The organism is Streptosporangium sp. NPDC000095 (assembly GCF_042899335.1).
Taxonomy (GTDB): domain Bacteria; phylum Actinomycetota; class Actinomycetes; order Streptosporangiales; family Streptosporangiaceae; genus Streptosporangium.
Genome location: NZ_JBIAZS010000001.1, coordinates 1,148,574 through 1,203,729, shown reverse-complemented (window position 1 = coordinate 1,203,729; position 55,156 = coordinate 1,148,574). Strand labels below are relative to the sequence as shown.

At 70.0% G+C, this 55,156-nt stretch carries 59 protein-coding genes (2 of these 59 only partly in view); 38 read left to right on the top strand and 21 right to left on the bottom strand.

Annotation, left to right across the window (positions count from 1 at the left end; translation table 11 throughout):
* The 5 genes from ngcE to ACFY3V_RS05040 all read left to right on the top strand — a co-directional run.
* On the top strand, positions 1–479 hold the 3' portion of the coding sequence (gene ngcE / locus ACFY3V_RS05060; protein ID WP_362898676.1) for an N-acetylglucosamine/diacetylchitobiose ABC transporter substrate-binding protein. The gene continues 931 nt to the left of window position 1, outside the view; 479 of the gene's 1,410 nt are visible here — the last part of the coding sequence; its start codon lies beyond the left edge, outside the window; it ends in the stop codon at positions 477–479.
* Positions 480–587: 108 nt separating this feature from the next.
* Positions 588–1,490, top strand: a complete 903-nt coding sequence (locus ACFY3V_RS05055) for a sugar ABC transporter permease (RefSeq protein WP_362898674.1) — start codon at positions 588–590, stop codon at positions 1,488–1,490.
* A complete protein-coding gene (locus tag ACFY3V_RS05050) occupies positions 1,490–2,401 on the top strand; it encodes a carbohydrate ABC transporter permease (protein ID WP_389770095.1) in 912 nt (303 codons plus the stop codon). The genes ACFY3V_RS05055 and ACFY3V_RS05050 overlap by 1 nt, the downstream gene beginning before the upstream one ends.
* Positions 2,402–2,489: 88 nt before the next feature.
* Positions 2,490–3,065, top strand: a complete 576-nt coding sequence (locus ACFY3V_RS05045) for a helix-turn-helix domain-containing protein (RefSeq protein ID WP_362898670.1) — start codon at positions 2,490–2,492, stop codon at positions 3,063–3,065.
* Between the two features lie 13 nt (positions 3,066–3,078).
* Positions 3,079–3,570 (top strand): hypothetical protein, encoded by a 492-nt coding sequence (locus tag ACFY3V_RS05040; RefSeq protein ID WP_362898668.1) that lies wholly within the window; start codon positions 3,079–3,081, stop codon positions 3,568–3,570.
* Positions 3,571–3,668: 98 nt separating this feature from the next.
* On the opposite strand, the gene ACFY3V_RS05035 is transcribed toward ACFY3V_RS05040, so the two are convergent.
* The gene (locus ACFY3V_RS05035) at positions 3,669–4,352 is read right to left on the bottom strand and encodes a DNA alkylation repair protein (protein WP_389770091.1); all 684 of its coding nucleotides are present in this window, start codon (positions 4,350–4,352) and stop codon (positions 3,669–3,671) included.
* A gap of 80 nt (positions 4,353–4,432) precedes the next feature.
* Positions 4,433–5,122: a TetR/AcrR family transcriptional regulator gene (locus ACFY3V_RS05030; RefSeq protein WP_362898664.1), complete on the bottom strand. Its 690-nt coding sequence runs from the start codon at positions 5,120–5,122 to the stop codon at positions 4,433–4,435.
* A gap of 350 nt (positions 5,123–5,472) precedes the next feature.
* Between ACFY3V_RS05030 and ACFY3V_RS05025 the strand changes: the two genes are divergently transcribed.
* Both ACFY3V_RS05025 and ACFY3V_RS05020 read left to right on the top strand, forming a co-directional pair.
* The gene (locus ACFY3V_RS05025) at positions 5,473–6,978 is read left to right on the top strand and encodes a glycoside hydrolase family 3 N-terminal domain-containing protein (RefSeq protein WP_362898662.1); all 1,506 of its coding nucleotides are present in this window, start codon (positions 5,473–5,475) and stop codon (positions 6,976–6,978) included.
* A 159-nt stretch (positions 6,979–7,137) separates the two neighbouring features.
* Positions 7,138–7,839, top strand: a complete 702-nt coding sequence (locus ACFY3V_RS05020) for a pentapeptide repeat-containing protein (RefSeq protein ID WP_389770086.1) — start codon at positions 7,138–7,140, stop codon at positions 7,837–7,839.
* 114 nt (positions 7,840–7,953) lie between these two features.
* Here ACFY3V_RS05020 and ACFY3V_RS05015 read toward each other — a convergent pair whose 3' ends face one another.
* On the bottom strand, positions 7,954–8,436 hold the full coding sequence (locus tag ACFY3V_RS05015) for a carboxymuconolactone decarboxylase family protein (protein ID WP_389770083.1): 483 nt from the start codon (positions 8,434–8,436) through the stop codon (positions 7,954–7,956).
* Positions 8,437–8,581: 145 nt separating this feature from the next.
* Between ACFY3V_RS05015 and sigJ the strand changes: the two genes are divergently transcribed.
* Positions 8,582–9,466 (top strand): RNA polymerase sigma factor SigJ, encoded by an 885-nt coding sequence (sigJ, locus tag ACFY3V_RS05010; protein ID WP_389770080.1) that lies wholly within the window; start codon positions 8,582–8,584, stop codon positions 9,464–9,466.
* Between the two features lie 130 nt (positions 9,467–9,596).
* Here the strand turns inward: sigJ and ACFY3V_RS05005 are convergent, their stop codons facing one another.
* Positions 9,597–10,448, bottom strand: a complete 852-nt coding sequence (locus tag ACFY3V_RS05005; protein ID WP_389770075.1) for a helix-turn-helix transcriptional regulator — start codon at positions 10,446–10,448, stop codon at positions 9,597–9,599.
* 87 nt (positions 10,449–10,535) lie between these two features.
* On the opposite strand from ACFY3V_RS05005, the gene ACFY3V_RS05000 reads away from it, so the two are divergent.
* Positions 10,536–11,318: an SDR family NAD(P)-dependent oxidoreductase gene (locus tag ACFY3V_RS05000; protein WP_389770071.1), complete on the top strand. Its 783-nt coding sequence runs from the start codon at positions 10,536–10,538 to the stop codon at positions 11,316–11,318.
* A 187-nt stretch (positions 11,319–11,505) separates the two neighbouring features.
* Here the strand turns inward: ACFY3V_RS05000 and ACFY3V_RS04995 are convergent, their stop codons facing one another.
* Both ACFY3V_RS04995 and ACFY3V_RS04990 read right to left on the bottom strand, forming a co-directional pair.
* Positions 11,506–12,015, bottom strand: a complete 510-nt coding sequence (locus ACFY3V_RS04995) for an ATP-binding protein (protein WP_389770068.1) — start codon at positions 12,013–12,015, stop codon at positions 11,506–11,508.
* Positions 12,012–12,275, bottom strand: coding sequence for a hypothetical protein (locus tag ACFY3V_RS04990; protein WP_362898647.1), 264 nt, complete (start codon positions 12,273–12,275; stop codon positions 12,012–12,014). Before ACFY3V_RS04990 ends, ACFY3V_RS04995 begins: the two co-directional genes overlap by 4 nt.
* Before the next feature lie 165 nt (positions 12,276–12,440).
* On the opposite strand from ACFY3V_RS04990, the gene ACFY3V_RS04985 reads away from it, so the two are divergent.
* The 3 genes from ACFY3V_RS04985 (at position 12,441) to ACFY3V_RS04975 (ending at position 14,843) form a co-directional block, all read left to right on the top strand.
* On the top strand, positions 12,441–13,298 hold the full coding sequence (locus ACFY3V_RS04985) for a helix-turn-helix domain-containing protein (protein ID WP_389770064.1): 858 nt from the start codon (positions 12,441–12,443) through the stop codon (positions 13,296–13,298).
* Between the two features lie 23 nt (positions 13,299–13,321).
* Positions 13,322–13,519 (top strand): DUF397 domain-containing protein, encoded by a 198-nt coding sequence (locus tag ACFY3V_RS04980; RefSeq protein WP_389770061.1) that lies wholly within the window; start codon positions 13,322–13,324, stop codon positions 13,517–13,519.
* 490 nt (positions 13,520–14,009) lie between these two features.
* Positions 14,010–14,843: a RimK family alpha-L-glutamate ligase gene (locus ACFY3V_RS04975; protein WP_389770054.1), complete on the top strand. Its 834-nt coding sequence runs from the start codon at positions 14,010–14,012 to the stop codon at positions 14,841–14,843.
* Between the two features lie 8 nt (positions 14,844–14,851).
* On the opposite strand, the gene ACFY3V_RS04970 is transcribed toward ACFY3V_RS04975, so the two are convergent.
* The gene (locus ACFY3V_RS04970; RefSeq protein ID WP_389770051.1) at positions 14,852–15,613 is read right to left on the bottom strand and encodes an SDR family oxidoreductase; all 762 of its coding nucleotides are present in this window, start codon (positions 15,611–15,613) and stop codon (positions 14,852–14,854) included.
* Between the two features lie 237 nt (positions 15,614–15,850).
* On the opposite strand from ACFY3V_RS04970, the gene ACFY3V_RS04965 reads away from it, so the two are divergent.
* From ACFY3V_RS04965 to ACFY3V_RS04945, 5 genes are all read left to right on the top strand, one after another.
* Positions 15,851–17,785: an ABC transporter substrate-binding protein gene (locus tag ACFY3V_RS04965; RefSeq protein ID WP_389770048.1), complete on the top strand. Its 1,935-nt coding sequence runs from the start codon at positions 15,851–15,853 to the stop codon at positions 17,783–17,785.
* 6 nt (positions 17,786–17,791) lie between these two features.
* Entirely contained in the window at positions 17,792–18,826 is a 1,035-nt protein-coding gene (locus ACFY3V_RS04960; RefSeq protein WP_389770045.1) for an ABC transporter permease, read from the top strand.
* Between the two features lie 83 nt (positions 18,827–18,909).
* Positions 18,910–19,827, top strand: coding sequence for an ABC transporter permease (locus ACFY3V_RS04955; RefSeq protein ID WP_389770042.1), 918 nt, complete (start codon positions 18,910–18,912; stop codon positions 19,825–19,827).
* Between the two features lie 13 nt (positions 19,828–19,840).
* Positions 19,841–20,851, top strand: coding sequence for an ABC transporter ATP-binding protein (locus ACFY3V_RS04950; protein ID WP_362898631.1), 1,011 nt, complete (start codon positions 19,841–19,843; stop codon positions 20,849–20,851).
* A gap of 109 nt (positions 20,852–20,960) precedes the next feature.
* Positions 20,961–21,947, top strand: coding sequence for an ABC transporter ATP-binding protein (locus tag ACFY3V_RS04945; protein ID WP_362898629.1), 987 nt, complete (start codon positions 20,961–20,963; stop codon positions 21,945–21,947).
* Positions 21,948–21,957: 10 nt separating this feature from the next.
* Here ACFY3V_RS04945 and ACFY3V_RS04940 read toward each other — a convergent pair whose 3' ends face one another.
* Entirely contained in the window at positions 21,958–23,256 is a 1,299-nt protein-coding gene (locus ACFY3V_RS04940; RefSeq protein WP_362898627.1) for a DUF2252 domain-containing protein, read from the bottom strand.
* Positions 23,257–23,501: 245 nt separating this feature from the next.
* Here ACFY3V_RS04940 and ACFY3V_RS04935 point away from each other — a divergent pair, with 245 nt between their 5' ends.
* On the top strand, positions 23,502–24,245 hold the full coding sequence (locus tag ACFY3V_RS04935; protein ID WP_362898625.1) for an SDR family oxidoreductase: 744 nt from the start codon (positions 23,502–23,504) through the stop codon (positions 24,243–24,245).
* A gap of 53 nt (positions 24,246–24,298) precedes the next feature.
* On the opposite strand, the gene ACFY3V_RS04930 is transcribed toward ACFY3V_RS04935, so the two are convergent.
* Both ACFY3V_RS04930 and ACFY3V_RS04925 read right to left on the bottom strand, forming a co-directional pair.
* Positions 24,299–25,336, bottom strand: coding sequence for a 1-aminocyclopropane-1-carboxylate deaminase (locus ACFY3V_RS04930; RefSeq protein WP_362898623.1), 1,038 nt, complete (start codon positions 25,334–25,336; stop codon positions 24,299–24,301).
* A gap of 40 nt (positions 25,337–25,376) precedes the next feature.
* On the bottom strand, positions 25,377–26,027 hold the full coding sequence (locus tag ACFY3V_RS04925; RefSeq protein WP_362898621.1) for a GntR family transcriptional regulator: 651 nt from the start codon (positions 26,025–26,027) through the stop codon (positions 25,377–25,379).
* Positions 26,028–26,152: 125 nt separating this feature from the next.
* On the opposite strand from ACFY3V_RS04925, the gene ACFY3V_RS04920 reads away from it, so the two are divergent.
* Entirely contained in the window at positions 26,153–26,881 is a 729-nt protein-coding gene (locus ACFY3V_RS04920; protein ID WP_389770035.1) for an alpha/beta hydrolase, read from the top strand.
* 36 nt (positions 26,882–26,917) lie between these two features.
* Here the strand turns inward: ACFY3V_RS04920 and ACFY3V_RS04915 are convergent, their stop codons facing one another.
* From ACFY3V_RS04915 to ACFY3V_RS04905, 3 genes are all read right to left on the bottom strand, one after another.
* Positions 26,918–27,118, bottom strand: coding sequence for a hypothetical protein (locus ACFY3V_RS04915; RefSeq protein ID WP_362898616.1), 201 nt, complete (start codon positions 27,116–27,118; stop codon positions 26,918–26,920).
* Positions 27,037–27,588: a BTAD domain-containing putative transcriptional regulator gene (locus ACFY3V_RS04910; RefSeq protein ID WP_389770032.1), complete on the bottom strand. Its 552-nt coding sequence runs from the start codon at positions 27,586–27,588 to the stop codon at positions 27,037–27,039. The genes ACFY3V_RS04915 and ACFY3V_RS04910 overlap by 82 nt, the downstream gene beginning before the upstream one ends.
* 203 nt (positions 27,589–27,791) lie before the next feature.
* The gene (locus tag ACFY3V_RS04905) at positions 27,792–28,145 is read right to left on the bottom strand and encodes a hypothetical protein (protein WP_362898612.1); all 354 of its coding nucleotides are present in this window, start codon (positions 28,143–28,145) and stop codon (positions 27,792–27,794) included.
* A gap of 137 nt (positions 28,146–28,282) precedes the next feature.
* On the opposite strand from ACFY3V_RS04905, the gene ACFY3V_RS04900 reads away from it, so the two are divergent.
* The 3 genes from ACFY3V_RS04900 to ACFY3V_RS04890 all read left to right on the top strand — a co-directional run bounded on the left by ACFY3V_RS04900 (position 28,283) and on the right by ACFY3V_RS04890 (position 30,676).
* Complete coding sequence (locus ACFY3V_RS04900; protein WP_362501119.1) at positions 28,283–29,029, top strand: GntR family transcriptional regulator; 747 nt, start codon at positions 28,283–28,285, stop codon at positions 29,027–29,029.
* 272 nt (positions 29,030–29,301) lie between these two features.
* Positions 29,302–29,958, top strand: coding sequence for a GNAT family N-acetyltransferase (locus tag ACFY3V_RS04895; protein WP_389770028.1), 657 nt, complete (start codon positions 29,302–29,304; stop codon positions 29,956–29,958).
* Between the two features lie 43 nt (positions 29,959–30,001).
* Entirely contained in the window at positions 30,002–30,676 is a 675-nt protein-coding gene (locus ACFY3V_RS04890; RefSeq protein WP_350944725.1) for a copper homeostasis protein CutC, read from the top strand.
* A gap of 162 nt (positions 30,677–30,838) precedes the next feature.
* On the opposite strand, the gene ACFY3V_RS04885 is transcribed toward ACFY3V_RS04890, so the two are convergent.
* Entirely contained in the window at positions 30,839–32,086 is a 1,248-nt protein-coding gene (locus ACFY3V_RS04885; protein ID WP_362898607.1) for a DUF6986 family protein, read from the bottom strand.
* A 157-nt stretch (positions 32,087–32,243) separates the two neighbouring features.
* Positions 32,244–33,593, bottom strand: a complete 1,350-nt coding sequence (locus ACFY3V_RS04880; protein ID WP_389770023.1) for an FAD-dependent oxidoreductase — start codon at positions 33,591–33,593, stop codon at positions 32,244–32,246.
* Positions 33,594–34,071: 478 nt separating this feature from the next.
* Here ACFY3V_RS04880 and ACFY3V_RS04875 point away from each other — a divergent pair, with 478 nt between their 5' ends.
* Both ACFY3V_RS04875 and ACFY3V_RS04870 read left to right on the top strand, forming a co-directional pair.
* Positions 34,072–34,704, top strand: a complete 633-nt coding sequence (locus ACFY3V_RS04875; protein ID WP_389770020.1) for a hypothetical protein — start codon at positions 34,072–34,074, stop codon at positions 34,702–34,704.
* A 120-nt stretch (positions 34,705–34,824) separates the two neighbouring features.
* The gene (locus ACFY3V_RS04870; RefSeq protein WP_350944721.1) at positions 34,825–36,567 is read left to right on the top strand and encodes a proline--tRNA ligase; all 1,743 of its coding nucleotides are present in this window, start codon (positions 34,825–34,827) and stop codon (positions 36,565–36,567) included.
* 126 nt (positions 36,568–36,693) lie between these two features.
* On the opposite strand, the gene ACFY3V_RS04865 is transcribed toward ACFY3V_RS04870, so the two are convergent.
* The 4 genes from ACFY3V_RS04865 to ACFY3V_RS04850 form a co-directional block, all read right to left on the bottom strand.
* Positions 36,694–36,987 carry a DUF4236 domain-containing protein gene (locus ACFY3V_RS04865; RefSeq protein WP_389770015.1) on the bottom strand — a complete coding sequence of 98 codons (294 nt, stop codon included), beginning with the start codon at positions 36,985–36,987 and terminating at the stop codon, positions 36,694–36,696.
* Positions 36,987–37,178 carry a DUF4236 domain-containing protein gene (locus tag ACFY3V_RS04860; RefSeq protein ID WP_350944719.1) on the bottom strand — a complete coding sequence of 64 codons (192 nt, stop codon included), beginning with the start codon at positions 37,176–37,178 and terminating at the stop codon, positions 36,987–36,989. Before ACFY3V_RS04860 ends, ACFY3V_RS04865 begins: the two co-directional genes overlap by 1 nt.
* Positions 37,179–37,357: 179 nt before the next feature.
* On the bottom strand, positions 37,358–37,840 hold the full coding sequence (locus tag ACFY3V_RS04855; protein WP_362898597.1) for a ferritin-like domain-containing protein: 483 nt from the start codon (positions 37,838–37,840) through the stop codon (positions 37,358–37,360).
* Positions 37,837–38,322: a hypothetical protein gene (locus ACFY3V_RS04850; RefSeq protein WP_389770010.1), complete on the bottom strand. Its 486-nt coding sequence runs from the start codon at positions 38,320–38,322 to the stop codon at positions 37,837–37,839. The genes ACFY3V_RS04855 and ACFY3V_RS04850 overlap by 4 nt, the downstream gene beginning before the upstream one ends.
* Before the next feature lie 192 nt (positions 38,323–38,514).
* Between ACFY3V_RS04850 and rimP the strand changes: the two genes are divergently transcribed.
* The 14 genes from rimP to ACFY3V_RS04780 all read left to right on the top strand — a co-directional run bounded on the left by rimP (position 38,515) and on the right by ACFY3V_RS04780 (position 53,891).
* The gene (gene rimP, locus ACFY3V_RS04845; protein ID WP_350944716.1) at positions 38,515–39,015 is read left to right on the top strand and encodes a ribosome maturation factor RimP; all 501 of its coding nucleotides are present in this window, start codon (positions 38,515–38,517) and stop codon (positions 39,013–39,015) included.
* A gap of 12 nt (positions 39,016–39,027) precedes the next feature.
* Positions 39,028–40,035, top strand: coding sequence for a transcription termination factor NusA (nusA, locus tag ACFY3V_RS04840; RefSeq protein ID WP_350944715.1), 1,008 nt, complete (start codon positions 39,028–39,030; stop codon positions 40,033–40,035).
* Positions 40,019–40,321 (top strand): YlxR family protein, encoded by a 303-nt coding sequence (locus ACFY3V_RS04835; RefSeq protein ID WP_350944851.1) that lies wholly within the window; start codon positions 40,019–40,021, stop codon positions 40,319–40,321. Before nusA ends, ACFY3V_RS04835 begins: the two co-directional genes overlap by 17 nt.
* 143 nt (positions 40,322–40,464) lie before the next feature.
* Positions 40,465–43,626, top strand: coding sequence for a translation initiation factor IF-2 (gene infB / locus ACFY3V_RS04830; RefSeq protein WP_389770004.1), 3,162 nt, complete (start codon positions 40,465–40,467; stop codon positions 43,624–43,626).
* Between the two features lie 110 nt (positions 43,627–43,736).
* A complete protein-coding gene (locus ACFY3V_RS04825) occupies positions 43,737–44,036 on the top strand; it encodes a DUF503 domain-containing protein (RefSeq protein WP_350944711.1) in 300 nt (99 codons plus the stop codon).
* Between the two features lie 68 nt (positions 44,037–44,104).
* The gene (gene rbfA / locus ACFY3V_RS04820) at positions 44,105–44,593 is read left to right on the top strand and encodes a 30S ribosome-binding factor RbfA (RefSeq protein ID WP_350944709.1); all 489 of its coding nucleotides are present in this window, start codon (positions 44,105–44,107) and stop codon (positions 44,591–44,593) included.
* The gene (locus tag ACFY3V_RS04815) at positions 44,590–45,624 is read left to right on the top strand and encodes a bifunctional oligoribonuclease/PAP phosphatase NrnA (RefSeq protein WP_389770000.1); all 1,035 of its coding nucleotides are present in this window, start codon (positions 44,590–44,592) and stop codon (positions 45,622–45,624) included. Before rbfA ends, ACFY3V_RS04815 begins: the two co-directional genes overlap by 4 nt.
* Positions 45,625–45,654: 30 nt before the next feature.
* Entirely contained in the window at positions 45,655–46,554 is a 900-nt protein-coding gene (gene truB / locus ACFY3V_RS04810) for a tRNA pseudouridine(55) synthase TruB (protein ID WP_362898588.1), read from the top strand.
* Between the two features lie 145 nt (positions 46,555–46,699).
* Positions 46,700–47,653: a bifunctional riboflavin kinase/FAD synthetase gene (locus ACFY3V_RS04805; RefSeq protein ID WP_350944706.1), complete on the top strand. Its 954-nt coding sequence runs from the start codon at positions 46,700–46,702 to the stop codon at positions 47,651–47,653.
* Positions 47,654–48,061: 408 nt separating this feature from the next.
* Complete coding sequence (rpsO, locus tag ACFY3V_RS04800) at positions 48,062–48,331, top strand: 30S ribosomal protein S15 (protein ID WP_350944705.1); 270 nt, start codon at positions 48,062–48,064, stop codon at positions 48,329–48,331.
* Positions 48,332–48,655: 324 nt separating this feature from the next.
* A complete protein-coding gene (locus ACFY3V_RS04795; protein ID WP_389769994.1) occupies positions 48,656–51,001 on the top strand; it encodes a polyribonucleotide nucleotidyltransferase in 2,346 nt (781 codons plus the stop codon).
* Complete coding sequence (locus ACFY3V_RS04790) at positions 51,001–52,314, top strand: pitrilysin family protein (protein WP_350944849.1); 1,314 nt, start codon at positions 51,001–51,003, stop codon at positions 52,312–52,314. The genes ACFY3V_RS04795 and ACFY3V_RS04790 overlap by 1 nt, the downstream gene beginning before the upstream one ends.
* 130 nt (positions 52,315–52,444) lie before the next feature.
* The gene (gene dapB, locus ACFY3V_RS04785) at positions 52,445–53,182 is read left to right on the top strand and encodes a 4-hydroxy-tetrahydrodipicolinate reductase (protein WP_362898583.1); all 738 of its coding nucleotides are present in this window, start codon (positions 52,445–52,447) and stop codon (positions 53,180–53,182) included.
* Between the two features lie 199 nt (positions 53,183–53,381).
* Complete coding sequence (locus ACFY3V_RS04780; protein ID WP_389769991.1) at positions 53,382–53,891, top strand: GNAT family N-acetyltransferase; 510 nt, start codon at positions 53,382–53,384, stop codon at positions 53,889–53,891.
* 37 nt (positions 53,892–53,928) lie between these two features.
* On the opposite strand, the gene ACFY3V_RS04775 is transcribed toward ACFY3V_RS04780, so the two are convergent.
* Positions 53,929–54,798 (bottom strand): 1,4-dihydroxy-2-naphthoate polyprenyltransferase, encoded by an 870-nt coding sequence (locus ACFY3V_RS04775; RefSeq protein ID WP_362898579.1) that lies wholly within the window; start codon positions 54,796–54,798, stop codon positions 53,929–53,931.
* Between the two features lie 25 nt (positions 54,799–54,823).
* Positions 54,824–55,156 carry the 3' portion of a GNAT family N-acetyltransferase gene (locus ACFY3V_RS04770; protein ID WP_362501163.1) on the bottom strand. Its footprint extends 279 nt past the window's final position, so 333 of the gene's 612 nt are visible here — the last part of the coding sequence; its start codon lies off the right edge, out of view; it ends in the stop codon at positions 54,824–54,826.

Sequence of the window (55,156 nt, the reverse complement as noted above, 5' to 3'; positions counted from 1 at the left end):
AGCAGAAGGACTCCACGCCAGAAGGCTTCGACTACGCGATGTTCGCGCTCCCCGACTTCGGCACCTCCGACGCCCTGCCGTACGGCACCCTGCACGCCCAGCCGGGCGAGGAGTACGTCGTCCCCGCCAAGTCGGCCAACCCCCGCGCGGGCCTTGAGTACATGCGCGCCATGCTCTCCAAGGAGGGCGCGGGCAAGTTCATGGAGATGGTCTCCACACTCACGGTCGTCAAGGGCGCCGACGCGGGCCGCACCCTCCAGCCGGGACTGAAGAGCGCCTCGGCCGCGCTGGAGGCGGCGGGCGACAACGCCGTCTGGTTCCTGTTCCGCAAGTGGTACGTCGAGCTGCACGACGAGGTGGCCGCCGCGACCGGGCAGCTCATGGCGGGCAAACTCACCGTCGACCAGTGGGCGGACCGGGCGCAGAAGAAGGCGGACGCCATCAAGAAGGACGCCTCGGTGAAGAAGTTCAGCCGATGACGGCGGCAGGCGACGGGGCGCCCGGGGGCCGGCCCGTCGCTCACCGGGCACCGGTCCTGGGCCGTCGCCTCGGTGGTGTGACGACGCCGGGGAAACGGTAGGCCGGCGATGGACCACGGCAGGACACGGTTCGTCGCGGGGTTCCTCGCGATCCCGTTGACGCTCTACCTGATCTACGTGATCGCGCCCTACGCGCAGGCCTTCTACATCGCGTTCACCGACTGGCGCGGGGTGAACGCGACCCCGCGCCTGGTGGGGCTGGAGAACTTCCGGCGACTGCTGGCCGACAACGTGTTCTGGCAGGCGGTGAGCCACAACCTGGTCCTGCTCCTCCTGCTGCCGATCCTCACGCTCGGGATCGCGCTCTTCTTCGCCTTCCTGCTCAACGCGGGCGGGCGGGGCGGCACCGGGGGCATCTGGGGGTCGAAGTTCTACCGCGTGGTGTTCTTCTTCCCCCAGGTGCTGGCCGTCGCCGTGGTCGCCGTACTGTTCCAGCAGGTCTTCAGGCCCGACCGCAGCGGCATGCTCAACGCGCCGCTCATCGCCCTGGGCTTCGAGCCGATCGGTTTCCTGTCCAGCACCGACGTCGCCTTCTGGTCGATCCTCGCCGTGCTGGTCTGGCAGGCGGTCGGCTTCTACGTCGTGCTCTTCTCCGCGGGCATCGCCTCCATCCCGCGCGACCTCTTCGAGGCGGCGGCGATCGACGGCGCCGGAGGGCCCTCGCTGTTCCTGCGGGTCACGCTGCCGCTGCTGTGGGACACCATCCAGGTCGGCTGGGTCTATCTGGGCATCGCCGCGCTGGACGTCTTCGCCATCGTGTGGGTGATGACGGCCGAGCACGGCGGCCCCGACCACTCCACGACCGTGATGGCGGCGGAGATCTACCGCACCGCCTTCCAGTACTTCAAGTTCGGCTACGCCTCCGCGATGGGCGTGGTCCTGTTCTTCTTCACCATCGGGTTCGCGGCGCTGGCCCTGCGCCTGTCGCGGCGTGAGCGGATCGAGTTCTAGTGGCCGACGTCGTGACTTCCCCGAGCAGGGCGTTCGCCCGCGAGGAGCGCAGGCGGCGCCTGGGGCCCCTGTCGGCCCTGACGCACGTCGCGCTGCTCGTCTGGACGGTCCTGGTCGTCGTGCCGATCGTGTGGACGTTCCTCGCGTCGGTGAAGAGCGAGGACGAGATCTTCGGCGACGCCTGGTCGCTGCCCGCCCACCTCCGCCTCGACAACTGGGCCCGCGCCTGGGAGCAGGCGCACATCGGCCAGTACATGATCAACAGCATCGTCGTGGTGGCCTTCGGCACCCTGGGCACGATGCTGTTCGGCTCGATGGCCGCGTACGTGCTCGCCCGCTACCGCTTCCGGGGCAACCGGTCGATCTATCTGCTCTTCGTCTCCGGCCTCGCCTTCCCGGTCTACCTGGCGCTGACCCCGCTGTTCTTCGTCGTGCAGAACATGGGGGCGGTCCCGGTGATCGGCCCGTTCATCGGCCTGAACACGCACGGCGGGCTGGTGCTGGTCTACATCGCCTACTCGCTGCCCTTCACCGTCTTCTTCCTCGCGGCCTTCTTCAGGACGCTGCCCGGAGCGGTGGCCGAGGCGGCCTTCGTGGACGGGGCCTCGCACGCCCGGGTCTTCTTCCAGATCATGCTGCCGATGGCCAAGCCGGGCATCGTGAGCGTGACCATCTTCAACGTGCTCGGCCAGTGGAACCAGTATCAACTGCCCCTCGTCCTGCTCAACTCCGACCGGGACAAGTGGGTGCTCACCCAGGGCATCGCCGACATCTCCACCGCCGCGGGCTACGACGCCGACTGGTCGGCCCTGTTCGCCGCCCTCAGCATGGCCATCCTGCCGATGCTGATCGTCTACACGATCTTCCAGAGCCAGATCCAGAAGGGCCTCACCGCCGGCGCCCTCAAGTAGGACACCCGGCCGCGCTCCCGCAGGAACCATCTCCGTGACACTTCGGCATCGTTGACGCTCTCGTATAACGAGAGTTATCGTCAACTATATGAGAGCGTCAGCTCCCGAACTCATGCCCATCTTCCGATCACCTCTTCAGGCCCGCCTTCTGACACGCCTGTTCCTGGCCGTCGACGAAGAATTCACGATCACCGATCTGGCCGACTTCCTCGGTTCTCCACTTCCCACGGTCCAGCGAGAGGTGCATCGCCTCGTGCGCGCCGGTCTCCTCAGAGAGCGCAGAATCGGCAGGGCGCGGCTTGTCAGAGCCAACGCCGATGCCGCCGCCTCACGGCCACTGACGCAACTGCTGGCCGTCACCTTCGGTCCTCCCGCGATCCTCGCTGAGGAGTTCGCGTCGGTGGCGGGCATCGAGCGGCTCGTCATCTTCGGCTCCTGGGCCGCGCGTTATCACGGCCACTCCGGCCCTCAGCCCAATGACGTCGACCTCCTGGTCATCGGCTCCCCCTCCCGGGGGGACGTCTACGACGCGGCGGAGCGAGCCGAGCGCCGTCTGGGCATTTCCGTGAATCCGGTGTTACGGAGCGTATCCGCGTGGGAGTCTGGCGACGAAGGCCTGCTCCGCGAGATCGCGAACGGGCCGACGGTAACCGTGGAGGTCTAGGGGAAACTCGGCAGTGCAGTGGACCATCGGGGAAGCCGCGATCCGCAAGCTTCTCGACGATCGTGAGCTCCAACGGGTTCCGCTGGCCGATCACATGGCCGAGTCGATGCTCGAATCGGCGCGAAGCCATCTCGAATCGGTGGAGTTGATCCGTGACACCGATCCCGACGGTGCCTACACCCTCTGCTATGACGCCGCGAGGAAGGCATCAGCGGCGCTCCTGCAAGCCCAGGGCCTGCGTGCCACGTCTGCCGGTGGCCACATCGCCCTCAGGGAGGCTGTCACGGCCCAGTTCGGGCAGACCAGGGAAGGTGCTTCGCTCCGTCGACTCGATCACATGCGGCGAAGAAGGAATGTCCTCGAATACTCCGGCCAGCCCAGCGAGGCGGTCACCGGCGCCGAACTCGACGAGGCGACCGCGTGGACCGCTGAGATCATCGACTTCTGTGAACGTCTCGTGTCGAAGCTCGATCTCTTTCCGCAGGGGGCGGTCCACCGAAAGTGATCATCGACATCGTCGTTCTGCCGTGAAACAGGCATGTTCGGGCTTGGGAGACATGGGGCGCGGTCTTCCCAGGAGAGCCATGACGGCGCGTATCGGGTCTATCGGTTGGGGAGATTTTTCAGGGCCTCGCGGCGGCTCAGGCCGCTGATGCGGGTGTGGTCGACGTAGCGGACGACCTCGTCGGGGTTGGTCTTGGCGTACTCGCGCAGGGCCCAGCCGATCGCCTTGCGGGCGAAGAAGTCGTTGTCGGACAGGCTCGGCTCGATGCAGGCGTACAGCAGGCCGGTGTCGGTGGCGGACTTGAAGCGGTTCTGGCTGAGGATGGCCGTACGGCGCTTCCACAGGTCGGTGCCGCGGGCCCAGCGGAGCATGAGGGGGCGCATGGTGTCGGGGAAGGCCGCGAGCAGGCCGCCGACGCGGTGGATGGCGAGCTCGTCGACGTAGTCCCACCAGGCTCCGGTGACGATCATCTCCTCGTACATCGGCAGCGCGTCGAGCGTCTGGAAGGAGCGGTAGAGGCGGAAACCGGTCAGCTCGATCGCCGCGTAGCGCTCCTCGCGGTATTCGGCCCCGCGCCACAGGGTCAGCGTCGCCTCTCGCCACGCGGACGCCTCGTCGACGGGATAGTCGGCGAAGACCCGCTTCAGCGCGGCGCGGCGGGGCGCGGCCTGCACGCCGAGGAACGGCATCGACGACCTCATGTAGGTCTGCATCACCGGAGCCTTGGCGGGGTCGGCCACGTCGGTGAGCGCCATTCGTACGGCCTTCTGCAGAATCTCCACGCTGCCCACCACTTCCCGTTCGCTTCGCGGACGCTTGATTCTCACAGGCCGCGCCGCCCGCCGCGCCGGTTCCGTGGGCGTTATTCGTTCTGGCTACTTCGCTCGCCGGTCGCCAGGCCGTCGAACAGGATGGTGATGTAGTGCTCGGCGAGGCCCGCGGTGTTGAGACGGCCCCCCGGGCGGAACCAGCGCACCGTCACCCAGATGGTGTCGCGGATCATGCGGTAGGTGAGCTTGGGGTCGACGTCCGCGCGGAGCAGGCCGGCGGCCTGGCCGAGCTTGATCTGCCCGACCCACATGCGCTCGACCTCCTCCTCGGCCCTGACCAGGTAGTCGAAGCGGTCGCCGGGGAGCGACCTCAGGTAACTCCAGTCGTTCTGCATGACGGTGATCGCCGCGCGGTGGGGCTCCAGCGTGCCGAACCCGATGCGCACCATCTCTGAGAGGATCGTGCGGGGGTCGCCGTTGCGGTCCAGGGCGGCGCGGTAGCGGCCGACGAGGTCGTCGAGGAAGGTGGTGAGCACCTCGTCGACGATCGTCTCCTTGGAGTCGAAGTGGTGATAGAGGCTTCCGGACAGGATGCCCGCCTCTTCCGCGATCTCCCGGACGGTCGTCGCCTGGAAGCCCTTGCGGGCGAAGAGCTCGGCGGCGAGTTTGACGAGATGGTCACGGCGCTCCGAGGCGGGGCCCGATGTGGCCGCGCGTCTGGTCCCGCTCTGGCGCCTGACCGGGGTCGTGGTCGCGCCGCCGGAGTTCTTTCGCGTGTTCACGCCCCCATTATGAGCCCTTGCGCAATCGCTTGTTCACCGGAACGCGCCAGCTCATCCCGGTTATCTCCCGCGACCGAACGCTCACCGCATTTGTCGCCGGACGGGTCCCGCCGGGCGCGGGACCTCTCGTTCTCCGCCCGCCTATCAGCGGACCTTCGGCTCGTCCATCGTCGCGATCCGCAAAATCCTGAGCGGAAGCCCTATGGTCAGCCCACTAGCAATTAGGAAACTTTCCTATTAGATTTGCGCAGAGCCGCCGTGGGAGCGCTTTCCCCGGGGGTCCGGTGACAACGCGGTGCCTGCGCGTTCCCGGCAGGAACGCCGACCGGTCGTCAGGCGAGGAGGGGTGAATGAAGCGCGGCCCAGAGCTGCTCCGTCTGGCGGAGACGGTCGTCTTTCCCGGGTTCGAGGGCAAATCGCCGCCGGACTGGATCCGACGCCGGATCGGCGAGGGACTGGCCGGAGTGGTGCTCTTCTCCAGGAACATCGCCACCCCCTCCCAGGTCGCCGAGCTCACCGCTGTACTGCGAGGGGAGAACCCCCAGGTCCTCGTCGGCATCGACGAGGAGTCCGGCGAGGTCACCCGCCTGGAGGCCGCGGGCGGGAGCACCCGCCCTGGCAACTTCGCCCTCGGCGTGGTCGACGACACCGACCTCACCGAGGAACTCGCCGCCGACCTCGGCCGCGACCTCGCCCTCGCCGGCGTCAACCTCAACTTCGCCCCCTCGGCGGACGTGAACTCCAACCCCGACAACCCGGTCATCGGCCTGCGCTCCTTCGGCGCGGACCCCGACCTCGTCGCCAGACACACCGTGGCCTGGATCCGCGGCATGCAGTCGGCGGGAGTGGCGGCCTGCGCCAAGCACTTCCCCGGCCACGGAGACACCTCCGTCGACTCCCACCACGGCGTGCCGCTCGTCGCCGCCACCCCCGAGGAACTGCGCGAGGTGGCGCTGCGGCCCTTCCGCGCCGCCGTCGAGCAGGGAGTACGCACGGTCATGACCGGGCACCTGCTCGTCTCCGCCCTGGACCCCGCGATGCCCGCCACCCTCAGCCGCCCGGTCCTGCACGACCTGCTCAGGGTCGAGCTGGGCTTCGAGGGCGTCGTCGTCACCGACGGCATCGAGATGGCCGCCGTCTCCGGCCCCTACGGCATCGGCGGCGCCTCGGTCCTCGCCGTCGCCGCGGGTGCCGACGCGATCTGCGTGGGTGGCGAGCACGCCGACGAGGAGACCGCGATCGGGATCCGCGACGCGATCGTGGACGCCGTGATCGAGGGCAGGCTCTCCGAGGAGCGGCTCGCCGACGCCTCCCGGCGCGTCTGCGAACTCGCCCTCTGGAGCACGGCCACCCGTCGGAGCGCGTCGGCGGGCTCCGGCACCCCGTCGATCGGTCTGACCGCCGCCCGGCGAGCCCTGCGGATCACCCGCCGCTCCGCGACCGCGCCCATCCCGCTGTCCGCCCCCCCGCACGTCGTCGAACTCGCCCCCGAGATGAACCTCGCCATCGAGAAGGACACCCCGTGGGGCGTCGGGGAGCCGCTCGGCAAGCTCCTCCCCGGCACCACGGTCACCCGGCTCACCGCCTCCGGCGCCACCGGAGGCGCCGTCGAGGCCGCACTCGCCGCGGCGGCCGAGCGCCCCCTCGTCGTCGTCGTCCGCGACGCCCACCGTCACCCCTGGCAGGCCGACGCGCTCCTGCACCTGCTGGCCGCCCGCGCCGACGCGGTCGTGGTCGAGATGGGACTGCCGGGCCGCTCCGACCTCGGCGCAGTCCACATAGCCACCCACGGCGCCTCCCGCGTCTGCGGCCAGGCCGCCGCCGAACTCCTCGCCGGGGATCAGGGCACGGCCTGAGCGGGAGCGCTCCCACCGACCGTGACGCCTCGGAGCGCCGTGGCCTCGCGGACCGCGGGACCTCTTGGACCACAGGGCCTTCCGGAGTCTCCGGAAGGCCCTGTGGTCTCCCGGAGCAGGGGTGAGAATTCTGTCGGTGCGGCCTGCTTGAATCGCGGAATGAATGCGGCACGGTTGCTGACAGAGCAACGCGAGATCCACGGGGTCGATCTGGCGGGGCTCTCGCTCAGCGATCATCTGACCGGTGAAGGACCCTACGTGTTCAGGGAGTGCGATCTCACCGGCGCGGACCTCGCCGGGGCGTCGCTGGTGGAGGCCTCGTTCGAAAAGTGCGTGCTGGAGCGGGCCGACTTCCGCCGCGCGGACCTGGACGGGGCCCGCTTCTCCGGCGGCGGGGGAGCGGGGCTCAGGTTCACGAACGCCGAGCTGGTCGACGCGACCTTCACCGACGTCGACCTGTCCAGCGCGCGCTTCGAGCTGGCCCTGCTCACCGACGTCACCTTCACCGGTTGCCGCATGATCGGCGCGGTGCTGTCCTCCTGCCGGGGCACCGGCTACCGGTTCGACGGCTCCAACCTGGCGCTGGCCGACCTCACCGGCTGCTCGATGCGAGGTCTCCACCTGCGGGGCGTCCGCTTCGACGACGCCAACCTGTCGGGCTGCGACTTCACCAAGAGCGTGTTCGAGGACTGCCGCATGATCGGCGCCCGCACCGTCGAGACGGTTTTCACCAAGACGGACCTGCGCGGCGCCGATCTCGGCGAGGTCGACGACACCCGGCTCCGATCGCTACGCGGAGCGATCGTCAGCCCCACCCAGGCCGCCCTGATCCTCGCCTCCCGGGGACTGACCGTAGGCTGACGGTCGGGGCCGACAGTCGGGGCTGACGGAGGCTCATCCACCGCGGACACACCGGCCCCGACCTATCCGTCCCACACGACCGGGTTCAGCACCGGGTAGACGCGGGACCGACCCTCACCGCCTCCACTGCTCCGCCGCGGACACACCCGGCAGCGGCTTGCCGATGAGGGCCAGGGGGAGGAAGAAGCAGACCTGGCCGATGGCCATGATGAGCGTGGCGAGCGCCCTGTCGTCATACTGCTCCGACGCTCGGGCATACAGCTCGTCGGGGACGCGCTCGCCCGACGGGTTCGGGGTGAGCACGGATTCGGCCAGTTCCAGCGCGACGCGTTCGGCGTCGGTGAAACAGAGAGCGTCCCGCCAGGAGGCCACGGCGGTGATGCTCTCCTCGGTGGCGCCGGCCTCACGGAGGTTCCCGGTGTGCAGGATGGTCAGGTATGTGCTGCCGACGATCTGGCCGACGCGCAGCTGCACCAGGCCGATGGTGGTCGGCGGGACCGTGCCGTTCCCGGTCGCCCTGTACAGGGCGCCGCCGACGTCCTTGAGTTCGGGAACGAGCAGGACGGGGTTGGGCAGACGCGACTCGGTGGTGGTCACAGTGGGCTTTCCTTCCGGATTCGAATGGTGGAACGCCGCTCTGACGGATCGCACGGGGCGAAGGTGACCGGGTACGTTCGCGGTCACCTTTCACCGCTCCGCCGCGTCAGCGATTCGACGTGGCCGAGACGAGAGGAACGCGACCATGACGCCCCATGAATTTCTGGCCGACCGGTTCCAGGTGCACCGCCCCCATCTGAAGGCGGTCGCCTACCGCATGCTCGGCTCGCTGAGCGAGGCCGAGGACGCGGTCCAAGAGGCTTGGCTGCGGCTGGCGCGTTCCGACTCGGGTGACATCGGCAATCTCGGTGGCTGGCTGACCACGGTGGTCGGCCGGGTTTGCCTGGACATGCTCCGAGCCCGCAGGTCCCGGCGTGAGGAGTCGCTGGAGGAGCGCCTGCCCGACCCGGTGATCAGCCGCGCGGATGCCGCCGACCCTGAACGGGAAGTGCTGCTGGCCGACTCGGTGGGCCTGGCGCTGCTGGTCGTGCTGGAGTCTCTCACCCCAGCCGAACGGCTCGCGTTCGTGCTCCACGACGTCTTCGGGCTGCCGTTCGAGCAGATCGCGCCCATCGTGGACCGTACGCCGGCGACGGCCAAGAAGCTCGCCAGCCGCGCCCGCCGGCGCGTTCGTGACACGGCCCCGAAGCCCGACCCCGACCTGAGCGGTCAGCGACGAGTGGTGGACGCCTTCCTCGCCGCCGCACGTGGCGGCGACTTCACCGCGCTGGTGTCCATCCTCGACCCCGACGTGGTGCTTCGCGCCGACGCCGGCCCGCTCATCGGCATGAAGGTCATCCGCGGCGTCGCGGCCGTGGCCGGACAACTCGCCACCTTCCAGCGCATGGCCACCAGCGCCGCCACTCATCCCGTCCTCGTCAACGGCCTCGCAGGCCTGGTCAACACCATCGACGACCGGTTGATCTCCGTCATGAGCTTCACCGTCTCCGACGGCAGGATCGCCGCGATCGACATCCTCTCCGACCCCGACCGGCTGGCCCACCTCGACCGCACCCACCTGGAGCCGTGACACCCGACCTTTGTCGAGCGGGAATCGGCGAGCCTTGACCAGACGCCGCGCCTCCTCCCAAGAGCTGACAGGAGGTCGACCGTGCACACCTAACGAGCGCCCGGACTTCCGGCTTTCAGAGCTATCTGCGCTATCTGCTCGTATTGAAGCTCTCGGCTCCCAATACATTCAGAAGGGCGAGAATCTCGGCGTCACGGGATCCCGGTGGCGCGCTGTAGAGCACGAGGTTCTGGTCGCGGTCGGCGAGCGTGAGCGAGTCGCAGTCGACGGTGATCTCTCCGACGACCGGGTGCCGGAAGGTCTTCGTGAGCGTCGGCGCGGCCTGCACGTCGTGCCGCTCCCAGAGCCGGGCGAACTCGGGGCTGCCGTCGCGGAGCTCGTCGACGAGTTCTATCACCGCGGGGTCGGACGGGTACCGGGCGAGGGCGGATCGAAGTCCCATGACGACGTGGTGCCGGAACTCCGTGGCGTCGGAGACCCCGTACAGCGCCGCGTCGGCGTGCGCCGATCCGAAAAACGCCTTGCGTGCGAGGTTACGGTCCTTGGGGTCGAGCGCGGAGAAGTCCTCCATGAGCGCGGCCATGAGGTCGTTCCACGCGAGCACCTCGAACACGGCGGATGTCACGAAAGCGGCCGTCTGCGGCAGCCGTTCGAGGAGCGCGAGGATGCTCGGGCGGACGTCGCGCCGGTGCAGTCCGCTACGGCTTGGTGCGGTGCCCGCCAGGACGTGAAGGTGATCGGACTCGGCGTCGGTCAGCCTCAGCGCGCCGGCGATCCCGGAGAGGACCTCGCCGGACGGGCGTGGCGCCCTGCCCTGCTCAAGCCGGACGTAGTACTCCGTGGAGATGTGCGCGAGGACCGCAACCTCCTCGCGGCGAAGACCCGGTGTCCGGCGTCGCGAGCCCGAGGGCAGGCCGACGTCACGCGGCTGGAGTCGCTCGCGGCGGCTCCGGAGGAAGGCTCCGAGCTCCTGCTTGTCCATAACTCCCAGTCTGCACGCAGCGCGGCGGCCGATCCTGGTACTGCCTGTGCCTGTATCCGGCCTGGTGGCCGACCTGACACTGCCGTCATGACGAACACCATCGACATCGCACCCATCGGCCTGCTCACCGGCAAGGTCGTGTTCATCACCGGCGCCAGCCGCGGCATCGGGGCGGCCGCGGCCCGGCTCTTCGCCTCCGAGGGGGCCGCCGTCGTGCTCGCCGCCCGCAGCACCGATGCCCTCCAGCGGATCGTCACCGAGGTCCGCGCCGACGGCGGCGTGGCGGACGCCGTGACAGTGGACCTCGCCGACCGGGAGAGCATCCGCGCGGCGGTCGACCACGTCGAGAAGCTGCACGGCCGGCTCGACGGCGCGTTCAACAACGGTGCGGCGATCCAGCAGCCCGGACCGCTCGACACGACGAGCGACGAGGACATCGAGGAGCAGTTCGCGGTGAACTTCCGCGCGCACTGGACCGCGATGACAGCCGAGGCCACGCTCATGCGCCGGGGCGGTGGCGGGGCGATCGTCAACACCTCGAGCATCGGCAGCCGCCGCGCGAACCCGGAGCTCCCCGCGTACGGCGCGATGAAGCGCGCGCTCAACAGCATCACCGAGACCGCCGCCGTGACCTGGGGACGGCAGGGGGTCCGCGTGAACGGCATCACCCCCGGCGGCACCGCGACGCAGATGATCGACGAGTGGGAGGCGGTGTCCCCGGGTGTCGTCGAGCGCATCAACGCGAGCATCCCGCTCGGCCGGATGGCCGAGCCTCGCGAGGTCGCCGAGGTGGCGGCGTGGCTGCTCAGCGACCGGGCCTCGATGGTGACCGGCGCGATCGTGCCGGTGGACGGCGGCGCCGGCGCCTGAGCTCGGGCCAATCCGTGATTCGGGTGGTTACCGAAACCGGCTCTCCAGGGTCAGGCCGATTCGGAGGACATACATCGCCTGCAGGTTAGCCCGGCCAGGACCGTAGTCGGCGCCCCCGCAAGACGTGCCCCTTGCGCACTTCACAAGGGGCACGAACGCCGGGCCTGACGGCGCATCGCCAACTGAACTACCGGGGAAACCGCAGACCGCCTTCACCGTGAGGAAAGGGAGGAGATGGGCTGTGCCTGAGCCGGAACCAGACGGCCCCGCCTACTTCGTCGTCGCGATCGGTGCCCCAGGCGCAGGCCAGGCGGTCCACCCAGCTCAGGCCGCGCCCGCTGAGGCTGTCGTCGTCGGTCGTCCGGATCACGGGCACGCTGGTCGCCGAGCCGTCGTCGATCACCTCGATGTGGATCAGGTCGTCGCCCACCCCCACCCTGACCGTCACCAGGCCGCCGGGCCTGGCCGAGTCGCTGTGCAGGACGGCGTTGGTGACGACCTCGCTGATCAGCAGTTCGAGCGTTTCCAGTCTTTCAGCGGACGCGTGGCCCTCTAGAAGCTCCAAAGCCCACCTACGAGCCGCCCCCGCTGACTGCGCGATGCCGGGAAAGTCCCGCCGCCCCACGATCCGAAGCCCGTCCCAACGCCCGGCCGCCGTATCCGCCGCGCCGGAGACGTCCTGTTCCGGCGCGCTCACGCGGCCACCGCCGACGCGACCATGTCGGCCGCGTTGTCGGCCTCGGCCCAGATCCAGTCGCGTCGCCAGATCCTCGACCACCAGGGCCGCCAGACGAAGACCCAGCCGCAGGCGCGGCGGACGACCTGGATCCGGACCCGCACCCCGCCAGGAGACATGATCTCCAGCACCGGCGCCCCGGCGACGGGGACGACCAGCGAGGTGGACACCCCAAGCCCTCGCAGACCCCAGCCGAGCCGCACGAGGTGGATGTACTGCACTTGCTGCGAATCACGCTCTCGCGCCGGTATCTCCATCACCCCGCCGCTTCTGTAGTCGTTCGATTACACTCCGATAAGCTACCTCGGGTCGTATGTTCTTGGTAGTTACCTAAGGAAGTTTCCAAAGATAGTTTTCGGACGTAAGACCTTCAGGAAGGTGCGGTCATGGCTGCCGACACGAGTCCCACTGTCCGCAGGCGTCGCTTGGCGTCGGAGTTGCGCCGGTTGCGCGTCGAACGCGGTCTGTCCATGCAGGAGGTGGCCGAGCGCATGGATCTGACGGCGGCCTCGGTCAGTCGGATCGAGACGGGTCGCAGGGGCATCCGCCCGCGAGATTTGCGTGCGTTCCTCGACATGTACGAGGTTCCCGAGGCCGACAGGGAGCCGTTGATGGCCCTGTCCAGGGAAGCGCGGCAACGAGGGTGGTGGCAGAACTACGGGGACGTGCTGCCTGGCGAGTACGCGACGCTCATCGGCCTCGAAGCCGAGGCGGCATCCGTCAGGACCTATCAGCAGACGCTGGTCCCCGGTCTACTGCAGACCGAGGAGTACGCGCGGGCGGTTGTCGCGGCTACTCGCCCCGGAGACGCGGAAGAGGAGATCGAACGCAGGGTCTCCGTGCGTATGGAGCGTCAGAAGCGACTCGCGGACGACCGCCCGCTGGAACTATCCGTGGTTCTCGGAGAAGGGGTGGTGCGTCAGCACATGGGAACAACCGAGACCACTGCCACTCAGCTCAGATACCTTGCCGAAGTCGGCCGGAGACCCAACATCATGATCCAGATCCTCCCCTACAGGGCTGGGGCGCATCAGGCGATGACCGGATCATTTAACATTGTGGGCTTTCCTGCTCCGAGTGACCTGGACGTCATCTATCTGGAGAACATGTCCAGCGGTCTGTACCTGGAGGACAGCGCTGACGTCCGACGCTACGTCGCAGTGTTCGACTACCTCAGAGCGGCGGCACTCAGTCCGGCGGATACGGCGGTTATGCTGATGAACGCGTCAAACAACCTGGTGTGAGTGTCCAGCGGAAGGGCCGTGCGATGTCCAACCCGGTAGACCCGACCAAAGTCATGTGGCGAAAGAGTTCGCTCAGCGGAGGCAACGGAGACTGCGTCGAAGTCGCGGACCTGGGTGATGCCGTTGCCGTTCGGGACTCCAAGGACCCCTCGGGTCCCAAGCTCGTCTTCGCCCGTAACACCTGGGCGGCATTCGTGACCGACCTGAAAAACGGCGCGTAGCCCGCAGCGCAACCAGAATTTCGCAGAGGGCCGGCCCGGTCGGCGTCTTTCGCCTGCTCCGACGACATCGACCCTGAAGTGGTGCGTGAGATACGCGTCAGCTACGGCGGTCGACCCTGAGCGGTCCCGTCGTGAGGGCTTCAGCATCGGAGAGCGCGCTGGGCGGCCGGAGAGTGAGCGACTACGGTCCGCACACGGTACGGCGGGGTGGGGGAGCGCGGAGGTGGGTGGGTGTTCCGGCCGGCTTATAAAAGCCCGCAACCGTCGCGCCCGAGCAGGCCGGAGGCCTGAAACACCGGGGAGCAACTGAGACGGCCGGCCGGAGCACCCACCCACCGGAGCGCGCACCTCGGATCAGCCGGAAACAGTCGCAGCGCACACCCAACCCACCCGCCACCCAAGAACACGACCCAGACCGGCCCGCAGCCGACAACACGGCCATAGGTAAGGTGCCTTATGTCCAATTGATGCTGACATAAGAGGATGCCCCATGCCTGCTTCCGCGGCGTACGTGACCTTCACGGATCCGGACAAGATCGATGACGAGAAGGGAATCGCCGTCGCCGCGTGGGCCGACCAGGGGATCACCGGTCACATCGTGCGCTGGGACGACCCCGAGGTCGACTGGGCCGCGTTCGACGCCGTCGTGGTCCGCACCGCCTGGGACTACGTGACGAGGCGGGCGGAATTCCTCGACTGGGCGCGCCACGTGGAGTCCGTCACCCGGCTGTTCAACCCGGCCGCCGTGCTGGAACGCAACACCGACAAGGTCTATCTGAAAGACCTGAAGGCGCCGATCATCCCCACCTCCTGGGTCGCGCCGGGCGAGGCCGCGGACCTCCCGCACCTCGACGAGTACGTGGTCAAGCCGTCGATCTCGGCCGGAGCCCGCGACACGATCAGGACCACGGACCGCGCACTGGCCGAGGAGCATGCCGCCAAGCTGGCGGCCAACGGCCGGACCGCGATGATCCAGCCGTACCTGGACATGGTCGAGGGCGAGGGGGAGACCTCGCTGCTCTACTTCGGCGGCCGGTTCAGCCACGCCGTCCGGCGCAGCCCGATGCTGACCGAGAACGCAACCAGGCCGGGACAGGGCGACGGCCACGGGGAGCTCCGCACCCCGGACCCCGACCAGTTCGCGCTCGCCGAGCAGGTGCTCGGCGAGTTTCCCGAGCTGCTCTACGCCCGGGTGGACCTGGTCAGGCTGGCCGACGGCAGTCCGGCGCTCATCGAGATCGAGCTCGCCGAGCCCTACCTGTTCCTGTGCTACGCGCCCGACGCCGCCGCCAATCTGGCGACCGCCCTGGCCAAGGCGATCTGACAAAAAAACTACGCGCAGCCGGAGATGCCGCCGTCGACCGGGATCACGGTCCCGGTGAGGTAGGCGCCGGCCCGCGAGGACAGGAAGATCGCGGTGCCCGCCATGTCCTCCGGGCTGCCGATCCTGCCCAGCGGGACGTGTGAGGCGACGGCCGCGCGCATCGCCGGGTCGTCGAGCGCGAAGGCCATCATCTTCGACTCGAACGGCCCGGGAGCGATCGCGTTGACCGTGATCGACTCTCCCGCGAGCCGCTGTGACAGGTGCCGGGTGAGCATGTGTACGGCCGCCTTCGCCGCCGAGTAGGCGTAGTTCTCCATCGCCGGCACCCGGAGCCCGTCCACCGAACCGATGTTGATGACCCGCGCCGGGTCCTCCGGGCTCGCGGCGGCGCGCAGCAGCGGCAGGAACCGCTGGGTGAGGTGGAACACGCCCTTGACGTTGATCCCCCAGAGCTTGTCGAAGGCGTGCTCGGGATACTCCTCCAGTGGCGCCCCCCAGGTCGCCCCGGCGTTGTTGACCAGCACGTCGAGCCGGGTCTCCCGCTCCGCGACCGCCTCGAACAGCGTGGACACCCCCTCCTGGGTGGACAGGTCGGCGGGTATCGCGGTGCACCCCAGCTCGGCGGCCGTCTTGCCGACCTCGGCCGCCTTGCGTGAGGAGATGTAGACCGTGGCCCCCGCGTCGACGAACCCGGACGCGATCATCCGGCCGATTCCCCGGGATCCGCCGGTGACGACGACCGTCTTGCCTTCCACCGAGAACAGAGTCATGTTCCGCAGCATGCCGCACCCCGCCGACCTCGTCCATACCAGCCGGTCGGTGCAGCGCATCGGCCGCCCTTTTCTCGAATAAAAATCCCTTTTGTCGGCATTCGTCCCAGAGAATCTGAAAAATAATGTCGCCAAATAAAACGAGAGTGAAACAATCTTCCACCGCCCGTTGACACGCACTGTTTGTATGGTGTGCCTTCGTTGTCAGGGAGTCACCGATCCGGAGGTGGGTACGGCATGCTCAGAAGGGGTGCGCGCCTGGCGGCGCTGAGCCTGGGACTGTCAATGGCACTCTCGACAACGGCACTTCCCATGGCGCACGCCTCACCCCCGGAACCCCCGGAACACCTCCCGTCGTCTCCAAGGCACTTCCCCCCACTTCCTGAACGCCCGCCCTCTCCCCAGCCCCTCACGCTCTCCGCCGCGGGGGCGTCGCAGTCGCAGCCACAGCAGCAGAAGAGGATCGTCCGGCTGGGCGCGACGCAGAGCGTGGACTCGATGAACCCGTTCCTGGCGGTCCGGGTGGTCTCCACGTCGATTCACCGCTGGATGTACGGCTTCCTCACGGTGCCCGACTCCAAGACCCTGAAGCCCAGCCCGGACCTCGCCGAGTCGTGGGAGACCTCACCGGACAAGCTGACCTGGACCTTCACCATGCGAGCCGGAGCCACCTGGTCGGACGGCAGGCCCGTCACCGCCCAGGACGCCGCGTGGACCTTCAACAAGATCATGACGGATGACGGGGCCAAGACGGCCAACGGCCCCGCCGTGGAGAACTTCGACACCGTGACCGCGTCCGACGACCGGACCTTGGTCATCACCACCAAAAAGCCTCAGGCATCGATGCTGGAGCTGCCGATCCCGATCATGCCCAAGCACGTCTGGGAGAGCGTCCCCGACATCGGCACCTACGAGAACGAGACCTACCCCGCCGTCGGCAGCGGCCCCTACATCGCCGTCGAGCACAGGAAGAACGCCTATGTGAGGCTCAAGGCCAACCCGTCGTACTGGCGCGGCGCTCCCGGCATCGACGAGTTGCACGTCGTCTTCTACGAGAATCCCGAGGCGGCGATCGCCGGTCTGAAGAAGGGCGACATCGACTGGATCGGCCGCCTGCAGGGCCCGCAGTTCCAGGCCCTCGCGAACGACGCGAACATCACGCAGTGGAACACCCAGGGTCGCCGGGCCGCCTACCTGCAGTTCAACCCGGGCGCCGCGACGGCCGACGGCGAGCCGATCGGCGACGGGCACCCCGCGCTGAAGGACGTCAGGGTGCGCCGGGCCATCCACCACGCGATCGACAAGAAGACCCTCGTCGAGCAGGCACAGAACGGTCTCGCCGTACCGGCGGACGGTTCGATCGTCCCGCCGATGTACCAGGAGTTCTTCTGGAAGGCCGAGGGCGAGACGGCCGTCGCCTTCGACCTGGCGGAGGCCAACCGCATCCTCGACGAAGCCGGCTACACCAAGGGCGCGGACGGCATCCGCACCATGCCCGACGGCGGACGCAGGCTGGAGATGCGCTTCAGCATCCACACCGACGAACCCGTCGAGGACAAGATCGCCCAGTTCCTCACCGGCTGGCTGAAGGACATCGGCATTCAGGTCACCACCCGCAAGCTCGACTCCAACAAGTTCACCGAGGAGACGGGCAGCACGGCCCTCTACGACATCGCGATCAGCGGCTGGTCGGTCAACCCGGACCCGGAGGAGATCCTCGCCACCCACCTGTGCAGCCGCAGGCCCACCGCGAGCGGCCAGGGCGGCGGCACCGAGTCGTTCTTCTGCGACAAGGAGTACGAGCGGCTCTACCAGGCCCAGCTGGCCGAACTCGATCGGGCCGCCAGGGTCGAGCTGATCAAGCGGATGCAGGAGCGGCTCTACACCGAGGCCCCCGTCGTCGCGCTCTACTATCCCAACAACCTGGAGGGCTACCGCAAGGACCGGATCGCCGCCATCACCCCGATCCCCGAGGACAGGGGAATCCTGTACGGCGGGAGCAGCTACTGGCCGGTCTACTCGCTGCGTGCGGTGGAGCGCGACGCCGCCCCGGCCGGGAGCGGTTCGGGAACCGGCACCGTGGTGGCCATCGCGGCGGCCGTTGTACTGGCTCTCGGCGCCGGAGCTTTCCTCCTGCGGCGCCGCCGCGCCTCCGTCGACGACCGCGAGTAGCGGCCGATGCTCACAACACCGCGGGAGATGAGAGACGGCACCGAGGAGGGCGGTGCCCGCCGGGCCGTGGTCCGCTACGCGCTGGGCAAGCTCGGCGGGGCGCTGCTCGGCATTGGGCTGGTGATCGTCGCGACGTTCTTCCTGTTCCGCCTGATCCCCGGCGACCCGACCATCGCCTACACCCGCGACGTGCCCGTCACCCCCGACCAGCTCGCCCTGCTCAGACGGCAGATGGGCCTGGATCGGCCGCTGGGCGAGCAGTTCCTGGACTTCGTGCTGCGAACCCTGCGGCTGGACCTCGGCACCTCGTACGAGTACCGCAGGCCGGTCGCCGAACTCATCGGCGAGCGGGTGGGGCCCACACTGCTGCTGGTGGGCACCGGGCTCGCCGTCGCGGTCGGCCTCGGCATGTGGCAGGGCACGAGGGCCGCCTGGCGGCACGGGGGCCGGTTCGACCGCCTCTCCACGGGAACCGCGCTCACCCTGTGGTCGGTGCCGACCTTCTGGCTGGGGCTGCTGCTGCTCATGGTCCTCGCCGCGGGGGCGGGCCCGATACCCGGCCTGTTCCCCACCCGGGGCATGCGGGACGTCGACGCGCCCGACGGGCCGCTCTACCTCCTGCACGTCGCCCATCACCTGGTGCTGCCGTGCCTCACCCTGGTCGCCGTCGTCTACGCGCAGTACCTGCTGGTCATGCGCTCCTCGTTGCTGGACGAGATCGGCCAGGACTACGTGACCACCGCCCGCGCCAAGGGGTTGCGCGACGACGACGTGCGGCGGCGCCACGCGGTGCCGAACGCGCTGCTGCCGACGGTGACCCTGGTGTTCATGCAGATCGGTTTCGTGGTCGGCGGCGCGGTCTCGGTGGAGTTCGTCTACTCCTGGCCCGGTCTCGGCCTGCTGTTCGTCGAGGCGATCAGGGGACCCGACTACGCGGTCATGCAGGGGACCTTCATGCTCGTCTGCGTCGCGGTGATCGTCATGAACACGCTGGCCGACGTGGTCTACCACGTCCTGGATCCGAGGGTGAGGTCGGCGTGAGCACGAAAAAGGAGGACACGAGGGACACGAGAGGCAGGCGGGCAGGCGAGGCGGCCTCACCGGTAACCGCCGATGGAGCCGCCATGACGTCGCGAACCGCCGATGACGACTCCGCGACTCCGCGCGCGATCGCCAGGACGCGCCGTCGCGCCGCGTTCGCGCGGTTCCGCCGCGCGTACGGCCGCGACAGGGCCGGGTTGTACGGCGCGGCGATCCTGCTGGTCGCCGTCCTGGCGGCCCTCGTCACGCCGCTGGTCACCGACCCGTCCGGCCTGGACGTGACCAGGGCGACGGGCGCCAAGATGGCTCCGCCGAGCGCCGGCTTCCCGCTCGGCACCGACGAGTCCGGCCGCTCGGTCCTGCTCATGCTCTTGTGGGGCGCGCGGGTCTCGCTGCTCATCGGGTTCATGTCCGCGCTGCTCAGCATGGTGATCGGTACGGTCTTCGGCATCGCCTCCGGGCACTTCCGCGGCTGGGTCTCCGCGGTGCTGATGCGCGTCACCGACTGGTTCCTGGTGCTGCCCGCCCTGGTCCTCGCCCTGGTGCTCGCGGCAGTACTCGGCGGCGGCACCTCCACGATCATCCTGGCGATCGGGGTGACCTCGTGGGCCTCCACGGCGAGGCTGATCCGGGCGCAGACGCTCGCGGTCGAGGCGAGGCCCTACATCGAGAGGTCCAGGGCGCTGGGCGCCGGGCACTGGCACGTGATGACCCGGCACGTGCTGCCGAACGTCGCCCCGCTGGTCCTGGCGAACACCACCCTCACGGTCGCCGGCGCGATCGTCACCGAGTCCACCCTCGCCTTCCTCGGCGCCGACTCCGGCCAGGTGTCGTGGGGCGGCATGCTGCGCGCCTCCTACGACTGGGGCGCGGCCACCTCGGGCGCCTGGTGGTACGTGCTGCCGCCGGGTCTGTGCATCATCCTGGTCGTCCTGGCGTTCACCCTCTGCGGGCGCGCTCTGGAGACCGTACTCAACCCACGTCTTCGGGGGGTCTCGTGACCGTACTCGACCGATGGTCTCCGGAGGTCTCGTGAGCCTGCTCGAACTGCGCGACGTGGCGGTGACCTACCGGAGCGCGACCGGGGACGTCCCCGCGGTGCGCGGGGTATCACTCGGACTGGCGGAGGGCGAGGCCCTCGGCGTGGCGGGGGAGTCGGGTTCTGGCAAGTCGACGCTCGCCATGTCGCTGCTGCGGCTGCTGCCGAAGAACGCGCTGGTGTCCGGGGAGATCCTGCTGGACGGCGAGGACGTGCTCACGATGAGCTGGGGGCGGCTGCGCGCGGTCCGGTGGGCGTCGGCCTCCCTGGTCTTCCAGGGGGCACAGCACGCCCTGAACCCGGTGCGTAGGATCGGCGACCAGATCGCCGAGCCGCTGCGGGTGCACGGCATGGCGACCGGCGCGGCGGCGCGGCGCAGGACGGCGGAGCTGCTGGAGCAGGTCGGCCTGCCCGCCTGGCGGGCGCGCGGCTACCCGCACGAGCTGTCCGGCGGGCAGCGCCAGCGCGTGATGATCGCCATGGCGCTCGCCTGCTCCCCACGCCTGATCATCGCCGACGAGCCGACCACCGCGCTGGACGTGATGATCCAGGCGCAGGTGCTCTCGCTCATCCGCTCGCTCATCGCCGAACACGGGATCGGCCTCATCATGATCTCTCACGACCTCTCGGTCCTCGCCGCGACGTGCGACCGGCTGGCGGTGATGTACGCGGGCCGCGTGGTCGAGTCCGGTCCCTCACGCGAGGTCTTCCTGGACGCGAGGCACCCCTACGGCCACGCGCTGGCCGAGGCGTTCCCCACCGTCGGCGACCCGGCCTCCAGGATGGCGCCGAGAGGATTGGGCGGTGACCCGCCCGACCCGGCCCACCTGCCCGCGGGCTGCTCCTTCCATCCCCGCTGCCCGGTCTCGCTCGTCTCGTGCGCGTCGGAGCCGGTCGAGCTCAGGGTCGTGGGCCGTACCGGGCCGGGTGGCGCCGAGGTGCCGCACACCGCCGCGTGCGTCCACGTCCCCGAGGAGGTCCGATGACCCCGCCGGAAACGCGGAGCGCGGAGTTCGTCGTCCGCGTCCTGTGTTCCCGAGGAGGCCCGATGATCCCGCGCGACGCGTGTGTCCACGGCGTCCCCGAGGAGGCCCGATGACCCTGCTCGAAGCGCGGGACCTGCGCGTGGAGTTCGCCTCGCGCGGGCGCCGCGCCCGCGCGGTGGACGGGGTGAACCTCGCCGTGGGCGAGGGGGAGATCGTCGCGCTGGTCGGCGAGTCCGGTTGCGGCAAGACGACGCTGGCTCGCACCCTGCTCGGCCTGGAGCGGCCCGCCTCGGGGTCGGTCCGGTACGGCGGGGCACCGCTGGCCTACTCCTCACGCGCGCTGCGGGCCCATCGGCGCGAGGTGCAACTCGTGCTCCAGGACCCCACGGGATCGCTCAACCCCCGGCACACCGTCTACGAGGCGGTGGCCGAGGGGCCGCGCATCCACCGGCTGCCCGCGGAGGCGGACCGGGTCGCCTCCGCGCTGTCACGCGCCGGGCTGCGGCCTCCCGAGCGGTTCTTCGGCCGCTACCCGCACGAGCTGTCCGGCGGCCAGCGCCAGCGCGTCGTCATCGCGGGAGCCCTCGCGCTGGAGCCCAGGGTGCTGGTCGCCGACGAGCCGGTGGCCTCGCTGGACGCGTCGGTACGCGGCGAGATCCTCGCCCTGCTGCTCCGCCTCCGCGACGAGTTCGGCCTGTCGGCGCTGGTCGTCACCCACGATCTCGGGCTCGCCTGGAACATCGCCGACCGCGTCGCGGTGATGTATCTCGGCAGGATCGTCGAGGCCGGACCCGTGGAAACGATCCTCACCGCGCCGTCGCACCCGTACACCCAGGCGTTGCTCTCGGTCCTGCCGGAGTCGCCGTCACCCGTGGTGCTGGGCGGCGAGCCACCGGACCCGACCCGCGTCCCGCCGGGCTGCCGCTTCCATCCGCGTTGCCAGGTCCTCGCCTCGGGCGCGGCGGCCGAGGCGGGGGTCGACGGGTTGTGCGCGTCACGGCCGCTGCCCGTCCTGCCCTCCTCGGCCGAGGCCCAGGTCGCCTGCCACCACGCCGAGGCCCGCCGAGGGGTGGAGGTCGAAAACGGGAGACAGTGACCGGGAGAGGTCACAGACCGGGGAGGCGGCCGTTCCTGAACAGGTCGACGAAGAGACCGTGGTCGGCCCTCGCCCGTGCCCCGTAGGTGTGGGCGAACTCGACGAGGCCGCGGGTGAAGCCTTCGGTGTCGCCGTCGATCACGGCCACGATCGCGTCCTCGGTGGAGAAGTCGACCAGGTCGTGGCTGGACTCGTCGTCGGCCACCGAGTGCATCCTGGCCACGGCCCGGCCCAGGTCGCGGATGACCGAGGACAGCTCGTCCGGCTCGTTGACGTCGCCCCAGTCCAGGTCGGCGGAGTAGGGGGAGACCTCGGCGACCATCTGGCCGACGCCGTTCAGCGTGGTGTAGCCGAGCCACGGGTCGGCGTACGCCTGCAGGGCCCGCTGCGACTCCGCGGTGCGGTGGCCCTGGTGTTTGAAGTAGCCGTGCACCTTCTCGTCGGTGATGTACCGCGCGACGGCCGGCACCTGGGCCTGCTTCATGTAGAGGATGACGTCGTTCTCCAGTGCCTGGGTGTGGCCCTCAAGAAGCATGTTGTACGAGGGCAGCCCGGCCGAGCCGATCCCGACGCCGGTGCGCAGCGCGAAGTCCTTGATCGTGTGCTCCATCTCGGAGACCGCGGGAAGGGTCGTCAGATAGTCGCGGAAGGCCACCTCCACCGCCTCGCGAGTCTCCTGGTCCACCGGGTAGCGGCCGTCCATGACGGCGAACCTGCGGTCGAAGTTCTCGATGGTGGTCTCCAGCTCCAGCAGCGCCACCCGGGTGTTCAGCCGGGCGTGCTGCAGCACCCGGTGCAGCACGCCGGTGGTGGTCTCCAGGGTGAGTGAGCCGATCGCGTCGTCCCCGCCCTCCGAGATGCCGTGCAGCTCGGAGAGGTAGGAGTGGGCGAACCCGGTCACCAGCTCGCCGATGGCGTCGTCCGACAGCGCCTTGGCGTACCCGATGAGCGCGACGCTGGCCGCGAACCGTCGCAGGTCCCAGATGTACGGGCCGACGTAGGCCTCGTCGAAGTCGTTGACGTTGAACACCAGGACGCCCGAGGCGTTCATGTAGGTGCCGAAGTTCTCGGCGTGCAGGTCGCCGTGGATCCAGACGCGTCGCGTCTGGTCGTCGAGGAAGGCGTCGTCGGCGAACTCGCCGGTCATGTCCGCGTAGAACAGGCAGGCACTGCCCCGGTAGAAGGCGAAGGGCGAGGCGGCCATCTTCCGGAACTTGCGCCGGAAGGCGGCGGGGTCACGCTTCATGGAGTCACCGAACTCGGTGATGAGGACGTCGAGAATGCGCGCCGAGCGCCCATCGGTGGTCATGGTGGGCAGATTAGGTCGCGGGACCGAAATTCCGCCAGGGCCGGAGCATTACGGATCTGGAACGCACCAAGGAACCGCTCCCGTTCCCATCCGGTGCGCGGGCTCCGGCACGGCTGTCCGAAAGGAGGAGAGGCATCGACAGGCACGCCGGTTGATCATAGATTCGCGGGGAGCCGAGGGGCACGGACGGGGAGCGGACGCGAAGGCCACGGCCGGGGAGTTCACGGGAGAGGCGGAGGGGCGACATGGCAGTGCTCGAAGGCAGGACGGCGGTGGTCACCGGGGGGTCCAGGGGCATCGGCCGGGCGATCGTGGAGCGCCTCGCCCGCGACGGGGCGGACGTCGTCTTCGGCTACGCGAACGCCGCCGTGTCCGCGAGCGAGGTGGAGGAGGCCGTCAAGGAGGCGGGCGGCAGCGCCCGCGCCGTCCAGGTGGACCTCGCCAGGCGCGGCGCCGCGGAGTGGCTGATGGAGACCGCCGAGCAGGTCCTCGGCGGCCTCGACATCCTGGTGAACAACGCCGCGCTGAGCTTCACCCCGATCTCCATCGCGGAGACCAGCGAGAAACTGTACGACCGCGCCATGGCGGTCAACGCCAAGGCCGCCTTCCTCACCATCCGGTACGCCGCGAGGCACATGCGCGACGGCGGCCGCATCGTCAACATCTCCACTCTCAACACCGTCCGCCCCGCGGCCGGTATCGCCCCCTACGCGGCGAGCAAGGGCGCGCTCGAACAGCTGACCGCCGTCGCGGCCCGCGAGCTCGGCGGGCGGGGCATCACCGTCAACACGGTCTCTCCGGGCGCGACGGACACCGACCTGCTGCGCGGTACCAACCCGGAGAAGGTCCTCACCGAGATCGCCGCGCTCACCCCGCTCTCCCGCCTCGGCGCGCCCTCGGACATCGCGGACGTCGTCGCCTTTCTGGTGGGACCCGACGGCCGCTGGCTCACCGGCCAGAACCTCCAGGCCAACGGCGGCCTCAGCTGAGCCGCGCGGTCAACGACGCCGAGGGGGCGTTCGAGCGCGAGCCGTGAGCGGGGTCAGGTGACCGGAATCGCGTGGGTGAACAGGCCGCTGTAGGCGTTCAGCGCCGGCTGGCCGCCCAGGTGGGCGTACAGGACGGTGGAGTCGCGGGGGATCTCCCCGCCGGTGACGAGGTCGATCAGACCGGCCATCGACTTGCCCTCGTAGACCGGGTCGATGATCACGCCCTCCAGTTCGCCGGTGAGCCGGATCGCGTCCAGGGTCGACCGGACGGGGATCCCGTACAGGTCGCCCGCCCACCCGTCGAGGATGGTGATCTCGTCCTCCCTCAGGGGGCGGCCGACGCCGATGAGCTCGGCGGTGGCCCTCGCGATCCGGGCCACCTGGTCGCGGGTCTCCTCGAGCTTCGCGCTCGCGTCGATCCCGATCACCCGGCGCGGCCGGCCGCCGGCCTCCTCCAGGGCGGCGAACCCGGCGATCATGCCGGCCTGGGTCGAGCCGGTGACCGCGCAGACCACGACGGTGTCGAAGAAGACGCCCAGCTCACGTTCCTGCTCCGCCACCTCGTACGCCCAGTTCGCGAACCCGAGCCCGCCGAGCCGGTGGTCGGAGGCGCCCGCCGGGATCGGGTACGGCGTGCCGCCGCGCGCCTTCACGTCCTCGATCGCCCGGTTCCACGAGTCCTTGAAGCCGATGCCGAAGCCGGCCGGGTCGAGCCTGACCTCGGCGCCCATGATCCGGCTCAGCATGATGTTGCCGACCCGGTCGTTGACGGAGTCGGGCCAGTCGACCCAGTTCTCCTGCACCAGCACCGCCTTCAACCCCAGCGACGCGGCGACGGCGGCGACCTGGCGGGTGTGGTTGGACTGGTATCCGCCGATCGACACCAGTGTGTCGGCACCCTGGGCGAGCGCGTCGGGGACGATGTACTCGAGCTTGCGGGTCTTGTTGCCGCCGTACGCGAGCCCGGAGTTGCAGTCTTCGCGCTTCGCCCAGATGGACGCCCCGCCGAGATGCCGGGTGAGCCGCGGCAGCGGATGGACGGGACTCGGCCCGAAGGTCAGCCGGTGGCGGGGGAAATCGGACAGGGTCATGCTCGCTCCACGGTGGCGGGGAAATCGGACAGGGGCATGCTCACTCCTCGGTGGCCGGCAGCGTGCGCCAGGTGTCGAAGGCGATCGCCGCCGCCTGGTCCGCGTCTCCGGCGGCGCAGAACCGGATCAGCGTTTCGTGCCGGGTGAGGGAGGCACGCCCGCCCAGCGAGGAGAAGCGCAGCCGCTCGGCGCGGCGCAGCACCGGCGTGAACTGGTCGAGGACCGAGGTCAGGGCCCGGTTCGAGGCCACCCGCACGGGGATGCCGTGCAGTTCGTCGTCGGCGAGCAGGGCCGCCTCGACGTCGCCCTGCTCGATCGCCGCGCGGAACCGGTCGTTGGCCTCGCGCATCGCGTCGAGGTCGGCTTCGGTGAGACCGCCCACCGCCTCACGGACGGCGAGCTCGTGCATCGCCGCCACCACGTCGCGGGCTTCACGGATGTCGCGCAGGTTCAGCGAGCTCACCGTCGTGGAGCGTCCCGGCTGGGCCACGACCAGCCCGGCCTCCGCGAGCCGCAGCAGCGCCTCGCGGACAGGGGTGCGACTGACCCCCAGCCGGGTCGCCAGCTCGACGTCGCGTAACTGCTCGCCCGGCGCGAGGCTGCCGTCGACGATGGCGTCGCGCAGGCGCTGGTAGACGTTGTCACGCAGGAGATGTCGGTCGATGGCGGGCGTGTTGTGCGGGATGGGCATGCAATATATTGCGCACACCGAGCGGGAAACTTCAAACCGGGCTGCGAGGTTGACGGTGCTAGCAATATATTGCATATTTCCCTCATGAGCAGCAGCCGCCGCTCTCTTATCGAGAGGAAGTCCCGATGAGCACCACGTCCCGCGAGCCCACCGTCGTCCTGGTCCACGGCGCCTTCGCCGAGTCCGCGAGCTGGAACGGTGTGGTGGCCGACCTCCGGCGCCGCGGCTACCCGGTCATCGCCGTCGCCAACCCGCTGCGCGGACTGCGGGAGGACGCCGCGTACCTGCGCAGCGTGCTCGACAGCCTCACCGGCCCGATCGTGATCGCCGGCCACTCGTACGGCGGATCGGTGATGAGCGAGGCCGCCGACGGCGCCGACGGCGCCGTAGCGCTCGTCTACATCGCCAGCTTCAACCTCGAGGTCGGCGAGAGCACCGGCGAGCTGGCGGCCAGGTTCCCCGGCGGTGAGCTCGGCTCCGCCCTCTACCAGGTGCCGTACCCGGCGGCCGGTGGGGGCACCGGGACCGACCTCTACATCCGGCAGGACGGGTTCCGTGAGGTGTTCGCCGCCGACGTCGACCCGGAGACGGCCGCGCTGATGGCGGCCACGCAGCGGCCCATCGAAGCGAACGCGCTGGCGGACAAGGCGACCAGGGCTGCCTGGAAGACCATCCCGTCCTGGACCATGGTCACCACCCAGGACCTGGCCATTCCCGCCGAATCCATGCGCTTCATGGCCAAGAGGGCGGGGTCGACGACCGTCGAGATCGACGCCTCCCACGCCGTCACCGTCTCCCAGCCCGCCGCCGTCGCCGACCTCATCGACGCCGCCGCCCGCGCCACCGCCTCCTGACGCGGCCACACTGCCGCCGCACGATCCCGGAGCGGCTCACCCGGCCGGAGTCCACCGCGAACGGAAATGTTCGCGGCGGTGCGTGGTCCGGCCGGGGCGGCGCTCGTAGTCCTTCAGGGTGATGGCGTTCACCGTCCACCGGATGTCCTTGGCGATCAGGCCCTTCCGCGGCACGTAGGGCAGAAGCTTGTAGTTCTGGCTGACGAACCAGGCCATGAACCGGCTCTCGGGGACCATCCGCCTGCCCACCTCGTCGCCCGCCCCCGGCATCCCGCCGCGTACTCGCGCATGGCCTCCTCGTACTCGTACGAGGAGGCCATGCGCGGTGGTCGCCGCCCGCGGGAGCCGGTTCCCCGGCGAGGACGTAGGCGCCGAGCTCGTCCGCTGGCATCCGCCGCGTCTCCTCGAACGCGAGCAGAGCCTCCGCCTGCCCGCCACCCGCCCGCGGGCGCGCATGAGAGGGCTCCTGAGTCTTTCCCCCAACGGGTAGCAGGTGCAGTTCGGGCACCGCGGCCCGGTGCTCGCCCCGCTGAAGGGGCGGCCTCGATGCGGTCCTCCGGGGCGCCGAGCCTGCGCTTCTCCAGTCGCAGGACCAGGGCCCGCACGGAGGTGGCGTCCGCGGCGTCGGCGAGCGCGGGTCCCCGCCACAGCTCCAGGGCCTCCCGCAGCGGTACGGAGGGTGATCGTCTTCCCTCGTGTGGTCTCACGTCTTCCGTCCCAGCGGGTCGCCCGCCGTCGGAGGCGGAGGTGAGGGGAGGCGAGCGATCACGTCCCGGCGGGTCCCTGTCCCGTCAGGACGCGTTTCCGTGATGGGAAGCGCGCCCTGGCGGGCGTGGGGGACCCGCCAGGACGCGTTCCGCCCCCGGCGCGGCGACGGAGGACCCCGGCGAGGGATGGGGTCCTCGGTCCGCTAGTCGCGCTCGGAGCCTGTGGCGGCGAAGGCGTGGACAGAAAGGTCCGCCGCCTCCTCCGGGAGGTCGTCGTCGGGTGTGGGCCGCCGGTAGTGCCGTGAGATGAGACGGGCCGCTCCCGCCGGGTCGTCGGCCGGGTGGGACGACTCGATGCCGTCCTCATTCCAGACAAACAACCCGTTTTTACACCAAACGGTTAGATCGGTCATTACCGAGAGCACGGACATGCCGTTTCCGTTGCTCTGGTAGGTGTGGGTGAATCCCTGGCGGTGCAACGCGTAACGCAGCAGACGCGTCGCCTCGCGGGGCTCACGCCAGGGCGCGTGCGGCGTGTTCGTGCGGACCGACAGCACCGGCTTCCACCCCCCTCGTAGACCTTTCGGTGGATTTGTACCAACGATTGGATGATGCGGGTCTTGGGAGGTTGGGTCAAGGGGCTGTTCCCCACTAGAACCAGATCGTCTAGTTTTGTTGGCACAAAGGGGACTTAATGGCACGGTCAACGCTGTATCAACAGGTGGCCTCCGACCTGCGGAGGACCATCTACTCCGGTGCGCTCGGACCGGGAGATCAGCTGCCGACCGAGGCGGAACTCATGCTCGTGCACCAGGTGAGCCGCAACACCGTACGGCTCGCCCTCGGCGAGCTCGTGAACGAGGGCCTGGTCACCCGCACCCCCCGCAGGGGAACCGTCGTGAGGGAACGCCGCCCGCTGCTCATGCATCCCCAGCGCGAGCTGCAGCCGCGGCGCGAGGAGACCATGGAGGCCTTCGCCTGGGCCGTCTCCCGCGAGGGGCGCGCGCCGAGTCAGGAGATCGAGGTCTCGATCGTGCAGCCGGCCGAGGAGATCGCCAGCAGGCTGGAACTCTCCGACGAGGAGCTCGCCGTGGTCCGCCGCAGGCTGCGCTTCGTGGACGGCCAGCCGTACAACACCAACGACTCCTACTTCCCCCTCGCCCTGGTCGCGGACTCCGAGATCACCCGCCCCGGTGACATCAAGCGCGGGGCGAACAAGGTCCTGGAGGAACTCGGCCACCGTCAGGTGCGGGTGGTGGACGACATCTGGGCGCGGATGCCCAACAGCGCCGAGAGCGAACGACTCCAGCTCCAGCTCGGCACGCCGGTCGTCGTCTACATCCGGGTCGGCTACGACGAGGACGACACCCCCGTGCGCGTGGCGGTCTCCGTCCTGCCCGCGGACAAACACCTGATCCGGTACGAGCTGGAAAGCCGTTGACGTCTCCGTGACCGCCCTGACGGGCCGGCCGCCGTTCCGCCCGCGCCGCGGGCGAAAACAGGGTCGCGCCCGCCGGGTGGCTAGACGCCGCTCTCCGCGCCCGCCCGCGCCTCTCGTTCCGCTGGGCCTCTCCCCGCCTCCCCTCCCCGGCGCGGCCCCGCCGCTCACCCCAGACCCCTAGGCATCCGCCTAGCCCGACATGGCTGCCGTGCGCCATCACGTGGTCACACTCCGTGTCATCTCACGCACCAAACGCAACGAAGGGATGAACCATGCACTCGAACACCGCCAGTCCCACCGCCACGCGCCCGTTCACGCTGCGCAGGGCCACGGACGGTGACCTCGACGGAGTGCTCACGCTCCTCGCCGAGACCGCCGGATGGCTGAACGGCCGCGGCGTGCGGCAGTGGCCCGCGGACGGCTTCCCCGCCGGGCGCATCACCCCGCTGATCGGCGAGGGGGTCCTGTACCTGCTGGAAAGGCAGGCCGAGGAGGAGAGGGCGGACCTGGACGCCGACGACGGACACGTCTGGGAGGGCGGGCCCGTCGCCACCCTCGCCCTGGACGGCCACGCCGACCCCGAGTTCTGGAGCCGGGACGACGATCCCTCCTCGGCGCTCTATGTCCACAAGCTGGCCGTGGCGCGCGACCACGCCGGTACGGGCCTGGGAGAGGCGCTCCTCGACTGGGCGGGCCTGCGAGCCCTGGCCTTGGGGAAAAGATGGCTCAGGCTTGACTGCTCCAAGGACAACTCAAGGTTGCAGGACTACTATCGGGGACAGCGTTTCGCGCATCTCCGCACGGTCGACCTGCCGCACCGCGCCTCGGGCGCCCTGTTCCAGCGGCCGGGGGGCCTGCGCGCTCGCGCGTCCGGCCTCGCGCTGCCCTTCTCGGACCGGCGCGGAGCGTTCGTCCCCGAGCATGTCTGAACCACGGCGATCCCAGGACAAAACCATCCGATAGCCTCCATCCATGACCGGATCCTTACTTGAGGTGATCACGCTCGATGTGCGTGACGCCGTCGCCGCGGAAGCGGGCGGCGCCGATCGCCTGGAGGTCGTCGCCGACATGACCTCCGACGGGGTCACCCCGGCGGTGGAGACGGTCGCGGCGATCTCCAGGAAGTGCGCGCTTCCGCAGATGGTGATGTTGCGCGCGGAGGCGTCGTTCCTGGCCACGCCCGAGTCGCTGAAGGCCCTGAGCCGCGCTGCCAGGGCCCTCGCCGACGCGGGCGCGGCCGGGTTCGTGTTCGGCTTCCTCGACGAGGCGGGAGCGGTCGACCTGGCCGCCACCGAGACGCTCATCCACGCGGTCGCGCCGCTGCCCTGGACCTTCCACCGGGCGGTGGACCACGCGGCCGACATCCAGGCGAGCTGGCGTGCCGTCCGTCTCCTGCCCAACCTCGCCACCGTGCTCACCTCAGGTGCGCCCGGTGGCGTGGCGGACGGGCTGCCGGTGCTCAAGACCCGGTGCGAGGCCGGCGACGGCCCGCTGATCATGGCCGGGGGTGGGTTGCGGCCCTGCCACGTCGGAGCGCTGATGGAGTACGGCGTGCGGGCTTTCCACGTCGGCAGCGCCGTGCGGGCGTCCTGGTCGGACCCGGTCGACGCCCGCCGGGTCCGCGAGTGGCGCACCCTGATCGACTGAGCCCCACAGGGCCTCGTCGGGCCTCGACGAGGCCCTGTGGGGGCGCGATGATCGGCCGCGAGAGACGGTGGGATCCCCGCCGTGCCACCCGGATCGGGCCTCCCCCGGGGGAACCCGTGCCCGGCACCCGTGGCCGAGACCGGACCCTGGAGGTGACCGGGGTCAGGCCGGTGGCTTCGCGAGGCCGTCGCCCAGTGCCAGGTCGGCGCGGCGGAGAGCGGCGGCCATGGTCTTGACCGTGGCGGGCTCGTCCATCACCCCCTCACCGGCGTCGCGCCGCTCCTCCCAGGCGCGTACCCGGTGGGCGTACTCCCCGTACCGGGACAGGTGGAAGGCGTAGACCGCCGCGTACCGGCTGACCAGGTGTGACGGGTGCATGTCCCAGCCCTGGTAGAAGCCGTGCTTCAGGGAGTGCCCGACGAGCTCCGCGTGGCGCCGCCACAGGGCCCGCACGTCACTCCCGCCGTCCGAGGCGGGAGAGGCGGCCAGCGAGCCGTCCGACAGTTCCACCCCGGTCCCGGCGAAGACGGTCTGCATGACGTGCCTGGCGTGGTCGCAGGCGGGGTGGTCCAGCCGCTGCTCGTGCGGTGGAAGGGCGCAGCTCGCCGTGTAGTCGAAGACACCGAAGTGGGCCGCGGCCAGCCTGCCCCGCAGGGAGGTCACCAGGCCCGCGTCGAGGAACAGCACCGTCTGCGGCGCCTCCACCTGGATCTCGAACCTCAGTGCGCCCCGGCCGAGACCCAGTCCGTCCTCCAGCGCGTCGAGGCAGTCGGCGAACTGGTACAGGTAGTCCCTCATCAGCACCTTCGGGAAGGTGACCACGAAGCCTTCGGGCAGGTGCCCGGCCCGATCGAGCACGCCGGTGAGGAAACCGTCCAGGGTCCTGACGGCGCGGACCGGGTCGCCGTCGGCGAACGACTTCACCCGCAGCCCCCAGCGGCGGGGGAGCGTCCCGGCCGCGTGCATGGCCGCGATCGCCTTGGCTGCGGAGGAGGCGTGGCCGTCCTCCTCCCCGGGGCGCGTCCCGTAGCCGTCCTCGAAGTCGATCCGCAGGTCCTCGACGGGCTCCCCGGCGAGCTTGGCGGCCACCATCCGGTGCACGGCTCCGGCGACGTCCTCGCCCGCGCCGAAGGGCGCACCGAGGGGGGCACCGGGGGCACCGAGAACAACGCCGGGGGTCGTGCCGAGGATCACGGCGAGGTCGCCCGCCGGCAGGTGCCGCCGGAACAGCTCCAGCGCGGCGTCCCCCCACTCCCGCGTCGTTCCGGCGTCGAACCGGTCGGCGGGGACGTAGACCGTGTGCACGGGCTGCCAGTCGGCCGGTCGGTACGGGTACAGCGCGGACTGCTCACGGTGGGTCTGCTCGAAACCCGGGATCAGGGCGGACGGGTCGGCGAGCGTGACGCGCATGCTGGTGCTCCTCCTGGACGTGCTGGTTCGCGCGGGGGCCGGTTCGGGGCGGGCGTGCCGGTTCGACCGGGGCGCGAGTGCGAAAGCGCCCGGTTCACCGGCCATTCCCGGCTTTTGGCCGGTTCGGTCGGTAAGGGCTGCCCGGCCGGTCGCCGGTTCAGCCCGCCTGGCCGGTTCGGCCGGCCTCCAGATCGCCTCCCGACCGTAGCTCCAGATCACAGGCGGTGAGCATGGCGGCGAGGCCGAGGAGCTTCACCCGCTCTCCTCGGTCGAGGGACCTGGCCAGAGCCGCCTCGGCCGCCTCGATGGCGAGCCAGTGCTCGTAGGTGATCGGCGAGACGCCCCGGGAGGCGAGAAGCTCGTCCGGGTCCGCGCGGCGGACAGGACCGAGGTCGGCCAGGTCGGCGAGGAGGGTGCGGACCGTCTCCGCGGCGTCGGACTTGTTGGTGCCGATCACACCGGTGGGACCCCGCTTGAGCCAGCCCGCGACGTATTCGCGGTCGCGGACCCGGCCGGCCTCGTTCGGCACGGTCATGGTGGTCTCCGAGAAGGGGACACCGGGCAGTGGCACGCTCTGGTAGCCGACCGAGCGCAGCACCATGCCGACCGGGAGGGTCTCGAACTCGCCGGTGCCGACCACCCGGCCGTCCTCCAGCCGGGTGCGCTCCAGCCTGAGCGCCTCCACCCGCCCTTCGCCGAGGATCTCCACCGGGCGCATCCAGAACCGCACGTCCAGCCGCCGGGGAAGGCCCCTCGCGGGGCGGGTCGCCCAGCTCCGCAGCACCTCGACGTTCCCCCGGACCTGCCGGGAGGCCGCCGTGACGTCCGCCACGCACTCCTCGGGCCGTACGCGCACGTCCGCGTTGGCCAGCTCGCCCAGCTCCCTGAGCTCCTTCAACGTGAACTTGGCGTGCTCGGGCCCCCGGCGCCCGATCATGTGGACGGTCTTCACCTCGCTGGCGGCGAGCCGGGTCAGCACCTCCTCCGGCACGTCCGTGGCGCGCAACTCCTCCGCGGTCTTGGCCAGGACGCGCACCACGTCGACCGCCACGTTGCCCACGCCGATCACCGCGACCTCGGGGCTGTCGAGGACGAAACGGTCGGCGGGCATGTCGGGGTGACCGCAGTACCAGTTGACGAAGTCGGTGGCGGCCACACTGCCCGGCAGGTCCTCGCCGGGAATGCCCATCCGTCGGTCCACCATCGCGCCGGTGCAGTAGACCACGGCGTCGTAGCAGTCGAGCAGGTCGGCGACGTCGACATCCTTGCCCAGCTCGACGCCCCCGAGGAACCGCACCTCGGGAAGCTCCAGCACGCCGCGCAGGTATCCGGCTATCGACTTGATCGAGGTGTGGTCGGGAGCCACTCCGTACCGCACCAGCCCGTACGGCGTCGGCAGCCTTTCCAGCACGTCCACCCTGAGAGGCACGGTGGCCTGTTTCGTCAGAGCCTCGGCGGTGTAGATCCCGGCGGGTCCTGACCCCACGATCGCGACTCGCAGTGACATATCGCCTCCTCGGCGTTGGATGTCATGAACGCGACGCCCTGCTCGATTCTGTATCACCGAGGGGGGCGACTGCCAGACTCACGCGCCGACATGATCGAGCCTTTCTTCGGTGAACGGCGGATGCGGTGATCAAGATGTCATCCGATGCCGGGTTCCGCCTCCCGTCGTTGAAAGATCCTCCAGGGGGGCGTCGGGGGCGTGTTCCCGTGTTCTCCCGAGTGGACCCCCGCCCACCCGACGGTGGACCGGTCGGGGGCGTCCGGAGGCCGGAATACCGCAGGAGAAAGGCGCGGGCGGCGTCGCGGAGCTTCGGCGGAGTTATGTGAAAGATTAATCAAACGCTCAAGGAAAGCCGGGTGACAGCAGTGTCGCCAAGTGCTTGCTTGCTTTGCGAATTTGATTTGTTCGAGGTGTTGTCGCAGGTCAGATAGACTGCCGATGGCCACTAGCAAATGTGATCGGGGGATCAGTGGCTTTGGTGGAACGCAATTACACGCTTGACTTCGCCGCGGGAGACCGCCGGGATCGCGCCATCCTGCGGCACATGCTCCTCTCGCTCTTCGTGGGAATGTTGCTCGGGGGCGTCGGAGCGCTGGCGGCCTACGGGCCCGATCTGCTGTACGCGCTTTACAACCCGTACGCCTACCTTCTCCTCGTCGTCGTCGTGGGGCGGACCGCCACCGGCTTCGGCTGGGCGGTGCTCTCCAGCGTGCTGGCCACGTTCGGGCCGATACTCTCTCTGCTCGTCGCCGCGATCTTCGAGTCGAGTGCCTGGAGCATGAGCCTCGGCGACGACGGCATCTCGATAAACCTCATGATCACGAACCTCGTCGCGATCGGTATCCTCTCCTACCTCGCCAAACGCCGCGACCGCTGGGGGACCACCGCGGCCGGCGGCGCGGCCGGGCTGGCGCTGCTCGACGGGATCGACAAGACGATGCCCGGTGGGCCCGAGTACGTCTCGGGTTTCTGGCCGTGGGGCGTCGCGGCGGTGGTCGCGATCGCGGTGGGGATGCTGGGTTCGCTGGGGCGCGGACGCGACCATGTCTGCTCCGCGCTGATCGCAATCGTCCTCGGTGCCTCGTACTTCGTTTTCCTCACCGGGCTCTGAGGGGCGCGGCGGGGGTTCGGTGGAGGTGCGGTGGGGGTTCGGAAGCCGCCGACCGCAGACAATCGGCTTGCGAGACTCGATAGCCTGTAGGGCATCGAACCTCGCTAGCTAGGAGTAGCCGTGCTGCTGCGCATGTCGTCGCTGTTTCTTCGAACGCTGAGGGACGACCCGGCAGACGCGGAAGTCCCGAGCCACAAGCTGCTCGTCCGCGCCGGTTACGTCCGCCGCGTCGCGCCCGGCGTCTATTCCTGGCTGCCGCTCGGCAAGACGGTCCTGGAGAACGTCACGCGCGTCGTGCGCGAGGAGATGGACCGCATGGGCGGACAGGAGGTGCTCTTCCCCGCCCTGCTGCCCCGCGAATACTACGAGGCGACCGGCCGCTGGACCGAGTACGGCGACACGCTCTTCCGCCTCAAGGATCGCAAGGGGGCCGACTATCTCCTCGGGCCCACCCACGAGGAGATGTTCACCGACATGGTCAAGGGGGAGTATTCCTCCTACAAGGACTATCCGGTGACTCTCTACCAGATCCAGACCAAATACCGCGACGAGGCCCGTCCCCGGGCCGGCATCCTGCGCGGGCGCGAGTTCGTCATGAAGGACTCCTACTCCTTCGACCTCGACGACGACGGCCTCAAGCGCTCCTACGAGCGTCACCGCGAGACCTACATCAAGACCTTCGACCGCCTCGGCATCGCCTACAAGATCTGCTTCGCCACCTCGGGGGCGATGGGCGGGTCGGCCTCCGAGGAGTTCCTCGCTCCCGCGGCCACCGGTGAGGACACCTTCGTCGCCTGCCACAACTGCGGCTACGCGGCCAACGCGGAGGCCGTCGTCACCCCCGCGCCGGCCGCGGTCACCGGTGAGCGGCCCGCGACGCGGGTGCTCGACACCCCCGACACCCCGACCATCGAGTCACTGGTCGGCCACGTCAACGAGCACTACGGCCTCGGCATCACCGCCGCCCAGACGCTCAAGAACATCGTGGTCAAGGTGACGGTTCCCGGCACGGGCAAGACCGAGACCCTGATCATCGGCGTTCCCGGAGACCGCGAGGTCGACTTCAAGCGGCTGGAGGCCTCCCTCGCCCCCGGTGAGCCCGCGATCTTCGAGGCCGAGGACTTCGCCAGGCACCCCGGCCTGGTCCGCGGCTACATCGGCCCCCAGGTCCTCAAGGATCTCGGCATCCGCTACCTCGTCGACCCCCGCGTGGTCGACGGCACCGCCTGGGTGACCGGCGCGAACGAGCCGGGCAAGCACGCCGTGGACGTCGTCGCCGGCCGTGACTTCGTCGCCGACGGCACCATCGAGGCCGCGGAGGTCCGCGCGGGCGACGCCTGCCCGGTCTGCGGCTCCGGCCTGTCCATCGACCGCGGCATCGAGATCGGCCACATCTTCCAGCTCGGCCGCAAGTACGCCGACGCCGCGAAGCTCGACGCCCTCGGCCCCGACGGCAAGCCCATTCGCGTCACCATGGGCTCCTACGGCATCGGCGTCTCCCGGGCCGTGGCGGTGCTGGCCGAGCAGAGGCACGACGAGCTCGGCCTGGTCTGGCCCCGTGAGATCGCTCCCGCCGACGTCCATGTCGTGGGCACCGGCAAGGACGGCCAGATAGAGGCCGCCACCCGCCTCGCCGAAGAGCTGGAGGCCCGAGGGCTGCGCGTCCTGGTGGACGACCGGGCCGGCGTCTCCCCGGGGGTGAAGTTCAAGGACGCCGAGCTGCTCGGCATGCCGACGATCCTGATCGTCGGCCGAGGTCTCACCCAGGGGGTCGCGGAGCTGCGCGACCGCGCCACCGGCGCCAAGGAGGAGATCCCGCTCGCCGAGGCCGTCGACCGCGTCGTGGCGGCCTGCCAGGGGTGAGAACGACCCATCGGGGGTGATCTCCGAACGCGCGGCACGGCTTCGCGGCGGGTGATCCCCGAACGCGTGAGAGCGGCCCGCCCCTTGGAAGGGGCGGGCCGCTCTTTTCGAGTGTGTGGCCGCGCGTCAGTAGTGGTGGTGTCGACGCCGGGAGCTCGGGCCGATCGCCTTACCCACGTGAAACCCACCGGGCAGGTTGACGGTCACGTATGTGCGGCCGTCGGGAGTTCTGCTGACGTGAAATCCGCGACCGCCGAAACTGTGGCCGATCCCGCGCGGGGACAGGTCGATCCTGAAAGGACCGACTTTGACTGACTTTCTGTATCCCCAGCCCAATGCCTTCTCCCCGGACTCGCGGAAACGCCGTGTCGTCTGGTGAGAACGAGCGGCGTCCGCGAAGGGTTCCGGAGTGATGCCCATCAGCGACGGCTGCTGCTGACGGTCTTGCGCCAGTGGAAGCCACCGGGAAGATTGATGCTCAGCGTGCGGCGCCCGTCGGCCGTTCTGGTGACCCTGAAGGCGCGGTTTCCCCAGCTGTGGCCCACTCCACTCCGCGAAAGGTTAAGACGGAACGGACCGAACTTCATGGATTTCCGGTATCCCCAGCCCATTACTTCCTCCTTAGGCGTATTCGGCGAGATCCAACTACCCGGCAGGCACGGTGCAAACGTGGTCGAAAGCGGGTTTGATTCGCGACTCGCACCCCAGGCGACCTCCATTGGAGATCGATTTACACGTTGACCAGTTCGTTGTGCCGGAAGGGGTCACCCGCGAAATGCGAAAGGAAAGGTCACTGGGACGTGGCCGGGGTGGGAGTGGGCTCCGGGTTCGGCGGCGCGGTCCTGGGCGGCATGCCGGGAAAGGCGTCGATCTCGGGCCGCAGGCTGTAGGAGCGGGTGACGCACTCCTGCATGACCAGCGCGGCCATCTTGCGCAGCGTGGTGTCGGTGGTCGCGGCCAGCTCCAGATAGGCGCCGGTCACCCCGCGCTCGACCAGCACGGCCAGCTCCACCGCCTGGTCCGGGCCGGAGGGCGTGATCGGAAGCTCGTAGACCGCTTTGGGCTCGGCGGGTGTGCCGCCCGCGGTGGTGATCATCGTGCGGAGCTGGTCGCGGCGGGCGCGATGGGCGTTGTAGGCCGTCGTCATCGCCGCCCGCAGCCTGCCCGTGGTCCTGGCCCCGAGGATCCCGTACGCGTACACGGCGGCGTGCTCGGCCGCCAGCGCCGCGCCGAGCCCTTGATCGGCCCCTGCGGACCCCCGCGCGCCTCTCACAGCGGCCTCGACAGGGCGAGGGCGTGCGCGGCCTCGCAGGCGCCGATGGACGCGAGCAACTGGGCGAGCGGGGGGGAGACCCCCTCGATCTGACGGGTGCGCAGTGCCGCGGCCTTGCGTTCCAGGTCGCGCAGGGCCCGCACCGACGTGCTCCGAGCCGGGCCACCCGACGGGGACGGCGTGGGCGAAGCAGAGGGGGTCGCGGCCGTGGACGCCGGAGCGGGCGGGAGACGGCGGCGGAGCTCGGCGAGATGGGCCTCGTGCCGCTGCCTGAAGGGCTCCAGCCGGGGCGAGGCGGCCGAGGCGTACAGCGCCACGGTCCGCTCCTTGCCCGCGATCAGCTCGCGCAGGAGCAGCGTCTCGGGGTCGGGCGGCGCGGCCACGGGCGGCACCGGCTCACCGGTGGCGCACCCCGCGGCCGTCACGGCTGCCACCCCGAGAGCGCCGCCCCTCAGCAGGGCGCGCCGGGAGACGGAACGCACGACGACCTCCGGTTCTGTGTCGGGCAGCTGACGCACTTAGCATCGTACGGGCTTGGAATAATGGCACTCACCTCGCTTCTCGGACGGCTCCGCCACACCGAGTGGCGCTGTTTCTACGCCCTGGTGTGGATAGGCTGGTTAATCGCATGGGCGAGGTCCGCCCGGCTGAGATCGTGACAATGGGAGGTCGGCATGGGCAGCGCCACATCCCGCGACCGCCTGATGAAGCTTCTGGAACCTGTCGTCGGAGCCGGAGGGCTCGACTTGGAGGACGTCACGGTCACCCCCGCGGGCAAGCGGCGGCTGCTGCGTGTCGTGGTCGACCGTGACGGCGGCGTGAGCCTCGACGACGTCGCGGAGATCAGCCACGTCGTCTCCGAGACACTGGACGCCGACGAGGCGATGGGAACCACCCCGTACGTGCTGGAGGTCTCCTCTCCGGGAGTCGACCGCCCCCTCACCGAGCCGCGTCACTGGCGCCGAGCGGTGAAGAGGCTGGTCAAGGCCGACCTGCGGGACGGCACCGCCGTGGAGGGCCGGATCGTCGCCACCGACGAGACCGGCGTGGAGCTGGACGTCGACGGCGCACCGCGCCGCATCGACTATGAGGACCTGACCCGAGGACGGGTGCAGGTGGAATTCCGCCGGCTCGACGACGCCGAAGACGACGGCGAAGACGGCGACGAGGGCTAAGGGGGAAGCCTCGTGGACATCGACATGAGCGTCCTGCGCAGCCTGGAGAGGGAGAAGGACATCTCCTTCGACCTGGTCGTCAAGGCGATCGAGGACGCGCTGCTGATCGCGTATTTCCGGAGTGAGGGCGCGGCGGCCAAGGCGCGCGCCGAGCTCGACCGCAAGTCAGGGCACGTGACCATCTTCGCGGCCGAGCTCGACGACGAGAGCGGGGAGGTGCTCAGGGAGTTCGACGACACCCCGGGCAACTTCAGCCGCATCGCCGCGACCACGGCCAAGCAGGTGATCCTGCAGCAGCTCCGCGACGCCGAGGACGAGATCAACTTCGGTGAGTTCGCCAGTCGTGAGGGCGAACTCGTGGCGGGGGTCATCCAGCAGGGCAAGGACCCGAGGGTCGTCCTGGTCGACCTGGGCAAGATCGAGGCGGTGCTGCCGCACAGCGAGCAGGTCCCGGGCGAGGAATACGTCCACGGCGACCGCATCCGCTGCTACGTGGTGCAGGTCAAGAAGGGCCACAAGGGTCCCTCGGTGACCCTGTCGCGCACCCACCCCGGCCTGGTGAAGAAGCTCTTCGCGCTGGAGGTGCCCGAGATCGCCGACGGCACGGTCGAGATCGCCGCCGTCGCCCGCGAGGCCGGTCACCGCACCAAGCTCGCGGTCCGGTCCCGGCGTCCGGGGGTGAACGCCAAGGGTGCCTGCATCGGCCCGATGGGCTCGCGGGTACGCAACGTGATGACGGAGTTGCACGGCGAGAAGATCGACATCATCGACTGGTCGGAGGATCCCGCGGAGTTCGTGGGGAATGCGTTGTCCCCGGCCCGCGTTTCCCACGTAGAGGTGATCGACTTCGACGGCCGCGCCGCGCGCGTGACCGTGCCTGACTACCAGCTCTCCCTCGCCATCGGCAAGGAGGGGCAGAACGCCCGGCTCGCCGCCCGCCTCACCGGCTGGCGGATCGACATCCGTCCCGACACCCAGCCGGGGGACGCGGCCGGTGCCGCAGATGCGCCCACACGGTAAGCTGGAATATGGTGGCCAGGCTGCCCCACGAAGAACATGTGTGGGGTGCCGGGTTCGCACGGTTTCCTCCGAGCTGCTCCGCCTGGTGGTGGTCGAGGGCGTTATCGTCCCTGACCTGCGAAGACGGCTCCAAGGGCGTGGTGCTTCACTGCATCCCACCTTGAGCTGTCTCGAACTCGCAGAGCGTCGCCGAGCGTTTTCGCGGGCTTTTCGTGTCGCGGAATCGCTCGACCTGTCGCGACTGCGCGGCCACCTGGAAGAGCAACAGGCTGAAAGGATCGGGTGAAATGGTTACCGACTGTCATGTAGGACGCCGAACTGATGGGCTGGTCAGATAGCTATGAGCGCCTGATGAGCATGCGGCGATGAGTACGTCAACGTAACGACGGTCCGGCGGCACCGCCTCCCGGGCCGAGACAAGGGAGTGCAGTGGCGAAGGTCCGGGTATACGAGCTCGCCAAGGAGTTCGGTGTGGAGAGCAAGGTCGTAATGGCCAAGCTCCAGGAGATGGGCGAGTTCGTGCGTTCGGCGTCCTCGACTATCGAAGCACCGGTAGTCCGCAGGCTCACGGAAGCTTTGGGCGGCCCCAGTAAGGGCTCGTCCGACAGGGGCAGAGGCCCCAGGCCGCCTCAGGCGGCCCCTCGGCCGGGTGACGGCCAGCCAAACGGTGCCACCTCGGCACCGACATCCATCCCCAAGCCGGGTCCGGCCCCCAGGCCGGGTCCTCGTCCGGGGCCCGTGCAGGCCCGTCCCGCGGCCCCCGCGCCGCAGGCGGCCCCGCCGGTGGTTCCTCCGGCTCCGCCGGTCCAGCCCCCGCAGCCGCCGCGTCAGCAGCCGCCGCAGGTGCAGGCACCGCGGTTCGAGGCGCCCCGCACCGAGAGCGGGCGCCCCGCGGCCCCCGGCCCCAAGCCGGGTCCCAGGCCCGCTCCGCGTCCGGGTCCCGCGCAGCGCCCCGAGGCGCGCCCCGAGGGCGGTCGTCCCTCGGGCGGTCCCGGTGGAGCGCCCTCGGGCCCCAGGCCCGGAGCCGGTGCCCCCGGTGCCGGTGCGCCCAAGCCCGGCCCGCGTCCGGGTCCGCGCGGTCCGCGCCCCGGCAACAACCCGTTCTCCTCGAACGCGAGCGGCATGGGCCAGGCCCGTCCGCCGCGCGGTGGCGGCCCCGGTGGTCCCGGTGGCCCCGGCCGTGACGGCGGTCCCGGCGACAGAGGTCCGCGTCCCGGCCCCCGCGAGGACCGCGGTCCTCGCCAGGACCGCGACAACGCCGGTCCCCGTCCGCCCGGCGCTCGTTCCGGCCCGCCCGGATCGGGTGGCCCGCGTCCGGGGCCCGGCGCCGGTGGCCCGCGTCCCGGTGGCGGCGCCGGTGGTCCCGGTGGCCCGCGTCCGGGTGGTCCGCGTCCCAGCCCGATGATGATGCCCCAGGGCCGGCCCGCCGGTCCCGGCGGCGGTGGCGCCGGCCGTCCCGGCGGCGGCGCGGGTGCCGGTCGCCCGGGTGGCGGCGCCGGTCGTCCCGGTGGCGGCGGTCGTCCCGGTGGTGGCGGCGGCTTCGCCGGTCGCCCGGGTGGCGGTGGCGGCGCGGGTCGTCCCGGCACCGGAACCGGTGGCCCCGGTGGTGGCGGCGGCGGTTTCGCCGGTCGTCCCGGTGGTGGTGGCCGTGGTCGCGGTGGAGGCACCGCGGGCGCGTTCGGCCGTCCCGGAGGACGCCCGACCCGCGGTCGCAAGTCCAAGCGCCAGCGGCGTCAGGAATTCGACAACATGCAGGCCCCGGCGATCGGCGGCGTGCAGGCTCCTCGCGGCAACGGGCAGACGATCCGCCTGTCGCGCGGCGCCTCCCTGTCGGACTTCGCCGACAAGATCGGCGCGATCCCGGCGTCCCTGGTGCAGATCATGCTGCACCTGGGCGAGATGGTGACCGCCACGCAGTCGGTCAACGAGGAGACGCTCCAGCTTCTGGCCGCCGAGCTCGACTACAACCTGCTTGTGGTCAGCCCGGAGGAGGAGGACCGCGAGCTCCTGGAGACCTTCGACATCGAGTTCGGCGAGGACGAGGGCGACGAGTCCGACCTGGTCGCCCGCCCGCCGGTGGTGACCGTCATGGGTCACGTCGACCACGGTAAGACCAAGCTGCTCGACGCCATCCGCAACACCAACGAGGTGGCGCGGGAGGCGGGTGGCATCACCCAGCACATCGGTGCCTACCAGATCGCCACCACGCACGAGGACGAAGAGCGGAAGATCACCTTCATCGACACCCCGGGTCACGAGGCGTTCACCGCCATGCGTGCCCGAGGCGCCAAGGTGACCGACATCGCCGTCCTGGTCGTCGCGGCCGACGACGGCGTGAAGCCGCAGACCATCGAGGCGCTCAACCACGCCCAGGCGGCCGACGTGCCGATCGTCGTCGCGGTCAACAAGGTCGACAAGGAGGGGGCGGACCCGAGCAAGGTGCGCGCCCAGCTCACCGAGTACGGTCTGGTCGCCGAGGAGTACGGCGGCACCACGATGTTCGTCGACATCTCCGCCAAGAACGGGATCGGCATCGAGCAGCTGCTCGAGGCCATCCTGCTCACCGCGGACGCCGAGCTCGACCTGCGGGCCAACGCCACGATGGACGCCCAGGGCGTCGCCATCGAGGCGCACCTCGACAAGGGCCGCGGCCCGGTCGCGACCGTGCTGGTCCAGCGCGGCACGCTCCGCGTCGGCGACTCGATCGTCTGTGGCGAGGCCTTCGGCCGCGTCCGGGCGATGCTCGACGACAAGGGCGAGGCGATCCCGGAGGCCGACCCGTCCCGTCCGGTGCAGGTCCTCGGTCTGACCGCGACGCCGGGAGCCGGTGACAACTTCATCGTCGTCACCGACGACCGGATGGCGCGCCAGATCGCCCAGCAGCGCGCCGCGCGCAAGCGCATCGCGGACATGGCCAGGTCCGGCCGTCGCCGCACCCTCGAAGAGCTCTTCAGCGAGATGGAGAAGGGCCAGGTCGACGAGCTCAAGCTCATCATCAAGGGTGACGTCTCCGGTTCCGTCGAAGCCCTGGAAGACGCACTGCTCAAGATCGATGTCGGCGACGAGGTGCGCCTGCGGGTGCTCCACCGCGCCGTCGGTGCGATCACCGAGTACGACGTCAACCTGGCGGTCGCCGACGACAACGCCGTCATCATCGGCTTCAACGTGCGTCCCGAGGTCAGGGCGCGCGATCTGGCCGAGCGCGAGGGCGTCGACATCCGCTACTACTCGGTCATCTACCAGGCGATCGAGGAGATCGAGGCGGCCCTCAAGGGCATGCTCAAGCCGGAGTTCGAAGAGGTCCAGATGGGCACCGCCGAAGTCCGCGAGGTCTTCAAGGTGCCGAAGATCGGCAACATCGCCGGTGCGCTGGTCCGTTCGGGCACGATCGTCCGCAACAGCAAGGCCCGGATCATCCGCGGCGGGGTCGTCATCTCCGACAACCTCACCGTCTCCTCGCTGCGCCGTTTCAAGGACGACGCGACCGAGGTCCGCGAAGGGTTCGAGTGCGGTATCGGTGTCGGCTACAACGACATCAAGATCGATGACGTCATCGAGACCTTCGAGATGCGGGAGAAGCCGCGAACCTGATGCCTCGACAGGCAGGGAAACCGTTCCACCGGCCGCGCACCCTCGGGTGCGCGGCCGGTGGGCGGGACCCGAGCCCGTGGCACGGTGTCGATCGTGGCGAGTGACCCACCATGTATGTAGGTGCACTGACATTGGACATCCTGCTCGGCGACGTCCACTCGCTGAAGCAGAAGCGCTCGGTGGTGCGTCCCATCGTCGCGGAGGTGCGGCGACGGTTCCCGAATGTGGCCGTCGCGGAGACCGGTCATCTTGACCTGCATCGCCGTACCGAGATCGGGATCGCGGTCGTCTCCGCCACCGCAGCCAACTGCGGTGAGGTGCTCGACGACTGCGAGCGCCTGATCGCCTTCCACCCGGAGATCGAGCTGCTGTCCGCCAGACATCGGCTCTACAACGAGGACGAAGACTAGATACGGAGACGGCCGGTCGCGGAAGAACCCCTACCGCCACCGGCCATCCCCGTGAGAAGGGGGGAGTTATGGACGCCGCACGCGCGCGCAAGATCGCCGATCGGATCCAGCAGATCGTGGCGGAGATGCTGGAGCGCCGCATCAAGGACCCCAGGCTGGGGTTCGTGACCGTGACGGACACCCGCATCACCAACGACCTGGGCGAGGCCACGGTGTTCTACACCGTGTTCGGCTCCGAGGCCGAGCGGGCCGACTCCGCCATGGCACTGGAGAGCGCCAAGGGGCTCATCCGCTCGGAGGTGGGCCGCCAGACGGGGCTGCGCCACACGCCGACGCTGACGTTCACCCACGACCCGCTCCCTGACAGCGCCCGCCATCTGGAGGATCTGCTCGCCGAGGCGAAGGCCAGGGACGTGGAGATCGCCAAGCGGGCCGAAGGGGCGTCGCACGCCGGGGACGCCGATCCCTACCGCAGGCCCGAGGACAGGGAAGACGGCGACGAATCCGGGGACGAGGAAGACGAATCCCCGGAACGCGCGGGACGCTCCGCGACGTGACGCCCGCCTCGCGTGACGATGGCTCGGCGGGCTCGGCGGGCTCGGCGGGCTCGGCGGGTCCGGTGTCCGGCCGGGACTGGGCACGGGCCGTTGAGCTCATCTCCGCCGCGGACGAGATCGCGCTCGCCTGTCACGTCTCACCCGACGGTGACGCGCTCGGCTCGATGCTCGCCGTCGGGCTCGCACTGCGCGCGGCGGGCAAGCGGGTCACCGCCTCTTTCGGCGACCGGCGCTTCAGTGTGCCCAGGCTGCTGCGTTTCCTGCCGGGGCAGGAGCTGCTGGCCGACCCCGCGCACTATCCCGCCGCGCCCGAGGTGATGGTCACCTTCGACGTGCCCACCGTCGGGCGTCTCGGCGTGCTGACCGGCAACACGGTCAAGGCGAACGAGCTGGTCGTGCTGGACCACCACCCGTCCAACACCGGGTTCGGCACCCTCAACCTGGTCGATCCCGATGCCGCGGCCACCGCCGTGCTCGCCGAGGAGCTGATCCACCGGCTCGGCCTGCCGATCGACAAGGACATCGCGACCTGCCTGTACGTCGGGCTCGTCACCGACACCGGCTCCTTCAGGCACTCCTCCACCACCCCGGAGGCGCACGCGATGGCCGCCCGGCTGCTCGACACCGGGCTCGATCCCGAGAAGATCTCCCGCGAGCTGTGGGATCGTTCTCCGTTCGGCTACCTGAAGGTGCTCGGCGTCGTGCTCGGCAGGGTGCGGCTGGAGCCCGAGGTGGGCGGTGGCCTGGTCTGGACGTTCGTCACCCGAGCCGACCGCGCCGCGTACGGGCTGCCGTACGACGAGGTCGAGGGGATGATCGACGTGATCCGGCGCACCGACGAGGCGGACGTCGCCACGATTCTCAAGGAGGACGACGACGGCGTCTGGCAGGTCTCCATGCGCTCCAAGGGCGGGGTGGACGTCTCGCGCGTCAGCGTCGCGCTGGGGGGCGGCGGGCACGCCAAGGCGGCGGGTTTCACCTCCCACCAGCCCGTAGAGGAGACGATCGCGAGTCTCCGGGCACTGCTGTAAGCCCTTCACCGCACGCCTGTGAGGACCACAATGAGTACGGCCCGCGCCAAGCGCACCCCGCCGCCGAGCGGACTGATCATCGTTGACAAGCCCGCCGAGTGGACCTCGCACGACGTGGTGGCCAAGCTCCGCGGCATCGCGGGCACCCGCAAGGTCGGTCACGCGGGCACCCTCGACCCGATGGCCACCGGCGTGCTGGTGGTCGGTGTCGAGAAGGCCACCCGCCTGCTCGGCCACCTCGCGCTCACCGAGAAGGGCTACGACGCCACGATCCGCCTCGGTCAGACCACCAACACCGACGACGCCGAGGGTGAGATCACCGCGTCGGTGCCGGCGGGGCAGGTCGCCGAGGAGGACATCAGGAAGGGCGTCGCCGCGTTGACCGGCCCGATCATGCAGATCCCGCCGCAGGTCAGCGCGATCAAGGTGAACGGCGAGCGAGCCTACAAACGGGCGAGGGCGGGGGAGGAGGTCGAGCTCAAGGCTCGCCAGGTGACCGTGTCGAGCTTCGAGATCACCGCCGTGCGCCGGCACGGTGATCTCGTCGACGTCGACGCCTCGGTGTCCTGTTCCAGTGGCACCTACATCCGCGCGCTCGCCCGTGATCTCGGCGCCGACCTGGGCGTCGGCGGTCATCTGACCGCCCTGCGCCGTACCCGGGTGGGCCCCTACGACCTGTCGACGGCCCACACCCTGGAGCACCTCGCCGCCGAGTGCGTGATCCTGCCGATGGCCGACGCGGTCGCGGCGGCCTTTCCCCGCCGGGACGTGACCGCCGAGGAGGCGGCCACCGTCGCGCACGGCGGGCGGCTGCCCGCGCTGGGCGCGGGGAGCGGGCCGATCGGGGTGTTCGCCCCCGACGGCACCCTGGTGGCGCTGATGGAGGAGCGTGGCCAGGTCGCCAGGTCCCTGGCCGTCTTCGTCCCCTGACGGGCCGTCCGTCGTCGTCCCGGGTGTTGTCCCGGACCTTTCGCGGCGAGGGGCGCGCCACGGGCAAGGGGCTCCCCGATTGGGGGGAAGGGCTCAGAGCATGGCAGGCTTTAGGGGTTCATCCGCTACGAGGGAAGAGGCTGCGGTGCGAGGCTGGCACGGATTGGACGACGTGCCCGAAGACTGGGGCAGGTCCGTCGTCACGATCGGCGTCTTCGACGGCGTTCACCGCGGGCACCAGCAGATGGTGGCCCGTGCCGTCGCGATGGCCGCTCGTCTCGGGGTTCCCTCGGTGGTGGTGACCTTCGACCCGCATCCCGAGGAGGTCGTGCGGCCGGGCACGCACCCTCCGAGGCTGACGACGGCGAGGCACCGCACCGAGCTCCTCGCGGGCCTGGGCGTCGACGCGGTGTGCGTCCTGCCGTTCACGCTGGAGTTCTCCCGGATGAGCCCGGACGAGTTCGTGCAGACCGTCCTCGTCGACCGGCTGCACGCCGCCGGGGTCGTGGTGGGGGAGAACTTCCGCTTCGGCCACAAGGCCTCCGGCGACGTGGAGACGCTGCGCACCCTGGGGGAGAAGTACGACTTCGTGGCCGAGGCGGTCCCGCTGGTCAGCGACGGGGAGACGATCTCCTCCACCCTGATCCGCGAGCAGATCGCCTCCGGCGACATGGAGGCGGTCCGGCAGACGCTCGGCCGTCCGCACCGGGTCGAGGGCGTGGTCGTCCGCGGTTACCAGCGCGGCCGGCAGCTCGGTTTCCCGACGGCGAACCTGGAGTCGCCGGAGTTCACCGCCATCCCTGCGGACGGCGTCTACGCCGGTTGGCTGCAGGGTGTCGAGACCGGCAACCTGCCCGCGGTGTACGGCGGCGAGCGCTGGCCCGCGGCGATCTCCGTAGGCACCAACCCGACCTTCGAGGGGGTGCCCCGCACCGTCGAGGCGTACGCCCTCGACCGCGACGACCTCGATCTTTACGGCGCGCACGTGGCCGTCGACTTCGGGCCGAGGTTGCGCGGCAACACCAGGTTCGACTCGATCGAGGCTCTCGTCGCGCAGATCCACGCCGACGTGGACGAGGTCCGGCGCCTGACGAGCTGACCTCCTCAGGGAGGGGGCCCGCGGGGGTCCCGGCCGGTCCTCATGCCACGCCGACCCCGGTTCCCGGAATCCCGGTTCCGTGCCCGATCCCCTGCCCGGTCCGTGCGCGATTCCGTGCCCGATCCTGTGCTCGATCTCATGTCCGGTCCCACCCGGCCCCCGTGTCACACGGCCCTCGCGTCACGTCGACCTCGGAGGCCGAAATGCCGGTCCTGTAGGGGTTTCGGGTGAGGCTCGCCGGGCTCTCACAGGATGTGCGGGGGTCGCGAAGCCGGTGGTAGCCTGGCATGTCAGCTCTGTAACCGGTGTCGTATGATCCCGGTGCTGATCTCGCCACGGCGACTGTAGGCACGCACGGTCGTTCGGGGAGCCGGAATTGCGCGTGCCCGCAGAGGTCCAAGGAGAAAAGTGTCTCTCGACACCGCAGCAAAGAAGAAGATCATCGGTGACTATGCCAAGGGTGAGACCGACACCGGTTCCCCCGAGGTGCAGATCGCGCTGCTGAGCAAGCGCATCAGCGAGCTCACCGAGCACCTGAAGGTGCACAAGCACGACCACCACAGCCGCCGTGGCCTGCTGCTGCTCGTCGGCCGCCGCCGCCGGCTGCTGAAGTACCTGCAGAGCAAGGACATCGCGCGCTACCGCTCGCTCATCGAGCGGCTCGGCCTGCGCCGATAGTGGTGTGAGGGAGTGGCGTTCGCGCCGCTCCCTCATCTCTCACGGGGGACGATGTCGGCGCGTCGCGCCACGAAGACGTCGCCCCGGTGAGCAAACTGAATAGCCGAGACAGTGCCCCGCGTCCGCAAGCAAGCGCGCCCCACGGCGTCGGAGGGCCGGTCCTCGGTAGTGGCCCCCGGTCATCATGGCACAAAGCCATACGGAACCGGGCGCTTCGATCGAAGACCGGCGCTGCACCTACGGGGAGCCGGCAAAACACGACGAACCAGGCGCGACACGTGCGTCTGGCCGGACGCGGGCGACCGATCCACAAGGAGGTCCCCCGTGGAGGGTGTCCACAGCAGCGAAGCCGTCATCGACAACGGCTCATTCGGCACACGTACCATCCGGTTCGAGACCGGGCGGCTCGCGCGCCAGGCGGCGGGTTCCGCCGTCGTCTATCTCGACGACGACACGATGGTCCTCTCAGCGACCACCGCGTCCAAGAATCCCAAGGAGAACCTCGACTTCTTCCCCCTCACGGTGGACGTCGAGGAGCGAATGTACGCCGCGGGCCGCATTCCCGGCTCGTTCTTCCGGCGTGAGGGCCGTCCCTCCGAGGACGCCATCCTCACCTGCCGCCTGATCGACCGGCCGCTGCGCCCCTCGTTCGTCAAGGGCCTGCGCAACGAGATCCAGGTGGTCGCCACCATCATGGCGCTCCACCCCGAGCACCTGTACGACGTCGTGGCGATCAACGCCGCGTCCCTGTCCACCCAGCTCGCCGGGCTGCCGTTCTCCGGCCCGATCGGCGGCGTCCGCGTCGCGCTGATCGAGGGCCAGTGGGTCGCCTTCCCGACCAACACCGAGCTGGCCAGTGCCACCTTCGACATGGTGGTCGCGGGCCGGGTCCTGGACGACGGCGACGTCGCGATCATGATGGTCGAGGCCGAGTCCACCCGCGACACGCTCAAGCTCGTCGCCGAGGGCGCGGTGGCTCCGACCGAGGAGACCGTGGCCCAGGGCCTTGAGGCCGCCAAGCCGTTCATCAAGGTGCTGTGCGAGGCGCAGGCCAAGGTCGCGAAGGTCGCCGCCAAGGAGACCGCCGAATACCCGCTGTTCCTCGACTACCAGGACGACGTCCTGGAGGCGGTGACCGGCGCGGTGCGCAGCGAGCTCGCCGCCGCGCTCACCATCGCCGGCAAGCAGGAGCGCGAGATCGAGCTCGACAGGGTCAAGGCCCTGGTGCTGGAGAAGGTCGGCCCCGACTTCGAGGGCCGCGAGAAGGAGCTCGGCGCCGCGTTCCGGTCGCTGACCAAGAAGCTCATGCGCGAGCGGGTCATCGCCGAGGGCGTCCGCATCGACGGCCGCGGCGTCAAGGACATCAGGCAGCTCAGCGCCGAGGTCCACGTCGTACCCCGGGTGCACGGCTCGGCCCTGTTCGAGCGCGGCGAGACCCAGATCCTGGGCATCACCACGCTCAACATGCTCCGTATGGAGCAGATGATCGACACGCTGAACCCCGAGCGCACCAAGCGCTACATGCACAACTACAACTTCCCCCCCTACTCCACCGGTGAGACCGGCCGGGTGGGCTCGCCCAAGCGGCGCGAGATCGGGCACGGCGCGCTCGCCGAGCGGGCGCTGCTGCCGGTGCTGCCGGCGCGCGAGGAGTTCCCCTACGCGATCCGCCAGGTCTCCGAGGCGCTGGGCTCCAACGGCTCGACCTCGATGGGGTCGGTCTGCGCCTCGACGATGGCGCTGCTCGACGCGGGTGTCCCGCTCAAGGGCATCGTCGCGGGCATCGCGATGGGCCTCATCAACGAGGGCGACCAGTACGTCACGCTGACCGACATCCTCGGCGCCGAGGACGCGATGGGCGACATGGACTTCAAGGTCGCCGGCACCAAGGACGTCATCACCGCGCTCCAGCTCGACACGAAGCTGGACGGCATTCCGGCCTCCGTGCTGGCGGCCGCGCTGAGGCAGGCCAAGGGCGCCCGCCTGGCGATCATCGACGTGATGCAGGAGGCCATCGACTCCCCGGCGGAGATGAACGCGACGGCTCCTCGCATCATCACGATCAAGATTCCGGTGGACAAGATCGGAGAGGTCATCGGCCCGAAGGGCAAGATGATCAACCAGATCCAGGACGACACCGGCGCCGAGATCACCCTGGAAGACGACGGAACCATCTACATCGGCGCCACCGACGGCCCGTCCGCCGAGGCGGCCAGGTCGGCGATCAACGCCATCGCGAACCCGCACATGCCGGAGGTCGGCGAGCGCTACCTGGGCACGGTCGTCAAGATCGCCGCCTTCGGCGCCTTCATCTCCCTCATGCCGGGCAAGGACGGCCTCCTGCACGTCTCCCAGATCCGCAAGCTGCACGGCGGCAAGCGCATCGAGAACGTCGAGGACGTCATGAACGTCGGCGAGAAGGTCCAGGTGGAGATCGCCGAGATCGACTCCCGCGGCAAGCTCTCCCTGGTGCCCGTCGAGGTCATCGAGAAGGAGGCCGCGGCCAAGGCCGAGTCCGGCGACACCGAGCCCTCGGCTGCCCCGGCGGCCGAGGCGTCCGCCGCCGACGAGCGGCCCCGCGAGGAGCGGCCCCGTCGCACCCGCACCCGCAGCAGCAACAGCGGCGGTGGCAACCGCGGTGGCGGCGGAGGGGAAGACCGCAACTCGTGATCACCACCACTCTGCACCCCGGCAAGGACGGCGCCGGGGTCGTGAAGCGCACCGTCCTTCCCGGTGGGCTCCGGGTGGTGACCGAGTCCATGCCGACCGTGCGTTCCGTCGCGGTCGGCATGTGGGTCGGCATCGGATCGAGAGACGAGTCCCCCCAGCACATGGGCTCCTCCCACTTCCTTGAGCACCTGCTGTTCAAGGGCACGCCGACCCGGGACGCCCTGGAGATCTCCGCGGCCATCGAGGGCATCGGCGGTGAGATCAACGCCTTCACCGCCAAGGAGTACACCTGCTACTACGCGCGGGTCCTCGACGAGGACCTGCGGGTGGCGATCGACGTGCTCGCCGACGTGGTGACCTCCTCGCTCATCACCGAGGAGGACGTCGAGGCCGAGCGTGGCGTGATCCTGGAGGAGATCGCCATGCACGACGACGACCCCTCCGACGTGGTGCACGAGCAGTTCTCCGCGGAGCTGTACGGTGACACGCCGGTCGGCAGGCCGATCCTCGGCACGGTCGACTCGATCACCGCGGTCACCCGCGACCGGATCGCCGAGTACTACCGGCGTTTCTACCTGCCGACCCACACCGTGGTGTCGGTGGCGGGCAACGTCGACCACGAGCGGGTCGTGGCTCTCGTCGCCGCCGCCTACGAGCGGGCCGGGGCCCTGGGCGGGGACGCCTCGCCGGTGCCCCCGCGCGTGTCGGGGCCCGGCGTGGAGCTGCGCTCCGGCACGCGGGTGGTCCACCGGCCGACGGAGCAGGCGAACCTGGTCCTCGGCACGACCGCGCTGACCCGCACCGACGAGCGCCGCTTCGCGCTCGGGGTGCTCAACGCGGCGCTCGGCGGCGGCATGTCCTCGCGGCTGTTCCAGGAGATCAGGGAGAAGAGAGGCCTGGCCTACTCGGCGTACTCCTACACTTCCGCCCTCGCCGACACCGGCCAGTTCGGCATCTACGTCGGCTGCCTGCCGTCGAAGATCGACGACGTGCTGAAGATCTGCCGCGAGGAGGTGCTCCGCGTGGTCACCGACGGCATCACCGAGGAGGAGATCGTCCGCGGCAAGGGCCAGATGCGCGGCGGCCTCGTGCTCGGCCTGGAGGACACCGGCTCCCGGATGTCCAGGATCGGCAAGGGCGAGCTGGTCTTCGACGAGCTGCTCTCCGTCGACGACCTGCTCGTCAGGATCGACGCGGTGACCCCGGAGCAGATCGCCGAGGTCGCCTCGGACGTCCTCACCCGCCCGATGTCCCTCGCGGTCATCGGCCCCTACGAGGAGGACAGGGACTTCAGCGCGGTCGTCACCGGCTGACGACCCCGTCTGTCAGCGGCCCCGGCGCATCCCGCGCCGGGGCCGCCCGTGTCTTCGGGGGCGCTCCTGGAGGGCCGGACCCGGTGGTCCGCGACAGCCCGGCGGGCCCGCACGGTATAGCCTTGGGGCCGTGATCAGGGTTGGAGTTCTCGGCGCCCGAGGGCGCGTCGGTGTCGAAGTGTGCAGGGCCGTCGAGGCGGCGGGCGATCTGGAGCTGGTCGCGGCCGTCGACCAGGGCGACCCGATCGAGGCGTTGGAAGGCGCCGAGGTGGTGGTCGACTTCACCCACCCCGACGTCGTGATGGGCAACCTCGAATGGTGCGTCTCCCACGGCATCCACCCGGTGGTCGGCACCACCGGCTTCGACGCCGGGCGGCTGGCGACCGTCAAGGGCTGGCTGGACGCCAACCCCGGCGTCAACGCGCTGATCGCCCCCAACTTCGGCATCGCGGCCGTGCTCATGATGCACTTCGCCCAGCAGGCCGCCCGCTACTTCGAGTCGGCCGAGATCGTCGAGCTGCACCACCCCAACAAGGCCGACGCGCCTTCGGGCACCGCCCGCCGCACGGCCGAGCTGATCGCCGAGGCCCGGCGCAAGGCGGGCTCCGCGCCGATGCCCGACGCCACCAGCACGGAGCTCGACGGGGCGCGCGGCGCCGACGTCGACGGGGTCCGGGTGCACGCGGTGCGGCTGGCCGGGCTCATCGCCCACCAGGAGGTGATCCTGGGCGGCGACGGCGAGATCCTCACCATCCGCCACGACACCATGAACCGCTCGTCGTTCACCCCGGGGGTGCTCCTGGGCGTGCGCCGGGTCCGTGAGCTGCCCGGCCTGACCGTCGGCCTGGAGCCCCTTCTCGACCTCTGAGCACCCGCCCCGTGGGGCCCTGGACCCCGGCCTGGCGCCGCTCGTTGCGCGAGTATGACGCACCCTGAGCTCGCCTGCCCGCTCTGTCGCGGCACGGAGTTCCGCAAGGAGACGGGCAGGCTCGACAGTCGCCGGGGCATCACCTCGCACCGGTTAACCCTGATGATCTGCGAGCGATGCCGCAATATCCTCCAGTTCCATGACAAGCACTCGAGCTTCGACTTCGACTGAGGTTCGCTGGGCGCGGCCGGAGGAGTTGTCCGGGCTGGCGGCGGTGGAGCTGGCGGCCGACGGGCTGTTCGCCGAGGTCGGGATCACCTTTCCGCCGGGGACCACGATGATCGAGGAGACCGAGGACCCAGGGCGGGTGCTCGTCGCGGGTGACCCGCCGATCGGGTTCGCCATGGTCGGCCTGGTCGACGGGCAACTCCACCTCGACCAGCTGGCCGTCCATCCCGACCATGGGCGCAGGGGTGCCGGTGGGCGCCTGCTGGAGGCCGTCTGCGAGCACGCGGCCTCGACCGGCTTCGCCGCCGTGACGCTGACGACCTACCGCGACGTGTCCTGGAACGCACCCTGGTACGCCCGGCGCGGCTTCGTCGTGCTCGACCCGGCCGAGTGGGGGCCGGGGATGGCCGAGTTGGTGCGCCACGAGCGGGAACTGGGTATCGAGATCGTCCCCCGCGTCGTGATGCGCCGGATCCTGTGAAGGGCCTCGGCCGGGTGCGGCCGGGGAGCGTTGAAGGTCAGAGGGCGAGGCCGACGGTGAGCAGCAGGCCGTACACGAGCTGGAAGCGGCCCGTCTGCTGGAGCGTCGCGATGAGCGCCGGGCCTGTGGCACCCGCCCGGACCGCCTTGACCGGGGCGACGGCGAGCGGGGCGGCGAGCAGTGCCAGGGCCGCGAAGGGCCGCCACGGCACGAGCGCGAGCGCGATCACCAGGGGCAGGACGAGGCAGAGGGTGTAGAGGACGCGGGTGCGGGTGTCACCGAGCACCACGGCCATGGTGCGCTTGCCCGCGGGGCCGTCGGTCACGATGTCGCGCAGGTTGTTGACCACGAGCATCGCACAGGCCAGCAGGCCGGCCGGGACGGCGGCCACCACCGCGAGAGCGGGCAGGTGTTCGAGCTGGACGTAGGTGGTGCCCGCCACCGCCACCAGGCCGAAGAACACGAAGACCGAGACCTCGCCCAGCGCCCGGTAGCCGTACGGGCTGGAGCCGCCGGTGTAGAACCAGGCCGCGGCGATCGCCGCGGCGCCGACCAGCAGCAACCACCAGGCCCCGGTGACCGCGACGAGCACCAGGCCGGCCACCGCGGCGGCGAGGAAGCAGGCGAGGGCCGCGACGAGGACCTGACGAGGGGGCGCGGCGCCCGAGCCGACCAGGCGCATCGGACCGACCCGGTCGGAGTCGGTGCCGCGCACCCCGTCGCTGTAGTCGTTGGCGTAGTTGACGCCCACCTGGAGGGCGAGGGCCACGAACAGGGCCAGCAGGGCCCGCCACCACACCCCTCCGCCGTATCCGATCGCGACTCCGGTGCCGATCGCGACGGGGACGACGGCGGCGGGGAGGGTGCGCGGGCGTGCTCCGGCGATCCACTGGCTCGGGGTGGCCATGGCGTTGCGGCGTTCCTCTCCGGCTCTAGCTGATGTCGGTCGCCAGGCGGATCATCCGCACCGTACGGCCCATGTCGATGACCCGCTCGGCCCCGTCGGCGCCCCACCCTGCGGACTCCAGGAAGCCCCGCACCGCGTAGTTCTCGGCGAAGACCCAGGTCACGATGGTGTGGTAGCCGTCGTCACGGAGGTAGTCGACCGTGGCGTTCAGCAGCCTGCTGCCGTGGCCGCGCCGGACGTGGTCGGGGTCGATCAGGAACGTGAGCATCTCTCCGGCGGTGGTCGGGTCGAGGTCGGGATCCTCCGCCGGGGCGTGTGACGCCAGACCGGCGATCTTCTCCGCGCCCTGCAGCGCGGC

Coding starts and splice junctions, on each gene's coding strand:
- ACFY3V_RS04895 (WP_389770028.1), top strand. CDS start 29,302: ATGCACTCGAACACCGCCAGTCCCACCGCCACGCGCCCGTTCACGCTG.
- rbfA (WP_350944709.1), top strand. CDS start 44,105: ATGGACGCCGCACGCGCGCGCAAGATCGCCGATCGGATCCAGCAGATC.
- ACFY3V_RS05025 (WP_362898662.1), top strand. CDS start 5,473: ATGAAGCGCGGCCCAGAGCTGCTCCGTCTGGCGGAGACGGTCGTCTTT.
- ACFY3V_RS04960 (WP_389770045.1), top strand. CDS start 17,792: ATGCTCACAACACCGCGGGAGATGAGAGACGGCACCGAGGAGGGCGGT.
- ACFY3V_RS04915 (WP_362898616.1), bottom strand. CDS start 27,118: ATGGTCCCCGAGAGCCGGTTCATGGCCTGGTTCGTCAGCCAGAACTAC.
- ACFY3V_RS04975 (WP_389770054.1), top strand. CDS start 14,010: ATGCCTGCTTCCGCGGCGTACGTGACCTTCACGGATCCGGACAAGATC.
- ACFY3V_RS04930 (WP_362898623.1), bottom strand. CDS start 25,336: ATGACCCTGTCCGATTTCCCCCGCCACCGGCTGACCTTCGGGCCGAGT.
- truB (WP_362898588.1), top strand. CDS start 45,655: ATGAGTACGGCCCGCGCCAAGCGCACCCCGCCGCCGAGCGGACTGATC.
- ACFY3V_RS04925 (WP_362898621.1), bottom strand. CDS start 26,027: ATGCCCATCCCGCACAACACGCCCGCCATCGACCGACATCTCCTGCGT.
- ACFY3V_RS04780 (WP_389769991.1), top strand. CDS start 53,382: ATGACAAGCACTCGAGCTTCGACTTCGACTGAGGTTCGCTGGGCGCGG.
- ACFY3V_RS04880 (WP_389770023.1), bottom strand. CDS start 33,593: ATGTCACTGCGAGTCGCGATCGTGGGGTCAGGACCCGCCGGGATCTAC.
- ACFY3V_RS04865 (WP_389770015.1), bottom strand. CDS start 36,987: ATGGGCATCACTCCGGAACCCTTCGCGGACGCCGCTCGTTCTCACCAG.
- ACFY3V_RS04885 (WP_362898607.1), bottom strand. CDS start 32,086: ATGCGCGTCACGCTCGCCGACCCGTCCGCCCTGATCCCGGGTTTCGAG.
- sigJ (WP_389770080.1), top strand. CDS start 8,582: ATGACGCCCCATGAATTTCTGGCCGACCGGTTCCAGGTGCACCGCCCC.
- ACFY3V_RS04985 (WP_389770064.1), top strand. CDS start 12,441: ATGGCTGCCGACACGAGTCCCACTGTCCGCAGGCGTCGCTTGGCGTCG.
- ACFY3V_RS04890 (WP_350944725.1), top strand. CDS start 30,002: ATGACCGGATCCTTACTTGAGGTGATCACGCTCGATGTGCGTGACGCC.
- ACFY3V_RS05045 (WP_362898670.1), top strand. CDS start 2,490: ATGAGAGCGTCAGCTCCCGAACTCATGCCCATCTTCCGATCACCTCTT.
- ACFY3V_RS04860 (WP_350944719.1), bottom strand. CDS start 37,178: ATGGGCTGGGGATACCGGAAATCCATGAAGTTCGGTCCGTTCCGTCTT.
- ACFY3V_RS04940 (WP_362898627.1), bottom strand. CDS start 23,256: ATGACCACCGATGGGCGCTCGGCGCGCATTCTCGACGTCCTCATCACC.
- ACFY3V_RS04955 (WP_389770042.1), top strand. CDS start 18,910: ATGACGTCGCGAACCGCCGATGACGACTCCGCGACTCCGCGCGCGATC.
- ACFY3V_RS04920 (WP_389770035.1), top strand. CDS start 26,153: ATGAGCACCACGTCCCGCGAGCCCACCGTCGTCCTGGTCCACGGCGCC.
- ACFY3V_RS04835 (WP_350944851.1), top strand. CDS start 40,019: ATGCGCCCACACGGTAAGCTGGAATATGGTGGCCAGGCTGCCCCACGA.
- ACFY3V_RS04950 (WP_362898631.1), top strand. CDS start 19,841: ATGGTCTCCGGAGGTCTCGTGAGCCTGCTCGAACTGCGCGACGTGGCG.
- ACFY3V_RS04775 (WP_362898579.1), bottom strand. CDS start 54,798: ATGGCCACCCCGAGCCAGTGGATCGCCGGAGCACGCCCGCGCACCCTC.
- ACFY3V_RS05000 (WP_389770071.1), top strand. CDS start 10,536: ATGACGAACACCATCGACATCGCACCCATCGGCCTGCTCACCGGCAAG.
- ACFY3V_RS04970 (WP_389770051.1), bottom strand. CDS start 15,613: ATGACTCTGTTCTCGGTGGAAGGCAAGACGGTCGTCGTCACCGGCGGA.
- ACFY3V_RS04825 (WP_350944711.1), top strand. CDS start 43,737: ATGTATGTAGGTGCACTGACATTGGACATCCTGCTCGGCGACGTCCAC.
- ACFY3V_RS04965 (WP_389770048.1), top strand. CDS start 15,851: ATGCTCAGAAGGGGTGCGCGCCTGGCGGCGCTGAGCCTGGGACTGTCA.
- ACFY3V_RS05055 (WP_362898674.1), top strand. CDS start 588: ATGGACCACGGCAGGACACGGTTCGTCGCGGGGTTCCTCGCGATCCCG.
- ACFY3V_RS05005 (WP_389770075.1), bottom strand. CDS start 10,448: ATGGACAAGCAGGAGCTCGGAGCCTTCCTCCGGAGCCGCCGCGAGCGA.
- ACFY3V_RS04900 (WP_362501119.1), top strand. CDS start 28,283: ATGGCACGGTCAACGCTGTATCAACAGGTGGCCTCCGACCTGCGGAGG.
- rimP (WP_350944716.1), top strand. CDS start 38,515: ATGGGCAGCGCCACATCCCGCGACCGCCTGATGAAGCTTCTGGAACCT.
- ACFY3V_RS05020 (WP_389770086.1), top strand. CDS start 7,138: ATGAATGCGGCACGGTTGCTGACAGAGCAACGCGAGATCCACGGGGTC.
- ACFY3V_RS04980 (WP_389770061.1), top strand. CDS start 13,322: ATGTCCAACCCGGTAGACCCGACCAAAGTCATGTGGCGAAAGAGTTCG.
- ACFY3V_RS04945 (WP_362898629.1), top strand. CDS start 20,961: ATGACCCTGCTCGAAGCGCGGGACCTGCGCGTGGAGTTCGCCTCGCGC.
- ACFY3V_RS04935 (WP_362898625.1), top strand. CDS start 23,502: ATGGCAGTGCTCGAAGGCAGGACGGCGGTGGTCACCGGGGGGTCCAGG.